Below are 57,671 nucleotides of genomic sequence, written 5' to 3'. Positions count from 1 at the left end.
GTCACGTCGTTTCCGTCCAGAGCCTTCTTAAACCCTTTGATGCTGCTGCCCAGAGCCTGACCGAACTGGGGAAGCTTGCTGGGACCGGCGACAATGAGAACGATAGCGAGAATGATGCAGACCTCGGGAAGACCAAAACCGAACATGAATGACTCCTTTGTACTTTCTCTTTGGCCCTCCCAACGAAAGGCCATTCAACAGCCCCCCCCTTGATAAAGGGGGAACAGGGGATATTTGCCAAGCTTCTCTCGCCTTCTCCGCCAGCGCCCCCCTTCCCCCTTCCTCCTGTAGGGAGGGAGAGAAGGAGAGGGGTTAGCAGGCCTTCGGCTTTAGCTCGATCCCCACCGAGGCGAGCTCGTCCACCACCAGCGAGGCGACCTTGACGAGCCCAGCCTGCAGCGGCGCAGAGAGGACGGTGCCGGGGTCGAGCGTCTCCGGGATGATCCCGAAGAAGGTGAGATCCGCCTTGGGCGCATCCCTCATCTCGCTCAAAAGGAGCATCTCCTGAAGACCTATCTGGTGCGGGGACATCTTGACCGGGATCTTCTTCAGCATGATGTCTTCCCGCTCGTAGCGGAAGATGTCGCCCGGTTGGCCGGCGGTATCGACGACGTCCACGAGGATGACCTTGTCGGCCTCCTCGAACTTGAAGTGCACCATGATACCGAGGGTACCGCCGTCATAGATCTCCACGTTTTCGGGGATCTCGTAGCTGGCTTCGAGATGCCGGATGAAATGAACGCCGAAACCTTCATCGGAGAGGATGAGGTTGCCGGCGCCGTAGATGAGAACCTGCATGAAAACTCCTGCTTCCCGAAGGAAGAGTTGAAAGAGCTTCCCCTCCCCTGGCGGGAAGGGGCCAGGAGGTGGGGGAAGCCGACTTAAGGACCAGTCTGGAAGAAAAATCCCCCCTGTCCCCCCTTCGCAAAGGGGGGGAACGTTGGGCGGGACGTATGTGCAGAAAGCTACATCACCTTGACCTTGGTGATCTCCTTGCCGGCCGGGTCGATGGTGTGGACGGCGCAGGCGATGCAGGGGTCGAAGGAGTGGATGGTACGCAGGACCTCGAGCGGCTTGTCCGGCTGGGCCACCGGGTTCCCCATCAGGGATGCCTCGTAGGGGCCGAGCTCGCCCTTTTCGTTCCTCGGAGCGGCGTTCCAGGTGGAGGGAACGACGGCCTGGTAGTTCTCGATCTTCTTACCCTTGATGACGATCCAGTGCGACAGGGTGCCGCGCGGCGCCTCGTGGAAGCCGACCCCGCGGTATTCGCCGGTGGGGATCTCGGTGTGGTTCGCGTAGGTCTTGTCGCCCGAGGCGAGATTGTTGATCAGTTTGTCGAGGTTGTCCAGCGCAATGTCGGCCATCACGTTCGCGCGCACCCCGCGGCAGAAGATCCTCCCCATGGTGGAGTGGATGTCGTTGAGACCGATCCCGAGCTTGGAGACCGCACCGTCGACGAGGCTTCTCACCTTGGAGTTCCCCGCCACGTAGGCGGCCATGATCTGGGCCGGCGGACCGACCTGGACCGGCTTCCCTTCCAGGGTGGGGGCCTTGCACCAGGAGTATTTGCCGTTGTCCTTGAAGTCGGTGTAGTCCGGCTTGGTCTCCCCTTCCCACGGATGGAGCGTGCCGGAGCCTTCGTACCATGCGTGGGAGACGTTTTCCTTGATGTTCTTGATCAGGTAGTCGTCGTGGTGATCCTTGATCATCCTCATGCCCTTGATGTTACCGCCGGTGACGATGCCGCCCGGGAGGACGAACTGGGTGTTCTTGGTGTCCAGCGGGAATTCCGGGACGGCCAGGTAGTTGGTCACTCCTGCCCCGTACTTGAACCAATCCTTGTAGGCGCCGGCGATGGCGAGAAGGTCCGGGTAGTAGACCTTCTGCACGAACTCGCGGGTCTCTTCCATGAGGGTCTTCAGGTAGATGAGCCGCTCCATGTTGAGGGTGGCGAGGTTGTCGACGTTGATGGCGGTGGCGACGCCGCCCACCACCAGGTTCTGGATGTGCGGGTTCTTGCCGCCGAGGATGGCGGTAGCCTGGGAGGCCTTCCTCTGGTAGTCGAGGGCCTTGAGGTAGTGGGTGACCGCCAAAAGGTTGATCTCCGGCGGAAGCTTCATGGCCGGATGCCCCCAGTAGCCGGAGGCGAAGATGCCGAGCTTGCCGCCGGCGACGAAGGCCTTCAGCTTTTCCTGGGTGGCCTTGAACTCCTTTTCGGAGTTCCCCGGCCAGTCGGAGATGCTCTGGGCGATGGAGGCCGTCTTCTTCGGATCGGCCTGCAGTGCCGAGACGATGTCGACCCAGTCCAGCGCACAGAGGTGGTAGAAGTGCACGATGTGGTCCTGCACCGAGTGCTGGGCGATCATGATGTTCCTGATGTACTGGGCGTTGAGCGGCACCTCCACGTTGAGCGCGTTCTCGACGGCGCGGATGGAAGAGATGGCGTGTACCGTGGTGCAGACGCCGCAGAAGCGCTGCACGAAGCTCCAGGCATCCTGAGGATCGCGCCCCTTCAGGATCACCTCGATCCCCCTCCACATCTGGGCGGAGGACCAGGCGTTGGCGACTCGGCCGCCATTTACTTCAACGTCCACCCGCAGATGGCCTTCGATGCGGGTGATGGGATCCAGCGTTACTCTCGTAGACATGTATTCCTCCAGAGATAAATTCGGTTCGTAGATTCAGTTCCCTGTCAGATCCGCGTCGGCACGGGGTGCCCACCCCACGGTCTGCCCTTTTGAGGTCCCCCCCCTTGTTAAAGGGGGGACAGGGGGGATTTGCCTTGCCGTCGAGGCCTAAGCTAGGCGGCCTCGGGCAGCACGGTCTCGCGCTTCTTCTCTTCCGGCTCCTGCTTCTTGCGCTTCTTCCCGCCGTGGCCGGAGGTGTTGGGAAGCACCGGGAAGAGTGCGACGAAGACCTTGTAGCCGAGGATCTCCAGGGCGACGATGCCGACCGTGATCATGATCTCCGCAAAGGAGGGGAAGTATCTCCATCCCTTGCCGGGATTGAAACCGATCAGGTAGACGTTGAAGCGGTAGAGCGCGCCGCCAAGCACGATCATCGCGGCGGAGACGAAGAGCCAGCGCGGGGAGTGACGCATCTTCTTCACGAAGAGAAGCATGGAGCCGCCGGCCACCAACAGGAACTCGGTCAGGAAGAATCCGGAGTAGAAGTCCCCTTTCAGGGCGGCGCCAACCTGGCCGCGCCAGACGAGGTCCCCCACCACGACGCTCAACCAGATCACCGTCACGTACGGGATCAGGTTGGCGAGCCCCGACAGCTCCTCGGTCTCGTAGGGGCGCTTGAAGCTGTAGCAGGAGATGATCGACTCCAGGATGGCGATCGCATACCCGATGAAGATGCAGTTCAAAAGGAACAAAAGCGGCAGGAATCCGGTGTGCCAGAGCGGGTGCAGCTTGGTCGAGGCGATCAGCAGCAGCGATCCCAGCGAAGACTGGTGCATGGTCGGCAGGGTGATCCCCAGCACGATGAAGAAGATCAGTACCTTGTTGAGCCGCGGCTTGAGCCACGCGGCGCCCATGCGGACCGCCTCGAGCTTATCGACCATGACCGCCGGATCGGGAGCGATCTTCGGGTGCAGCCAGTCGCGGACGCGGTGCATGGACTCCCACTTGCTGTTCTCGATGCTGGTCAATATGGCCGGGATGAACTCGATGATGAGCACCGTCGAGTAGGCCATGACGCAGAGCGCCACCTCGAACATGGCGGAGTTGGCCTGCCACTTGGAGGGGATGAAGAAGTTGTAGGCGTTCCACGGGCGGCCTAAGTCGACCATGACCGAGAAGCCGGCCAGGCCGTAGCCGAACATGGAGGTGAGGATCGCCGAGCGGATGAGCGGGTGGTACTGCATCCTGTTGCGGATATAGACCAGGATGGCAACCGCGTAGCCGCCGCAGGCGATGGCGGTGCCGGTGGCGACGTCGTAGGTGATCCAGATCCCCCACGGGTAGCCGTCGCTCATGTTGGAGACGGCGCCGATCCCCTTCACGTAGCGCACGCCTACGAAGAAGAAGCCGACCAGGACAGTGAGGAGGAGGACCCAGAAAGCCTTGGTGAAGATCTTACCTTCCAGTCTCTGGTATTCATCTTGATGATGAGACATCAGCTTTCCTCCTTGTCATGAGAGTCATGGCCGTCTTTGCCGTGCCCCTTCATGTTCTTCACCGCGATGAAGCAGAGGGTCGAGTACAGGGCCACCGGGGCGATGAACCCCTTGTAGATGGTGTGCTGGATCTTCTCGGAGAACTCGGCGGGTGCCTCCGGCTTGATGTCCGGCAGCCCCAGCTTGTTGAACGGCATGGCAGCCAGGTACATGTGGTTGGTGCCGCCCCCTTCGTGCTCGCCGTAGACGTGGGCGATGTAGCGGTCGGGGTTTTCCAGGAGCCTCTGGTGGGCCTCTGCGAGGAGGTCCTTACGCTTTCCGAACTTGATGGCGCCGGCCGGGCAGGTTTCCGCGCAGGCCGAGATCCCCTTCTCGCGCAGGTTGGTGTTCTTGCAGAGGTCGCACTTGACGATCTGCGGGATCGCCTTCTCCCACTGGAACTTCGGGATGTTGTAGGGGCAGGCGACCTGGCAGTAACGGCAACCGATGCAGGTGTTCTTGTTGTAGTCGACGATGCCGGTCACCTTCTCCTTGGTCATGGCCGATACCGGGCAGACCGAGACGCAGGAAGGCTTCTGGCAGTGCATGCAGGAGTACTTCACGTAGCTCCAGCGCTGGTTGGACTCCTTGAAGAGCTTGATGAGGGTCCGGGTGGAACCGTCGAGGTCGCTCGGGGCATCCCACAGGCCGTCGGAGTCGAAGCTCGCCTTCTCGTAGGAGAGGCTGCCGTAGTCACGATTCACGCGCTTGCACGCGGACATGCAGGCCTTGCAGCCGACGCACTTGGTGGCGTCGTAGAGCATGCCGAGCTCTTCGTTGTTGACGACGAGTCCTTCATGGGCGCCCGCGGTGGCGGCGGTCCCGGCGATGACACCGGCGCCGGCCGCGACCACCTTTAAAAACTCGCGCCTACTTTGTTTCTTCATCGTGCCCCTCCTGCTCATCCCCGGAAGGCAGTTTCTTGGCCAGCATGGCGCCGGCTCCCAGCGCGGCACCGGCGGCCAGGCCGACGAAACCGGTGGTCAACGGATCGGGGCCTTTCCCCTTTTCCTTGAGGTCAACAGGGGCGTAGCTGTCAAACGGAGTCGGCTCGTGGATCTGCACCTTCTCGGCGATCGCCTTCTGGAAGAGGATGCTCGGCTCGGTGCAGCCGATGCAGGGATGCCCGACGGAGACCGGCCAAACGCCGACGTCGTTGAAGCGCTGGACCGAGCAGTTGGCGTAGGTAGCCGGACCTTTGCACCCCAGCTTGTAGAGGCAGTACCCCTCGGCGTGGGTGGGATGGCCGTAGGCCTGGGCGAAACGCCCGGCGTCGAAATGCGGACGGCGCTCGCAGTGCTCGTGGATCTTCCTGCCGTAGGCGAACTTCGGACGGCCAAGGTTGTCGAGCTCCGGGATTTTCTTGAAGGTCAGGTAGTAGAGAACGGTAGAGAGGAAGTTATACGGGCTCGGCGGGCAGCCCGGGAGGTTGATGATCGGCTTGTCCTTGATGATCTCCTTGACGCCGACCGCGCCGGTCGGGTTGGGAGCGGCGGCCTGAACCCCGCCGTAGCTTGCGCAGCTGCCGATGCAGACGATGGCGGCGGCGCCTTCGGCGGCGTGCTGCAGGGATTCCAGGGCCGTCTTGCCCGACACCTTGCAGAAGATGCCGTTCTGCTTGGTCGGGATGGCGCCTTCCACCACCAGCAAGTACTTGCCGTGGTTGGCGGCCATCGAGTCGTGCAGCGACTTCTCAGCCTGGTGCCCGGCGCCCGCCATCAAGGTCTCGTGGTAATCCAGCGAGATCATGTCGAGGATGAGGGAAGAGATCGTCGGATGGCTCGAACGGAGCAGGGACTCCGAGCATCCGGTGCACTCCTGGAAGTGGAGCCAGATGACGGCCGGATTGCCGTTCTTCTCCACCGCCTCAGCCACCTGGGTGTGCATGGCAAAGGGAAGGCCCATCATGGCCGTGGCGGCCATGCAAACCTTCATGAAGCTCCTTCGCGTAACTCCTTCACAAATCATTTCATCGTCTTTCATACCACCTCCGGGAGAGTCGAGTCGCTACTATTGAGCAACAGCCATGCCAACGCCCCGGAGGGCCAAAAAACCAACGATTCCGTAAACGCCATAAAAAAACGGTGGCCCCGCCGAATGGGCACACCGCGCAATTTGTATCCTTCTGTCTTGCCGTTTTGTATCATTTTGTCCAACAGGTGTGCCAAAGTGACGCAGACATAAACCCGCCCTCACCCGCGCCGAAGGCGTCTCACTGTTACCCTCGCCCTTTTCGTTGAGGGGTGGCCGCAAGCCCTCACTTTTACCCTCGCCCCGTTGGGGGAGAGGGTGGCCGGAGGCCCTCACTTTTACCCTCGCCCCTTTAGGGGAGAGGGTGGCCGGAGGCCGGGTGAGGGTAGATTTTACCCCCTCCCTCCCCCTTGCCCCACTCCCCTAAAGGGGCGAGGGGGATATGGAGTTGGGAAGAAGGGTAGCGGGCCCCTAAATCGGGAGAATCACGCAGAAGGAGGTCCCTACCCCGGGGCGGCTGGTGACCTCGATGGTCCCGCCGTGTTCCTTGACGATGCCGTAGGAGACCGAGAGCCCAAGACCGGTGCCGGTCGTCTTGGTCGTGAAAAACGGGTTGAATATCTGGTTTACGTTCTCGGCGGGGATCCCGACCCCGGTGTCGGAGATGCATACCTGGAAGGTCTCCTCATCCAGGCCTCGCAACGTTTCGACCGTCAGGGTACCACCGGCCGGCATGGCCTGCACCCCGTTGAGAATGAGGTTGGTGAACACCTGGTGCAGCTGGCCGCTGTCACCGGAAACCAGGGCGACTTTGGGGGAGAACCTCTCCTCTATCTCGATCCCGTCCAGCGACTCCTGGTGACCGATCTGCGCCAGGATATCCTGCAGGAGCCCGTTCAGCTGGACGGTCCCCTGCTCGCGCCGCTCACGGCGGGCGAACTTGAGGAGGTTGGAGACGATCCTCTCCACCCGCTTCACCTGGGCGAAGATGGTCTCCACCTCCTCCCGGTTGGGGTCGTCCTCGTCGATGGAAAGCTGCAAGAGTTCGGTATTGCCGCGGATGATCGCCATGGGGTTGTTGATCTCGTGGGCGACCCCGGCGGCCAGCTCACCGATGGCGGCCAGCTTTTCAACCCGCAGCAACTCCTCCTTGGTCTGCAGCAGAAGCCGGTTGTTCTCCTCCAGTTCTGCGGTCCGCTGCTCGACCTTCTTCTCCAGGTCGCGGTTGAGCTCGATGATCCGCTCCTCCCTCTCGGCCAGAGCCCGGCTCATCTCGTTGAAACTCCCGGCCAGGTCACCAATCTCGTCGCGGGAGTCGATGTTGCTCTGGACGTGCCTCTCCCCGGCGGCCAGCTTCTTGGCCAGCGTGGAGAGCTCCTTCACCGGCCGGGCCAGCCGGCTTCCCAGCACGCCGGATACCGAGACCCCGATCAGAAGGCTTAGAAAGACAACCGCGCACAACAATAGGTTCAGGTCCGAGCGCCCCGCCGAATACTTGCTCTCCTGCATGCCGAGATAAAGCGCTCCGATGGGGACCCCTTGGATGGAGCGGATCGGGTCGTAGGCGGTCAGATACCAGTCGTTGGAGACGAAGGTACGCTGCACGGTCCGGTTGTCCCCCAGCAGCACGCTGCGGTAGATCTCGTCGGGGAGCTTCTCGCCGGCGGTATATGCACTGGCCGCCCCTGCCCCCGCTACGCGGACCTTGCCGAAAAAGAGGTTGGCAGCCCCCACCTCTTTGGGCTGGCCGGCCCCCTCGTACACCGCGGTCTTGATCTTTTCCAGCAACGCATTGTTGTTGTTGAGGAGAACGCCGCCGCACATAGCACCGATCACCGTACCGGACGGAGCACGGACCGGTACCGCAACCTTCAAAAACAGGCCGGCGGCCACCGTATCGGCCCCCGCCATGACCTTCGCCCGCTGGGTCAACGCCCCCCCTTCCAGGGCAAGTCTTGAGACCGGTATCACGGTGGCTCCCGCGGCGACCTCCCCCTTGAGGGCGCGCGCTACGTACTGGTCGCCATTTTGAAGATCACCGTAGATTACGGGATTGGCGGCGCGGAACACCACCTTGCCGTAGGCATCGACCGCCGAGAGGAGGTCCAGATGCTCGGCCTGTCGCACCGGCCCCAGCAGCATCGCGAGGGTCGTGCGATCACCGGCATCTATGGCCGGGGCCGTGGCACCCAGGGCTGCGGTGAAGCGCACCACGTCGTTGACCCGGGAGAGCTCCTGGCGCAGCGCCTCGCGGGCCACGTTGAGGTCGGTCTTGGCCTTCTCCTCTGCCTGTCCGCTCATCTTCGTGTTGACGATGAAAATGCCGGCCAGGAAACAGAATACGATGCCTATCGCCAACGGGATCAGGGTGGCGACCGTCAGCTTGGTCTTGATCGGGAATCGGCTCAGGGAAAATTTCATTCGGGGATGGCTATCGCGTACTCTGCTATCTTGCGATCAAGGGTCCGGCGCGAAATACCGAGTATTTCGGCGGACTTGCTCTTGTGGAAGCCGGTGCTCTCCAGGGTATGGGCGATGTGGTCACGCTCCATGTTTTCCAGCGACACCAGCGGCACGTCCTTTTTGGGCGGAGCTTCCGGCTCCTTTTTCCACATCGGGAGTTCTTTAGGGGTGATGCACTCGGTACGCGCGAGGATTACCGCCCGCTCCATGACGTTTTCCAACTCCCTGATATTGCCGGGCCAGTCGTAGTACGTGAGGAGCCTCAGCGCGTCGTCGGTGATGAGGGTGACCCGCTTCTTGATCTTCTGGGCGTATTTCTGAAGGAAGTGCTCGGCGAGCGGCCGCACGTCCTCCCTGCGCTCCCGCAAGGGCGGCAGCGGAATGCTGATGACGTTGAGCCGGTAGAAAAGATCCTCGCGGAAGGTCCCTTTGCGGACCTCGTTTTCCAGGTTCTTGTTGGTGGCGGCCACGAAGCGGACATCGACCTTGATCGCCTTGGTCGATCCCACCGGGATGAATTCGCGCTGCTGAATGACCCGCAGTAACTTGGCCTGCATCGGGAGGCTCATGTCACCCACCTCGTCCAGGAAGAGCGTGCCGCCGTCGGCCTCCTGCAAAAGCCCTTTCTGTGCGGAGGTGGCGCCGGTGAAGGCGCCGCGGACATGGCCGAAAAGCTGGCTTTCGAGGAGGGACTCGGTGAGGGCGGCGCAGTTGATGGAGAGGAAGCGGCCGTGGCGGCGCAGGCTGTTGCAGTGAACGGCTCCCGCGATCAGCTCCTTTCCGGTGCCGGATTCGCCGAGCACGAGGATGTTGGCATCGCTGGCCGCCACCTGCCGGGTCATGTCGTAGATCTCACGGAAGGCATCGCTCTGGAAGATGATGGCCTGCTGGAGGGGCTTCTCCAGCTCCGACTTGAGGGAGAGGTTTTTCTGGATCAACTGCTCCTTCTCCAGAGCGTTGTTGATCATTCCGAGGATCTTTTCCTTGGGAAATGGCTTGGTTACGTAATCGTAGGCGCCGAGCTTGATGGCTTCCACCGCGGCGTCGATGGTGCCAAAGGCAGTCATGACGATGACCGGGAGCCCCGGGCGGATTTTCTTTGCCTCGGAAAGAACGGTAATGCCGTTGATGTCCGGCATCCTGACATCCTGCAGCAAAAGGTCGGCATCATCGGGGTCGCCGGCCTGAAGGCGCGCCAGGAGTTCCTTTCCCGCCGTAAAGGTCTCTACCAGGTGCCCCTCGGAATTGAAGAGCTTCTTCAGGTATTTAAGGATCCCTTCTTCGTCATCGCAGATCAGAATTCTTCCCTGTGCCATTGCTACTCCTGCCTTGCTCAATACTGCCATCCGGATCCCCCATGCAGTCAATCGCTGCCGTTTGAGAGTCCTCCGGTGGCAGCCGATAGTAACACCGCCCGCGCTTCACCTTCAAACCAAATTCCAGACTCTTTCATAGGCTGTCCGGGAGCGCGCGATGCCGTATACATGCAAAATCGGGTCCAAATTGTACCCCATCCCCACCCTGTCCCTCCCCTTGAGCTCTAGATCCCCTCGCCCCTTCAGGGGAGAGGGGCAGGGGCGAGGGATGTTTTGCGAAGCGACAGACGAAGGGGCGGATCTTTTACCGCCGTGCCCGTCCCCCGAACAGTTCGTCGGCGTCTGACTCCCGTCCGCATTCCTTCAGCGCCAGCAGGCAGTTCTTCCGCTCTTCCGGCAGGTGGTAGAGCAGAAGCGACTTCTGAAGGCCCTTCTCCCGGTCGCTCGTGGCGACGTAGACCTTGGCGCCGGTCAGGGGATCGATTCCCGTGTGGTACATGCAGGTGGAAAGCGTGCCGGGCGTGGGAGTGAAATCCTGCACCTGCTCGACCTTCATCCCCCAGCGCTTCAGCATCAGGGCCAGATCGACCATGTCTGAAAGAGTGCAGCCCGGATGGCCGGAGATGAAGTAAGGGACGATGTGCTGCTTCTTGCCGATGCGTCCGCTCTCTCTCAGGAAAATTTCGCGGAAGCGCTCGAAGGTCGCACGCCCCGGCTTGCGCATGGCGGCGGTGACGCGGTCGGAGAGGTGCTCGGGAGCGACCTTGAGAAGGCCGCTCACGTGGTGCCCGATCAGTTCGCGGAGGTAGCGCGGCTGCCGCTCGAGGAGATCGTAACGGACGCCGGAAGAGACGGCGATGTGCTTGACACCTGCGACACCCCGGGCGCGGGAGAGCAGACGTGAGCTCCTGGCATCGTCGGTGACGAGATTGCCGCACGGTTTGGGAAAGAGGCAGCTCTCACGCCGGCATACCTTTTCGGCCTCCTTATTTCCACACGAAAGGCCAAACATGTTGGCGGTGGGCCCGCCGATGTCGCTCACGCTCCCACGGAACCATGGCTCGGCGGCCAGGCGCTTGAGTTCATCGAGCACGCTGGCGTCGCTGCGGGATTGGATGGTCTTTCCCTGGTGATGGGTGATGGCGCAAAAGGCACAGCCGCCGAAACAACCGCGGTGGGTGGTGATCGAGGTGCGGATTTGCTCGTACGCCGGGATCACCTCGGCGTAGCTCGGGTGCGGCGCCTTCTGGAAGGGGAGCGCATAAAGGGCATCAAGGCCTTGAGGTGTGAGAGGCATCGCCGGAGGGTTGCAGACGAGATAGCGCTCGGCATGGCGCTGGACTACTACCTTGGCGCAACCGGGGTTCTGTTCGGCGGAGAGGAGCCGGAAGGAGTTGGCGAAGGCGGCTTTGTCGGATGCGACCACCTCGTAGGAGGGGAGCTCGGCGACTTCAAACGAGGAGGAGTTACCGGCGGCAAAATCCCCCCTGTCCCCCCTTCGCAAAGAGGGGGACGCGTAGCCACCGTTTTCCGCGCTACCGTCCACGCCGTCCACGCCGTCCACGCCGTCCACGCCGTCCACGCCGTCCACGCCGTCCACGCCGTCCACGCCGTCCACAACGTCCACATGGTCCACGTCCACATGGTCCTCAGTGGCCACGGTGCCACCGGGAGGGGTTGAAGAGACGTAGGCGGTACCGCGGATGTCGCGGATGGTGGTGAATTCTTCGCCGGCCTGCAGCCTCTCCACCAGTTCCCGCAAGGGGGCCTCCCCCATGCCGTACACCAGCAGGTCGGCCTTGGCGTCGAAGATGATGGAGCGGCGCACCTTGTCTTCCCAGAAGTCGTAGTGCGCAAAGCGTCTCAAACTCGCCTCGATGCCGCCGATAACCACCGGCACATCACGGTAGGCTTCCTTGAGACGGGAGGTATAGACGATGGTGGCGCGATTGGGGCGGGCACCATGGCGGTTGCCGGGAGTGTAGGCGTCGTCGCGGCGGAGCTTTCTGGCCGGGGTGTAGTGGGCCACCATCGAGTCCATGGCCCCGGCGGCCACACCGAAGAAGAGGCGCGGCTTGCCAAGGGCCATGAAGGGCTCTTTGCTCCGCCAGTCCGGCTGGGCGATGATACCGACTCTGAGGCCCAAGGATTCGAGGTACCGCGCCAAAAGAGGTACGCCGAAGGCAGGGTGATCGATGTAGGCATCGCCGGTGACGAAAATGACGTCGAGCTCGTGCCAGCCGCGCGCCCGTGCCTCGATCATGGTGGTCGGAAGAAAGGCGGAGGTATCCCCCATCCTCACCCTGTCCTTCCCCTTGAGGGGGAGGGAACCATGAGCAGGAGCACTCGCGTTAGGCGAATTCTTCGGGAGGGCCGGCTTCGCCGATGATGAAGCGCCCTTGGCTGTGGCAGGCTTGGGCGATGATTTCGACGCACCAGAGTGTGGCGATGACGTTTTCGGGGATTTCGGCTTCGGTGAAGAGGAGTGAAAATTCGGTCTGCCGGACTGCTGCTTCGAGGAGCGTGCCTTTTTCATAAAACCTTCGGCTCTGCGGAGCCTTCATGACTCACAAGGAGTCTAGTCAATATCCCCTCGCCCCTTTAGGGGAGAGGGGCAGGGGTGAGGGAGGTTCTAAAATCTACCCTCACCCGGCCTCCTATCCCCTCTCCCCTAAAGGGGCAAGGGTATAGGAATGAGAGGCTACGGGAAGACCGGGAGAAGTTCCAGGCCAAGGGTCTCGGGGAATCCGCACATGAGGTTCATATTCTGGATCGCCTGACCGGACGCGCCTTTCACGAGGTTATCGATGGCGGAGAGGATGATGATCCTGCCGGTCCGCTCGTCGACCACGATCCCGATATCGCAGAAGTTCGATCCCCGCACGTAGGCGGTGGAGGGGAGGCGTCCTTCCGGCAGCACCCTCACGAACGGCTCGCCATCGTAGAAGGTTTCATAGAGGGTGATGAGCTCGGCCGCCGTCACCTTCCCGTTCGGCGCGGCATAGATGGTCGAAAGTATTCCGCGGTCCATCGGTACCAGGTGCGGCGTGAACGAGATGGTGATGTCGCTGCCGGCCAGCAGCGAAAGCTCCTGCTCGATCTCAGGAATATGGCGGTGAACGCCACCCACGCCGTAGGCGCGGAAGGATTCATTGACCTCGCAGTAGAGATTATCCACCTTGGCACCGCGGCCAGCCCCGGAGGTGCCGGACTTGGCGTCTACGATGATGGAAGCGGGGTTGATCACCTTGCCCTTTAAAAGCGGGGCGAGTCCGAGGATGACGCTGGTCGGGTAGCACCCGGGGTTGGCAATCAGCGACGCCTCGGCGATCTCGGCCCGACGGAGCTCCGGGATGCCGTAGACAGCCTTCTCGAGATACTCGGGGTTTAAGTGTTTGTCGTACCACTTGTGGTAAATCTCGGCATCGTGCAGACGGTAGTCCGCGGAAAGGTCGACCACGTCCTTCCCCATCTTCAGGAAGGTCGGCACCACTGCCATGGCGGCCTTGTGCGGAAGGGCGGTGAAGACCACGTCCACCTTCTCGGCGATGGTCACCGGCTCGAGGTTTTCCAGGAGGATGTCACAGCGGCCGCGGAGGGTGGGGAAGACGTCACTGACCGGGCGGCCCGCACTCTGTTCCGAGGTTACGCAGGTCACAGCGACTTCGGGATGGGAATGAAGAATCCGGAGCAACTCAACACCGGTATAGCCACTGGCTCCGACTACGGCAACCTTTAACATGGAACGCCTCCGTACTCTTATAATTCGGAAATTGTAGATGGTAGTGAAAGGAAAAGGCAACCTATTTGTGCCTTGCCATTAAACCATCCGTAGGGTGGGTACCCTGTGCCCACGCGGGTCTGACAGCGAATGGTAGGCAGAGGACGGCCTCCTGATACACCACTCAATGTATTGCCACTTGTTTAGCAAAGGGCGGTGCGTCCCCTCCCCTTCAAGGGGAGGGACAGGGTGAGGATGGGGTGCGAACAAACAGCAAAAGGAGGAACCCTTGCGGATTCCCCCTTTGAAGTGCTGAATGAACGGCTTTCCGGCAGCGGATTAACGCTTGGAGAACTGGAAGCTTGCGCGGGCAGCTTTCTTGCCGTATTTCTTTCTTTCTTTGATGCGCGAATCGCGGGTGATGAAACCAGCCTTTTTGAGGGTACCACGCAGTTCGGCTTCGGCCTCGATGAGGGCCTTGGTGATCCCGTGCTTGATGGCACCGGCCTGGCCGGAGTCGCCGCCGCCTTTGACGGTGACGAAGATGTCGTACTTGCCGACGTTGTCGGTCAGCTCAAGCGGCTGCTTGACGATCATCTTGGAGGTTTCCCTGCCGAAGTACTGGTCGAGGGATTTGGTGTTCACCGTGATCTCACCGGAGCCCGGCTTGATCCAAACCCTGGCGATCGAGGATTTCCTTTTTCCCGTAGCGTAAAAGCTCACTGCCATTTTATATCTCCTGATGTACGAATTAGATGTTCAGAGTTTTCGGCTGCTGGGCGGCATGCGGATGAGCAGAGCCGGAGTAGATCTTGAGCTTCTTCAGCATGTGACGGGCAAGCTTGTTCTTCGGAAGCATACCCTTGACCGCTTTCTTGAGGAGCTCTTCCGGCTTCTTGTCAAGAAGCTTGCCGGCAGTGATCTCTTTGAGGCCACCGGGGAAAGCGGAGTGGCTGTAGTAGGTCTTGTCGGAGAATTTCTTCCCGGTCAGGGCGATCTTCTCGGCGTTGACGACGATCACGAAGTCGCCGGTATCGACACTCGGAGTAAAGGTCGGCTTGTTTTTGCCACGCAGGACGTTGGCGATTTCGGTGGCAACACGGCCGAGGACCTTATTATCCACATCAACCAGGTACCAATCCCTGGTCACTTCTTCTTTTTTGGCAACTTGCGTCGTCTTCATTGAAACCTCACAGCTATCTGGAATTAGCAAACGCTACTATGGGAAATTCGGAAATTGAAAATTTAATCGATTTGCCCGGACATGTCAACATAAAAACTCGGATAAAGTTTACGGCATCCTGAAAGCCTCTTCCGGGTAGAAGACTTCCATCAGACAAAGCCCTTGCGGCGGGGCGGTAATGCCGGCATCGGGGCGATCTCCTTCCAGTAGCAGCCGGCGGATATCCTCGGGCGTTCTCCGCCCCAGCCCCACCTCCACCAGGGTACCGGTCATGATGCGGACCATGTTTTTCAAAAAGCCCGTGCCGTTGATGTCGAGGTGAAGAAGCCCCCCCTCCCGGACCAAGTCGAACGAGTTGATCCTCCGGATGGTGGTCTTGGCTGCGCACCTCGCCCCCTGGAAGGCGAGGAAATCGTGCTCGCCGACAAACTCGTCGGCAGCCTTCTCCATAGCGAAAACATCCACCGGTCCCGGCACCCGCCACGAGCTGTGCCTGACCAAGGGCGAACGGAGGCGGTCAAGAAGGAGCGTGTACCGGTAATGCTTGGCTACCGCATCGGCGCGCGGGTTGAACTCCAGCGGGACCTCGCAGGCATCGCGCACGGCGATATCCTCCGGGAGCAGGGTATTCAGCCCCTCGCGAAAAGCGCGCAACGGCATCCCCTTCTCCGTTCTGAAGCAGGCCACCATGCCGCGGGCATGGACACCGGCATCGGTCCGCCCGGAGGAGCGTAACCGCGGCGGCTCCCCCAGCATGCGGCCGAGCGCCTCCTCCATGACCTCCTGGACGGAAAGCCCGTTCGGCTGGATCTGCCACCCGGCATAGGCGGTGCCGTCGTATTCGACGATGAGCTTGATGTTACGCATACGGCCCCGGAGTGCTTACAGGTATTTCTCGATGAGGATCTCGGCGATCTGTACCGCATTGGTGGCGGCACCCTTGCGGAGGTTATCGGCCACGATCCAGAGGTTGAGGCCGTTTTCGACCGACTCGTCTTCACGGATGCGGCCGACCAAGGTAGCGTCGTCACCGGCCGCATTGATCGCCATCGGGTACTCGCTCTCCTCGGGATCGTCGACGAGCTCGACACCCGGGGCGCTCTTGAGAAGCTTCCTCGCCTCGGCCACGGTCAGCTTCTTCTCGGTCTCGATGTTGACCGACTCGGAATGACCGAAGAAGACCGGCACCCTGACGCAGGTGGCGGTGGTCTTGATGTCCGCCCCCATGATCTTCCTGGTCTCGTTCACCATCTTCATCTCTTCCTTGGTGTAGCCGTTGTCACAGAAGGAATCGATCTGCGGCAGGCAGTTGAAGGCGATCTGGTGCGGATAGACCTTGTTCTCCGCGGGGCGCCCGTTCAAAAGCTCTCCGGCCTGGATCCTCAGCTCGTCGATCGCCTTGTTGCCGGTGCCGGAAACGGCCTGGTAGGTGGAGACCACGATCCTCTTGATGGTCGCGGCGTCGTGCAGCGGCTTGAGGGCGACCACCATCTGGATGGTCGAGCAGTTGGGGTTGGCGATGATCCCCTTCTTCCTGAACTCGGCGATGGCCTCCGGATTCACCTCCGGGACCACGAGCGGGACATCCTTGTCCATGCGCCAGGCGGAGGAGTTGTCGATGCAGACCGCGCCGGCCTTCACGGCGGCGGGGCAGAATTCCTCGGAACGCGCACCGCCCGCGGAGAAGAGGGCGATATCGATCCCGTTGAAGGAATCATGGGTCAGTTCTTCCACCTCGATGGAGTCGCCGCGGAACTCGAGAAACTCTCCGGCGCTCCGTTTGCTGGCCAGGAACTTGATCTTCCCGACAGGGAAGTCCCGCTCATCGAGGCACTCGATCATCTGCGCACCCACGGCGCCGGTGGCGCCCACGATGGCTATGTTAAAAAGCCTGCTCATATCATCTCCTTGTTGTCGGTACTCATAGGGTGGGCAGACCTCCCACCAATTCCTACTCGAGACCGGATAGCAATTCCGGCCGGGGCCCCTGCCGAGACCGCGTGGGCACGGGGTGCCCACCCTACGTCGGCGTGGGCTCAAGAGGGAGAAAAAACCGCCCTCACCCGCCCTTCGGGCACCCTCTCCCCCGAAGGGGCGAGGGTATATCATTCGGGGAGAGGGGCAGGGGGGAGGGAGTATTTTCCTCCGGCCGCACCTAAAAAGAGAAGCGCGCCCCGCAAGGGGACGCGCTCCTTCCTGCTCGTATGTGAGGGAGAGACTACCTCTCCTTCAGGATCTGCAGCATGCGGCGCAGCGGTTCGGCGGCACCCCAAAGGAGCTGGTCGCCGCAGGTGAAGGCGGTGACGTACTCCGGTCCCATCTTCATCTTGTGCAGACGGCCGACCGGCACGGTGAGGGAGCCGGAAACGGCGGTCGGGGTGAGCTGGGCCAGGGTGTCGGGCTTGTTGTTGGGAACATACTTCACCCACTGGTTGTCGTTCTTGATCATCTCCTCGAGGTCGGCGATCGGAACGTCCTTCTTGAGCTTGATGGTCAGGGCCTGGCTGTGGCAGCGCATGGCGCCCACGCGGACGCAGAGGCCGTCGACCGGGATCGGGGTGGTGGTGCCGAGGATCTTGTTGGTCTCGGCGTACCCTTTCCACTCCTCGCGGCTCTGGCCGTCTTCCACTTCACGGTCGATCCAGGGGAGGACGCTACCGGCGAGCGGGAAGCCGAACTCCTTCACCGGCATATCGCCGCCCCTCAAGGTGGCGGTGACCTTCTTGTCGATCTCGAGGATGGCGGAGGAGGGATTCTTCAGCTCCTCGGCAACCGCCGCGTTCAAGACGCCCATCTGGGAGAGGAGCTCACGCATGTTGGGAGCGCCCGCGCCTGAGGCGGCCTGGTAGGTCATGGAGGAAATCCACTCCACCACGCCGGCGCGGAAGAGTCCGCCGAGGCCCATGAGCATGAGGCTCACGGTGCAGTTGCCGCCGATGTAATCCTTGATCCCCTTGGCGAGCGCGGCGTCGATGACGTTGCGGTTGACCGGGTCGAGGATGATGACGGCATCCGACTCCATGCGCAGGGTGGAAGCAGCATCGATCCAGTAGCCGTTCCAGCCGGCCTTGGCGAGCTCCGGGCGGACCGCCTTGGTGTAGTCGCCCCCCTGGCAGGTGATGATCACGTCGAGCTTTTTGAGCTCGTTGATATCAGAGGCGTCTTTCAGGGTCCCAGCGTTCATCGGGGCAGGCTGCCCCACCTGGGAGGTGGTGAAGAATACCGGCTCGATACCGGCGAAATCGTTCTCCTCCTGCATGCGCTGCATAAGGACGGAGCCAACCATGCCACGCCAACCGACAAGTCCGACTTTCATAGTTCGTTCCTCTTCTGTTAGTTTATGAGAGAGTGGTTGAATGATTACGGTAACTACGGTCTTTCTTTCCAGTATTCAGGATCTCGATGTAAATGCATTACTGAGAAAACTACGATCTTATTTTCTACGACCCTGAAAATTATCCCATAGGGGAATATTCTGAGAACGCAGCGACGCACGTCGCCGTGAAGCACCTGATACTGGAAAGGATTGATCCTTATCCTGGTGAAGGCATCCTGGACAGAGGCAAGAAACCTACTGCCCAGCATTTTTTGTTTCCTCTCATAGAAAGCGGCGGCGTCAACCATCTCTGCATCAGCCGCGGCCACCAATTCAAGCGGCATTCGTCCCGCCCGGCGGCGCCTCATTCCGGAACAATGCGTTCTATTGCCGCATAGGCGCGGGCTATGGCTTCATCGGCATCGACCAATTCCGCCCGTCCCTCGTCGTATTCAGCACATCGCCTCAGTATTTCCTCGCGCCATGCAGGGGAAAGTTCTGAACTGTCATCCACATCCAAGCTTTCAATCAGTTGCTCCGCGAGCATCGCACGCATGGAGGGGGGGAGTTGAAGAGCTTCCGTCACAATTTTTTTCATCGATGCCTTCATGCTCCCCCCATTGAAGGGTTACAGGTTCGCGATGATCGCGTCGCCGATCTCCTTGGTGTTGACGAGCTTCTCGCCATCCTTCTGCTGGTAGATGTCGCGGGTACGGTAACCCTGGTCGAGCACCTTGGCCACCGCGCTGTCGATGGCGTCGGCCGCCTCCACCATCCCGAAGGAGTAGCGGAGCATCATGCCGGCGGAGAGGATCTGGGCGATCGGGTTGGCGACACCCTGGCCGGCGATGTCCGGGGCACTGCCGCCGGAGGGCTCGTACATACCGAAGGAGCCTTCAGCCAGGGAGGCGGAGGGGAGCATGCCGAGGGAGCCGGTGAGCATCGCGGCCTCGTCGGAGAGAATGTCGCCGAACATGTTTTCGCAGAGGATGACGTCGAATTGCTTCGGCCACTTTACCAGCTGCATGGCGGCGTTGTCCACGTACATGTGAGTGAGCTCGACGTCCGGGTACTCCTTGGCGATGCCGATCACCACTTCACGCCACAGCACCGAGGTGGAGAGGACGTTGGCCTTGTCGATGGAGCAGACCTTCTTGCCGCGCTTTCTGGCCGCCTGGAAGGCGACGTGGGTGATGCGCTCGATCTCGGGAACACTGTAGCGCATGGTGTCGACACCGACGCGCTCGCGCCCTTCCCCTTCGATCCCTTTGGGCTGGGAGAAGTAGATGCCGCCGGTCAGCTCGCGAATGACCAGGACGTCGAAGCCCCCCGCGATGACCTCTTCCTTGAGCGAAGAGGCGCCGGTCAGGGACGGGAAGATGATGGCCGGACGCAGGTTCGCGTAGAGGCCGAAGATCTTGCGAAGCGGCAAAAGGGCGCCGCGCTCCGGCTGCTCGTCGGGAGGCAGGCTTTCCCATTTCGGACCGCCCACCGAGCCGAAGAGGATGGCGTCGGCGTTCTTGCAGATGTTAACGGTGGTTTCGGGAAGCGCGCGCCCCTCGAGGTCGATGCCGGCACCGCCGACGTTTGCGTGAGTGCGCTCGAACTTCACCTCGTAGCGTTTCTCGATCGCGTCCAGCACCTTCAGCGCCTCGGCCATAACCTCGGGGCCAATGCCGTCACCAGGAAGAACCGCCACTTTGAAAAGCTTTCCCATTTATAAAACCTCCACGTTGTTATTAAATTCGCGATTCTATTAGTGCAGACACTGGATTGTCAACACAAAAAAGGCCGTCAAACAAAGGTTTAACGGCCCCAATTACAGCTATGCGAACAGCCAGTTACGGCGCCTTGATCTCCTCGCTCTTCGTCCTGAGCTTCTTGACCAGTGCGGGGTACCCCTGGTTGTTGATGATACGGTTGAACTGTCCCCGGTAGTTGGAGACGAGGCTCACCCCTTCAATCACCACGTCGTACACCATCCATCTCCCGTTTTTTAGCAGGAGCCGGTAATCCAGTGCATACTCATCCCCCTTGGGAGCTATGACTTTCGACCTCACCTCCGCATGCGGTCCATCCACAGATTCGTTCAGGTAGACAATCTTCTCGTTATGATAGGACTCGATCTTTCCCGCGTAGGAGTTCTGCAAAAGCGTCTCGAACAGGGAGACGAACTCCGCGCGCTCCTGGGGGCTCCGCTCCTTCCAGTGGGTTGCCAGCGAGCGCTGGGCCATCTCCCCGTAGTCGAAGATCCGGTCGATCGACTGCTTGAGTGCCTGCCGGCGCTGCTTTTCCTTCTGCGGCTTTTTCAGCTCAGGATTCGAGACGATCCTGACCACCTCGTCGACCACCTGCTTGACCTCGGTGGTAGGCGAGGCATAGCCATTGGCGGGGGTGACAACGCCAAGAAAAAAGACCATGACCAGTGACATCAATGATGACTTCATACTCATTCCTCCCAACCAGGTACAGCCACATCTCCGCACAACTTGCGGTTTATATTCATGAGTGTTATGGTACCATCTTTGTATTCCTGCGGGGTAGAGCATATCATCCGGCACTGATTCAGCAACCGGATTAGCCATCGCAATCCCGACCTGTTGGAGCGACCTGAGCCATGAATGGTCTCCCTTGCCATGCCACGTTCATTTCAATTCTCGCCCCTTTCACCACGGGCGTCTTCCGGAGGAATCATGCCGTTACTCCCTCGACCGCTACTTCTTGCCGCCTGCCTCGGGCTCTTCGCCCTCACCGCCTGCTCGACTGCGCCAAAGCACCGTCTCATGGGTAATCCCGAGAATCCCTATCCGCTGGAGACGCCCCCCAAGGTGGGGGAGATCGTCCACCTCGCCACCGGCGTCAAGGTGAGCACCGAGGAGATGCTCGATATCGCCGGCGACTCTCGGGTGGTCTACGTCGGCGAGACGCATGACAATCCGGCCTCCCACCGCCTGCAGCTTCTGACCCTGAAGGGAATGGAGCTGCGCCATCCTGGCCAGACCGCCCTCGGGATGGAGATGTTCACCCGGTCGCAGCAGCCGATCCTGGACCGCTGGGTGGCGGGGGAGCTGGACGAAAAGACCTTCGTCAAAACGTCCAAGTGGTACGACAACTGGCGGATGGACTTCGACTACTACCGCGACCTGCTCCTCTTCTGCCGCGACAAGCACATCCCGGTGGTGGGGTTGAACGCGGACAAGAGCCTCGTGCAGGCGGTGAGGAGCAAGCCGCTTGCGGAACTCACCCCGGAAGAGAAGGCGCAGCTGCCCGAATTCGACATGAACGACCCCTACCAGCGCGGGATGACCGAAAGCATGTTCCAGGGCCACGCCCACGGGAAGATGGCGGTGGAGGCCTTCCTGCGGGCTCAGACCTTGTGGGACGAGACCATGGCCGAGTCTGCGGTCCGCTTCCTGAAAAGCCCGCTCGGCAAGGGGCGCCACCTCGTGGTGATCGCAGGGGGCAACCATATCAACTACGGATTCGGCATCCCCCGCCGGGTCTTCCGGCGGCTACCCACCTCGTACACCCTGATCGGCGGGAGCGAGATCAGCATCTCCGAAGGGAAAGTCCCCGAGTACATGGACGTCACCATCCCGGACTTCCCGATGCGCCCCTACGATTTCCTCGCCTTCGTCTCGTATGAGCAGCTGCAGAAACAGATCCTGCTCGGCGTGGCATACGAGCCGGAACCGAACGGCAAAGGGCTCAAGGTACAGACCGTGGTCCCCGATTCCAACGCCGCCCGCGCCGACATCAAGGCCGGCGACATCCTTACCGCCATGGACGGCGAGCCGCTCACCGACGGCTACGACCTCTCGTTCGGCATCAAGAAGAAAAACCCCGGCGACCACGGGACCATCGAGCTGCTGCGCGACGGCAAACCGATGAAGGTCGACGTGGAGTTCCGCGGCACCGGCGGGGCCGCCGCCCCGGCAGCAGGTGCGCCCCCTGCCGCCACCGAAACCCATCCCAAAGAGAAACCGTGACCGGCCGGTCCCAAGGAGAATGCCCGTGATTCGCCCCCGCTCTCTCCGGGTACTTGCCCTCTCGGTACTGGTCGCGCTCTGGGTGAGCCTGCCGCTCAACGCCCTGGCCGGCTCGCGCGACATCCTCTGGGATATCATCGGCAACTGCCTCGACCCCTCTGCCGCCGACTACTGCGCCAAGTGCCGGGCGCCCCGCGCGGAAACCGCCTGCGCAGCCGAGAATTTCTGCAAGGAGACCACCGAGGTCTGGGCGGAGACCGCCGACTTCGTAGCGGTCCGCGACCGCAAGATGTGCGGCTGCCCTTCCGGCTTCGTCCATGGGCTGGCCATCCCCCGCGCCAAGGTGACCGGCGTGGAGGATCCCCGGCGTCCGGCCGCCATCTGGGAGTTCGCCTGGGCCACCGGTCGCTCGAAGATTCCCGAGGAGGACTGGCTCACCGTCGTCGTCAATCCCCGCGGCGGCCGCAGTCAGGACCAGATGCACCTGCACATGGTGAGGCTCAAGAAGGACGCCCGCAGCCGCTTCCCCTCCTACCCCACCGCCCGGGCAAGCGACCTCTCCAAGGTATGGGACACCGCGAGCCGCCTCGCCTGCGACGCGAACCTCTCCGAGTACGGCGTCCTCGTGGCCCGGGCTCCCGAGGGGGGATTCGTCGTGCTGGTCGATCCCGGCAGCCCCGAAAAGGACTTCGTCCAGGAGCGTTGCCTCCCGAACCAACCACACCAACCGTGAGGAGCCGATAGCATGACCGCACCTTCGACAGGGCCGCACCAGTTCGCCATGCCGGGCTGGATCAGCACCGCCCCCTTCGAACAACTGCTGAACATGACGATCCATTGCGCCGAAGACGGCAAAGCGACCCTTTCCATGCCCTTTTACCAGGAGTATTGCAACGGGGCGGGGCTCATGCACGGCGGAGCGCTGGTGAGCCTGGCGGACACCGCCGTCGTCATGGCCATCAAAAGCCTCGTCGAACCCGGCTCCCACTTCGCCACCATCAAGATGGAGGTGAGCTTTCTCCACCCGGTAAAAAAAGGGGTGGTGACCGCCCGTGCCGAGGTGGTTTCCCGGGAGGAGAGGGTCATCCGGGGGATCACCACCGTCTACGACGACGAGGAGCGGGGAGTGATGGAATTCCGCTCCACCTTCAAGATAGCTCGCGACGTCAAGGTCCGCGGCATTACCTTCGGAGACCAGACCACCTGACCGTCATCGCCCGCCACGCTCGAGGGTAATCTCGTGTCCCGGGGAGATCCGCCTCCGCAGCCGCGTCCCCTCTACACAAGGTGTTGACGCCCGGGGTCCGACGTGACATAGTTGTCGCCGAAATTATCCATTTTTTCATACAGTTAGCACGTGGAGCACGCGATGAGGGCCAGGCTTCGGCGGGGAGCCGCCAGGGAAACCCGGAAAATTGTCGTCATCTATGCCCTGTTCGGGAGCGCCTGGATCTTCTTTTCCGATACCCTGGTCTCCGAAATGATCGAGAGCAGGGAAGTCATCGCCCGCCTGTCCGTCTTCAAAGGGCTCCTCTTCATCCTCTTCACCTCGTTGATGCTTCACCAGTTGATCGGGCGCTTCGGCAGGCGTAACGCCGAGACCATCGAACAACTGGCCGAAAGCGAAGAACGCTTCCAGACCATCTACCACAACGTCAACGACGCCATCTTCATCCACGACTCCAAAGACGGCACCATCCTCGACGTGAACCAGACCATGTGCGCCATGTACGGTTACACGCGTGAGGAGGCCCTGAAACTCTCCGTACACGACATAAGCCTCGGCCGAGCCCCTTACTCGCAGGCGGAGGCCATGGTCCACCTCGAGAGGGCGGCCGGAGGAGAGGTCTCGGTATTCGAGTGGCTTTGTCGAAGGAAGGACGGCACGCTCTTCTGGACCGAGGTCAACATGCGGGGGGCCGCCATCCGAGGGGAACCAAGGGTCATCGTGGTGGTTCGTGACATCACCGCCCGGAAGGAGAGCGAGGAGGCGCTCAAGAAGAACGAGGAGGCGCTCAAGGGGATGATGGAGCAGATGCCGACCGGGGTAGCCTGGACGGACGAAACCGGCACCTTTGCCTACCTCAACCGCTGTCTCATCGACTGGCTCGGCTACACCATCGAGGACGTTCCCGCCATCGAACAGCTGTTGGTTCGCGCCTTTCCCGAGGCCACCTACCGGGGTACCGTACGGGAGGCCTGGAACCGCGCCCTTCTGGCTGCCCGGAAGGGCTACGGCGCCATCCCCCCGGTGGAGGGGACGGCCACCTGCAAGGACGGCTCGCGCCGTCACCTGATCATCAACATCCGGCTGGTACACAACCGTTTCCTCTACATCTTCACCGACCTCACCCGCTGGGAGGCGATGCAGTCCGAGATCCTGAAGACCCAGAAACTGGAGTCCCTCAGCATCCTGGCCGGCGGGATCGCCCACGATTTCAACAACATCCTCACCGGCATCCTGGGGAATCTCTCCTTCATGGGGCTTCTCCTCGACCCCTCCCACCCGGCCCGCCAGTCGCTCGGGTACGCCGAAAAGGCCTCGCTGCGAGCCGCCGAGCTGGCCCACCAACTCCTCACCTTCGCCAAGGGGGGAAACCCGGTGAAGAAAGCGGTCTCGGTGAAGGAGTTGGTCAAGGAGTCCCTCTCCTTGGCACTGCGGGGATCCAACTCGAAGGCGGTGGTCGAACTCCCGGAGGGCATCGACTGCATCGAGGCCGACGAGGGGCAGATGAACCAGGTCTTCAACAACGTCATCATCAATGCGCTGCAGGCGATGCCGGGGGGCGGAACCCTTACGGTGAGCGGAGAGAACGTAGAACTGGGGGAGGACAGCGGGGTGCTGCTGCCCCCGGGAAAGTACGTGAAGATCAGCTTCAGCGACCAGGGATGCGGGATTGCGAAGGAAGAGGTACAGAGGATCTTCGATCCCTTCTACACGACCAAGGCCGGGGGGACCGGACTGGGGCTCGCCTCGGTCCATTCCATCATCGGCAAGCATAACGGCAAGGTCGAGGTCTCTTCGGTGATCGGCGAGGGAACCACCTTCACCTTCTATCTCCCGGCCTGTCACCGCTCGCCAGGCGACGCGGCCGCGCCCGACGGCGACGCGGAACAGGTGGAGGCTCCCCGGGGAAGGATCCTGGTGATGGACGACGAGGAAGCGATCCGGCTCCTTACCGGCGATATCCTCAACCACTTCGGGTATGAGGTGGTGGCCTGCGCTACCGGCGAGGAGGCCGTTCATATCCATCAGGAAGCGGTGGAAGAGGGGAAGGGATTCGCCGCCGCGATCATGGATCTCACCGTTCCGGCGGGGATGGGTGGAAAGGAAGCTGCCAAACTTATTCTCGCCCTCGATCCCGAGGCATCGCTTATCGTGTCGAGCGGGTACAGTAACGATCCGGTGATGGCCAGCCACCGGGATTACGGATTTCAGGCCGCCATCACGAAACCCTACGGCTGGACCGAAATCAGGGAGGCCCTCCGCCAGTTGCCGCAAAAAAACTGACGCACCTCCTACTCCGCCTTCTCAAGCGCCAGCACTTCGTTGTCCACCCCCACCTACTCCACTTTTCCCACCGCCCGCGCCAGGTTGGCCATGGCCATGTTGTAGTTGTACACCGCCTGGAAATAGGCGGCCCGCATCTTCGCGTATTGCTGGAGGGCGTCGAAGATATCCTTGGCGGGTCCCACCCCGAAGTCGAAGTTGGCCAGCGCCGTCACCGCCCACTTCTTCGAGTTCTCATACCCCTTCCTGGTCGCCTCGATGGCGGCGGCCGCCTCCACCCCCTCGTCATAGAACTTGGTCACCTCCAGGGGGATATTCTCCTCGGCAAACTGCTTCGTAGAGATCAGCCGGTCGTACTGCGCCTGCTCCTGGGAGATCTTGGCGGAAGTGATGCCGAAATCGAGCTTCCATTTGAGCCCGAGCGCCGCGCCGGCCCAGAAGTGGTTGAACTCGTCGGGCACCCAGGGGTTGTTTATCCGGTCGCGTCCCGGAGAGTCGGCGGCCGAAAGGGTGGCGCCGAGAAAGAAGTCGGGGTAGCGCGCCGCCTTGGCACCGGCGACCAACTCCTCACGGGCCTTCAGCCCCTCCCGCACCTGCACGAACTCCGGACGGCCGTCCTTGGCCTTGGCCACATACTCGTCCAGCGGGGCCAGCTGGTCGGCCACCCGGGTGAGCCGCTCGTCGGCGATCTCCAGCGGCTGATCCGGGGAGAGACCGATCCGCGCCTTGAGGGCCGACAGCGCGAGCGTCTCCCCTTTGTTCGCCTCGGCGAGATACTTCTCGACCTCGCCTCCGAAGGCGTCCAGTTTGTAGACATCGGACTCCTCGACGTTCGACGAGTTCTGGTCGAGGAGTTTCTGCGCCTTCTTCTTGGCGTCGTCGAGGTCATCCCGCACCTCGGCCAGCAGGGATTTCAGCTCGCGGGCCAGCAGCACTCCGTAGTAGTACTCCTTCACCTTGACCGCGATCTCGTTGCGCTTTTGCTCCCTGCGCGCCTTCTCCACCTCGATGCCATGGGTGGCCGCTGACATGGCGTGGGAGAGTTTCCCGAAGCTGTAGATCGGCTGGACCAGGAGGACGTCCGCGCGGGAGAACCAGGTGAGGTCGGTGGAGTCGATGCTGTCGGGAGAACTGACCTGGTTCCCCCTGGCGCGCGGCACCGGCCCGATCAAGCCGAGGACGTCCACCTGCGGCCATCGCCACCCCTTGGCCTCGGAGAGTTTTCCGCTCATGAGCTCCACATCGGCCTGGGCCTCACCCAACTCAGGTGCGTGGATCATCGCCCTTTCCAGGCACTCCTTCAACCCCAAGCCCCCCTGCGGCGCCGCGAGAGCCGGGGTGACGGACAGGCCGATGAGGGCCGCAAAGGAAGCAGCAAGAGAGAGGAAAGGCAGTTTCATCCTCTGGATATTGCCAAGCTGCAATCTCATCACTCTCATATTCACGTCCTCCATTCCCCCTCCCCCGGAGGGAAGGGGCCAGGGGGTGGGGAAAACCCGCCTCAAGGCCAAGCCGTGCATGTAAGGAGCGTGCCGCTTAAAGTACCTTCTCCCTCAAGAAGGAGAGGGGGCTCTCCCTCCGGGAAAATCACCCTTGTCCCCCTTTCGCAAAGAGGGAGACGCTTGGTGAGGGCCAGCCCTTAATCAACCTGACCGTGGATGTACTTGCTGAGGAGTTCCTCCAGATCGACCGACGACTCCGTCTCGCGGATGAGGCCCCCCTCGCCGATGATGGTCTCCGATCCCCCGGGCTTAAGGAGGATGAACTTGTCGCCGATGATCCCGCGCGTGCGCACCGAGGCGATCACGTCGTCCTGGAGTTTCACCGATCGCTGAAGCTTGAGGACGACCCGCGCCCTCCCCGCCTGCTTGGGATCGAGGCCGATGCTGTCCACCTGTCCCACCTCCACACCGGCGATCTCCACCGAGGCCCCCTTCTTGAGCCCCGATACCGAGTCGAAGAGGGCGTAGACCCGGTAGTTGTCCCCCCCGACGATCTCCAGCTTGCCGAGCCGGATCGAGAGGTAGCCGAGACAGAGAATCCCTACCAGCACGAAGATCCCGACCAGCATGTCCAAGCTAACCTTTTTGGTGTCCATGACGTTTGCCTCAAGCCTCGCTATCTGATCAGCCGGATCGGCCCGTCCAGGCTGCCGCTTATGAACTGGCGCACCACCGGATTGGTGGAACCCTGCACCTGCGCGGGAGTGCCGCTTTCGATGATCTTCCCGCGGTAGAGAACGGCTACCCGGTCGGAAATGTCGAAGATCTCGGGAATCTCGTGGGAGACCACCACCGCCGTGTAGCCGAAGCGGCCGTGGGTTTCCTTGATCATCTGGTGGATGGCGCGGCAGATCACCGGATCGAGCCCGGTGGTCGGCTCGTCGAAGAGGATGATGGCCGGGTCCATGAGGAGCGCGCGGGCGAGCCCCACCCTCTTCTTCATCCCCCCCGACAGCTCGTCCGGGTACTTCCGCTCCACGTCAGGGAGCCCGACGTGGGAGAGGGCCTCCCGGACCCTTTGGGCGATCTCCGCGTCCGAGAGCCTGGTCTTCTCCTGCAGCGGGAACGCCACGTTCTCGAAGACGGTGAGCGAGTCGAACAGGGCGGCGTTTTGGAAGAGCATGCCGAACTTCTCGCGCACCCGGTTGAGGGCGACCCTCCCCATGCCGGAGATCTCCTCGCCGTCCACCGTCACCGTTCCGGCCTCCGGCTTCAAAAGGCCGATCATGTGCTTCAGGAGCACGCTCTTCCCCTCGCCCGAGGGGCCGATGATGGCAGTGATGAGGCCGGTCTCGATCTCGAGGTCCAATTGGTCGAGGACCACCTGGCTGCCGAACGATTTTGTCACCCGCTCCAGTTTGATCATGGCGTCACAAAAGTACCGAGGTTATGAAGTAGTCCCAGATCAGGATCATGACGCTCGACATCACTACCGCGGTGGTGGTCGCCCTCGACACCCCCTCGGCTCCGTGTCCGGTGTAGTACCCCTTGTAGCAACAGATCCAGGAAACGATCCCCCCGAAGCAGATGGACTTGATCACCCCCGAGTAGACGTCCTTCCACTCCACGCTCTTTTGCATCTCCCCGAAGTACGCGCCGGGATTGACCCCGAGGAGTTTCACGCCGACCAGGTACCCGCCCCAGATACCGACCACATCGAAGATGGCGCAAAGAAGCGGCAAGGCGAGCAGCGAGGCCACCAGCTTGGGCGCCACCAGGTACTTGAACGGCTCGAGCGCCATGGTCTCCAGGGCGTCGATCTGCTCGGAGATCCGCATGATGCCGATTTCCGCGCTGATGGCGCTGCCGGCCCGCCCGGTCACCATGAGAGCGGAGAGGACCGGGCCAAGCTCCCGGATAAGGGAGAGGGCCACCGCCACCCCGAGCATCCCTTCGGAGCCGAACTTGGTCAGCGTGTAGTATCCCTGGAGCCCCAGCACCATCCCGGTGAAGGCGGCAGTCAGCACGATGACAAAGGAGGAGCGGACGCCGATGAAAATCATCTGCTTCAGCACGTGCCGTGGGTGCCCGGGAGACTTGATGGCGATGTAGAAGGCATAGAGGATGAAGTTGAACATCCTCCCCATTTCAGCGAGGCCGGCAAGAGTGAGTGCACCGATTTTCCGAGTCAGAGTGATCATCGCTTTACCAATCAAAAGAGCCACACTGAAAGTGTAAGAGATGGGTCGGAATTGGCAAGGCAGGCGAAAGAGTAGGAAGGAATGAGATCCCGCGACGAGAGGATGCTAGGGCCGGGAAGGTGAGCCCTCTCCCGGGGGGGAGAGGGGCGCCGGATCAATGCTTCTCCCCCCAAAGCTCCTTGAGCCGGTAGATCCGTCCGCAGTTGTCGTGGTACTGCTTGTAGCGGTACGGCTCCTTCTTGTAGTACTGCTGATGGTATTCCTCGGCCTCGAAGAACTCCCCCGCCGGAACGATCTCGGTGGCGATCGGACGTTCGAAGGTATAGGCCTCCAGCACTTCGCGCAGGGTATCCTCAGCGATCCGCTTCTGATTCTCGTCGAGGTAGAAGATCGCGGTCCGGTACTGGGTTCCGTAGTCGCAGAACTGGCGGTTACGGGTGGTGGGATCGATATTGCGCCAGAAGACCCGCACCAGCTCGCGGTAGCTGACCTTGGCGGGATCGAAGTGGATCCTCACCGCCTCGGCGTGGCCGGTTTCCCCTTGGCAGACCTCCTGGTAGCTCGGATTGGGAACGTCCCCGCCGATGTACCCCGGCATCACCGAAACCACCCCGTCGATCTTGTCGAACACCGGCTCCATGCACCAGAAACATCCCCCGGCAAAGATGGCGGTCTCCAATCCTTTGGCCGCTGCATTCATGTACGCCTCCTGACACCGTGGGCTCCCTCTCTCAAAGGGAGCCAAACGAAGATGCCATAAATAGTAGATGGCGAACTCCCCCCTGTAAAGAAGCGCCCCCGTCTTCCCTCGCCTGAGACGCGACGGGGGCCGGGCGCTTCCTCTCATACCTCGCCTAAGAGGCGACAGTGGCCGAGCCCTTCCTCTTATACCCTCGCCCCTTCAGGGGCGAGGAACAGGGATATCGTGGGAGGGAGAGAACGCCTGCTGAAGCTATTAGTGACGTGCGGATACGGGGAGGGACTCGATACAGATGAGCAACAAAGCAAAGACCCCGGCAGGGAATCCACCGGGGTCTCAGTGAGCAGGCGAAGGGAGTTGGAAATCAGCCGGTAACCGCGATGACCTCTTCGTAGGTGGTGATCCCTTCCAGCATCTTCCGGATGGCGAGCTCGCGCAGCGGGACCATCCCGTCGCGGCGGGCGGCGTCCTGGAGCGGGGCCAGGTCCATATGGTCGGTGATGACACCCTTGGTGATCTCGTTCACGTCCATGACCTCGAAGATGCCGGTCCTCCCCTTGTAGCCGGTCCCCCGGCATTCGGGGCACCCCTCGCCGTAGGAGATCTTGTGGCTCCCCTTGAGTCCCAGGTACTCCCGCTCCTCCTGAGAGATGGGGCGATCCTTCTTGCAGGCCGGACAGATTTTCCTCAGGAGCCTCTGCGCGATGACCCCGATGACGGTGGAGGAGATCAGGAAGGCCGGGATTCCCAGGTCCAAAAGTCGCGTGATGGAGGAAGGGGAATCGTTGGTGTGCAGGGTGGAAAGCACCAGGTGGCCGGTCAGTGCCGCCTGCACCGCGTTCTCGGCCGTCTCGTGGTCGCGGATCTCGCCGATCATGATGATGTCGGGGTCCTGCCGGAGGATGTTTCTCAGCACCTTGTCGAAGGTCACGCCGATCGAGGCCTGGACCCCCACCTGGTTGAACTCCTCCATCACCATCTCGATCGGGTCCTCGACCGTCACGATGTTGACCTCGGGGCTGGAAAGGGTCCGCAGCGTCGAGTAGAGGGTGGTGGTCTTGCCGCTGCCGGTCGGGCCGGTGACCAGGATGATCCCGTTGGGGCGGCGGATGTAGGAGTTGTAGAGCTGGTACTCGCGCGGGTAGAAACCCACATGGTCGAGGTCCTGCATCAGGACGTCGGGGTCGAAGATCCTGATGACCACCTTCTCGCCGAAGGCCACCGGAAGGGTCGAGACACGGAGCTCGATCTCCTTGTCGCCGTGGGCGGTCTTGATGCGGCCGTCCTGGGGGCGCCGTTTCTCGGCCAGGTCCATGCGGGAGAGCATCTTGATGCGGGATACCATCGGGGGATGAAGCTGTTTCGGGATGGCGTGGATGTTATGGAGCACGCCGTCCACCCGAAGCCTCACGAGCGACTTCTCGCGCTTGGGCTCGATGTGGATATCGCTGGCCCGCTGGTCGAAGGCATACTGGAGGAGGAACTCGACCGCCGAGACGATGTTGCGGTCGGTGCTCTCGATCTCGTGCCCCATCTTCAGCCGCACGAACTGCTCGAGGTTGCCGAGGTCCACGGAGGGGCCGACCTCGACCTCGGCCGCCTTCACCGAGGCGCGGAAGCCGAAGAACTCCCGGAGGATCTTGAGGATGTCGTTGCGGGAGGCGAGCACCCGGCGGAAATCCATCCGGGTGAAGTTCTTGAGCTCCTCGATGACCTCGTCGTTGAAGGGATCGGCGACCGCGATGGTCAGTACGCCGTCGGCGAGAGCGACCGGCACGATCAGGTTCTTGAGGGCAAAGGGGCGGGAGATGTGGGCGGTGACCAGCTCCAGGTCGAGCTTCATCGGATTGATCTTCAGGTAGGGGAGCCCGACCGCCGAAGCCAGCATCTCGGTGATGGTGTCCTCGGTGAGGATCTTCCCCGCGGCCCCCGCCACCTCCAGGTTGAAGGAGGCGATCACCTCGGCAGGAGAGGGTTTCTCGGGGCCCTGCTGCAGCCGGCGGGAGTAGCCCGCCTGCTGGGCCCCCACCAGGCGCTGGGCCTGCGCCTCCCCTTTGGTCAGCACGAGGTCGAACTGCTCCTGGTCTATCAGTCCGCGCTGCAAAAGCATCTGACCGAGGTTCTTGAGAGTCACCGTCTTCTTTTTGTGCATGAAGGTGTCCTTTTTGGCCGGTACCGATACGGCAGTATCAGCCAGAACCCAAGTAAAGTCAAGGGGCTGGGCCGTTGACAACGCCGAGGCGGCCGATATCATTAAGGCGTATGTGCCGCTTCGGGTTACATGACCCCAAAGGAGGTAGACCATGTTCGAGCTTTTGGAGAAGGCCGCCCTCACCGCGCTGGGCGCCGCGGCGCTCACCCAGAAGAAAGGGGAGGAACTGGTGAAGGAGATGAAATCCCGCTACAAGGTAAGCGAGGAGGAGGGGAAGGCCTTCCTGGAAAGGCTCCAGGAACTGGCCAGGACGGGGCGCGAGAAGACCCAGGAGATGGCCGAGAGCGAGGTCAAAAAGGCCATGGATCGCATGGGGGTGGTCTCCCGCGAGGAGTTCGACCGGCTGGAGCGCCGGGTCCGCGCACTGGAGGCCTTGCAGGCCATGGAAGAGGAAGAGACCGGGGCCTAGATGCTGAGATTCATCCAAATCAACCGCAACGTCAGGAGTATCAAGCGCTACCGCCAGATCATCGCCGTGATGGGCGGCTACGGACTGGAGCAGCTCCTCGAGTACCTGAACCTCACCCAGGTCGTGGCGGCCTCGCGCCGCGTGCTGCGCCGCTCCGCCAGGATCTCCCAGCTCTCGGCCCCCCAGAGGCTCAGGCTCGCCATGGAGGAGCTCGGCCCCACCTTCATCAAGCTGGGGCAGCTCCTCTCCACCCGCGCCGACATCATCCCCCACGCCTTCGTCCAGGAGTTCGCCCGTCTGCAGGACGCCGTCCCGTCGATTCCCTTCGAGCAGATCAGGGAGAAGATCGAGCGGGAGCTGGGGGTCCCCATCAGCTCCCGCTTCGCCCACATCGATCCCGAGCCGATCGCCGCCGCCTCCATCGCCCAGGTGCACCGCGCCCGCCTGCGGAGCGGCGAGGACGTGGTGGTCAAGGTGCGGCGGCCGGGGATCACCCAGCTCGTGGAGACCGACATCGACATCCTGATGGGGGTGGCCATCCTGGTCGAGCGGCACCTGGCGAGAAGCGACATCTACGACCCGGTGGCGGTGGTCAGGGAGTTCGCCTCCACCATCCGCCGGGAGATGGACTTCGCCCGCGAGGGGCACGCCATCGAGAAGATCCGGGACAACTTCCGCGGCGACCCGACCCTCTACTTCCCGACCGTCTACTGGGAGGCGACCGCCAAGGGGGTCTTGACCATCGAGTACGTGGAAGGGATCAAGGTGAGCGACCACGCAGCCATCGACGCCACCGGCCTCAACCGGCGCGAGATCGCCCACCGCGGCGCGGTCGCCTTCCTGAAGATGGTGCTCGAGCACGGCTTTTTCCACGGCGACCCCCACCCCGGCAACGTCCTCATCCTCCCGGGCAACGTGATCTGCCTCCTCGACTTCGGCATGGTGGGGAGGCTCGATCCCGGCATCAAGCGCTACCTGACCGACGTCCTCTCCGCGGTGACCAGGCGCGACGTGGACGAGCTGGTGGAGACCATCACCTCCCAGGTCGAGGTGGGCGAGAACCTCAACGTCCCCGCCCTCAAGAAGGGGCTTTTGGAGTTCATCGACGGCTACTTCGAGATCCCGCTGAAGGACATCGAGGTCGGCCGCATGCTCCTCGAGTTCATCGACCTGGTCTCCACCCACCGGATCCAGATCCCCCCCGACCTCACCTTCCTGGTCAAGGTGCTGGTGGTGGTCGAGGGGATGGGGCGGGAGCTCGATCCGCAGTTCGACATGGTCGGCCACCTGCGCCCCTTCCTCGAGCAGGCCTTCAAGGAGCAGCACTCGCCGTGGAACCTCATGCACGAGATGGAACGGGGCATGCAGGCGTATCTCGCCCTCTTTCGCAACTTCCCGCGCGAGCTCAAGGAGATCCTCAACAAGATCAACCGGAACAAGTTCAGGATCGACCTGGAACACCGGGGGCTCGACCGCTTCAGCCGGGAACTCGACCGCTCCGCCAACCGGCTCTCCCTAAGCCTCATCATCGCGGCGCTCATCATCGGCTCCTCGATCGCCATGCAGACCAACCGGGGGCCGCTCTTGATGGGAATGCCCGCCTTCGCCTTCTTGGGCTTTCTCTGCGCGGGGATCGTCGGCTTCTGGTGGATGATCGCCATCCTCCGCTCGGGGCGCCTCTAGCTGTTGCACAAATGCAACACTCGACCGTTGCTTTTGCACCACACGACACACCTCCCGGCCCCCTCGGGAGCCCCCCCCCTCCGGACCCGCGGTCGGCAAATCGTTTAATAATAACGACTTTCTTCCCGGACCAGACGGCGTCTGCAGTTGGCCCGCTCCTTGCTAAATAATCCGCATACTGATTATTTATCTCGGCCGGGAGCACGCCATGACATTCCAGAATACGTTGGGCAACAAAGTAACCTTCAGCGGCATCGGCCTTCATACCGGAAAGACCATCACCCTGACCCTGCGTCCGGCCGAGGCCGGGACCGGGATCGTCTTCCACAGGGTGGACATCACTCCGGCGGTCTCCATCGAGGCCAAGGCGGCCAACGTGGTTGCCACCCGGCTCTCCACCACCATCGGGCACGACGGCGCCACCGTATCCACCATCGAGCACCTGATGGCGGCCCTCTACGGCTGCGGGATTGACAACGCCCACATCGACATCGACGGGCCGGAAGTCCCCATCATGGACGGGAGCGCGGCACCCTTCGTGGAGAACATCGTCAAGGCCGGCTCCAAGGCATGCGGCAAGGCGGCGAGGAGATACCTGGTGGTCAAGAAGCCGGTGACCGTCATCGAGGGGGACAAGCGGATCTCCATCATCCCCTCGCGCCACTACAAGATCTCCTTCGACATGGAATTCGCCCACCCGGCGGTGCGCAGCCAGTTCCGCTCCATGGTCTTCAGCAACGACTGCTTCTCCCGGGAGTTCGCCGGCGCCAGGACCTTCGGGTTCCTCGCCGAGGTCGAGATGATGAAGTCCCACGGCCTGGCCCTGGGGGGGTCGCTCGAGAACGCCGTGGTCATCGGCGACCAGGGGGTCCTGAACGAGGAAGGTCTCCGCTACCCCGACGAGTTCGTCCGCCACAAGATCCTCGACTCGGTGGGCGACCTGGCGCTGGCCGGCTACCGGCTGTTCGGGCACGTGAAGTCGGTGAAGTCCGGCCACGACTTGAACCACAAGCTGGTGACCGAGCTCCTCAAGCGCACCGACGCCTACGCGATCGTGGAGCTCGCCCCCGAGGGGGTCCTCCCGATCAACATCGCCGTCCCGGAGTTCACCTACCAGGCCGCCTGATCCGGGTCCAGCAGCAGAAGGCACACCAAGGCAGTCCCGCAAAGGGGCTGCCTTTTTTTGGCGTTTTTCACCCGCGGGTGCCCGTCCCCTATTGAGTAGCGGACGGTTTTCGTATAGAGTGGCACGATGCCGAAATCCCCAGGAAATCCCAGCAAAAACGACCCGTCCGGGCCGGTCCTCCCCCCGGGGGAGATCAGGAAGCGGAAACGGGAGGCGGTCTTCATCTGCCTCTCCCTCTTGAGCATCCTCCTTTTGACCGTGTTCGAGATCCACCTGTCGCGCCTTTCTTCCGAGGTGCCGATGGGAAGCAACATCGTCATCTTCGGGATCATCAACGTCATCATCCTCTTGATCATCCTGCTCATCTACCTCGTCTTCCGCAACATCACCAAGCTCTTCCTGGAAAGGCGCAAGAACGCCCCGGGGGCGAAGCTCCGCACCAAGCTCGTGCTCGCCTTCGTGACCCTTTCGCTGGTCCCCACCATGCTTTTGTTCTTCGTCTCCGCCGGCTTCATCACCAACACCATCCAGAACTGGTTCAACAAGCAGGTGGAGAGCTCCCTCAACGAGTCGATGGAGGTCGCCCAGACCTACTACAAGAGCTCGGCCGCCAACGCGCTCTACTACGGCCAGCAGATCGCCGAGATCGTCAAGGAGCGGGAGCTCCTGAACGAGGAAAACCTCCCCAAGCTGAAGAACCTGGTCCGCCAGAAGCAGCAGGAGTACAACCTCGGGGTGGTGGAGGTCTTCTCCTCCCAGCGCGAGGAGCTGATCCGGGCCGCCAACCCGAAGGTGCCGCTCGGGGAATTCACCAACCCCTCCTCCGACGACATCAAGGTGGGGCTCGCCGGCGACGAGCTGACCAGGATCAGTGCGGCCGGCAAGGCGGACCTGATCCGCGGCATCGTCCCGGTCCGCTCCAACTGGAACAACAAGGACGTGGTCGGGGTCATCGTGGTCAACTACTACGTCCCCTACTCGCTGGTGGCCAAGATGCGGGAGATCTCCGCCTCCTACCACGAGTTCCGCCAGCTGAAGATCATGAAGAACCCGATCGCCACCGGGTACATCCTGACCCTCTTCCTGATCACCATGGTGATCGTCTTCCTGGCGGTCTGGTTCGGGGTCTACCTCGCCCGAAGCCTCACCGACCCGATCCGGCAGCTCGCCGAGGCGACCCGGCAGGTGGCCGAAGGGAACCTCGACGTGCACCTCGGGGAGACCGGCCACGACGAGATCGGGATGCTGATCTCCTCCTTCAACCGGATGACCCAGGACCTCCGCGAGAACCAGGCGGCCCTGCAGCGGACCAACGAGGAGCTCCAGAAGTCCAACCTCGAGCTGGAGCAGCGCCGCCGCTACATGGAGACGGTGCTCGCCAACGTCAACGCGGGGATCATCTCGGTGGACAAGGACGGCCTCCTCACCACGGTCAACAAGTCGGCCGAGAAGCTTTTGGCCATCAACCTCGACAAGGTGGGCGGGAAGAACTTCCGCGAGGTGCTCTGCGTCGAGCACCTGGACATCGTGAAGGGGCTTTTGCGCGACATGGTCCTCGCCAAGCAGGACGCCATCACGCGCCAGCTCACCATCACCGTCCGCGGCCAGGAGGTGACCCTTCTCTCCAACCTGACGGTTCTGAAGGACGAGAACGACGTCTTCATGGGTATGGTGGTGGTGCTCGACGACCTCACCGGCCTGATCAAGGCCCAGCGCATGGCGGCCTGGCGCGAGGTGGCGAGGAGGATCGCCCACGAGATCAAGAACCCGCTCACCCCGATCCAGCTCTCGGCCCAGCGGCTGAGAAAACGCTACCTGGCCCGCTTCGAGGGAGAGGAGCGGGTCTTCGACGAGTGCACCGCCATGATCATCAAGTCGGTGGACGAGCTCAAGGGGCTCGTCGACGAGTTCTCCAAATTCGCCCGCATGCCCGCCGCGGTCCCGAGGCCCAACGACTTAAACGAGCTGTTACGGGAGGCGCTCACCCTCTACGTCGAGGCGCACCGTCACATCCGCTTCACCTTGAAGGCCGACCCCGGCCTTCCCAAGATCATGCTCGACCGCGACCAGATAAAGAGGGTGCTGATCAACCTCCTCGACAACGCGGTGGCCGCCATCGAGGGAGAGGGAGAGATCGAGATCTCGAGCGCCTTCGACCCGGTCCTGAAGATGGCGACCTTCACCGTGTCCGATACCGGGCACGGCATCTCCGCCGAGGACCGCCCCCGGCTCTTCGAGCCGTACTTCTCCCGCAAGAAGAGCGGCACCGGCTTGGGGCTTGCCATCGTCAACACCATCATCACCGACCACCACGGCTTCATCAGGGCCAAGGAAAACATCCCCCAGGGGAGCCGATTCATCATCGAATTGCCCGCGGACGCCGCTTAGAACCTGTTCTACGTTCTACGTTCTACGTTCTACGTTAAAGAGCATGGATATCTGCCCCCTACTTTAACCAGGCCCTGGGTTCCAGGTTCTGCTAAACGACAACGAATATGCCGACCCGACCGAAAAGACCGTGGCTTTTGCCGCTCATCCTGGGGATCATCTCCCTCGTGGTGGTGGGGGCCAGCCTCTCGCTTCGCTATCTCGACCTCGACACCTACAAGGCGCAGATCGTCTCCCAGGTGAGGAGCGCCCTCAAGCGCGACCTGAGCTACCACTCCGGCGACTTCTCCCTCCGTTACGGCCCCTCCTTCACCTTCTGGGGGGTGACCATCAAGGAGAAGGACGGGGTCACCGACTTCATCAAGACCGACCGGCTGATCCTGCGGATCGCCATCCTCCCGCTTCTGCACGGCAAGATCGCCCTCTCCCGGATGCGGCTCGACCAGCCGGACATCAGGCTGAGCCGCGACGCCAGCGGGACCCTCAACATAAGCGACCTCTTCAACCGCCCGGAGGGGGGGGCCGCCCCCGGCATCGGCGGCATCGAGGTGAAGAAGGGGCGGATCACCTTCACCGACCTTGCGGTCGGCTCCCAGCCGCTGGCGACCACCCTGACCGACACCGACCTCTACCTGAGCCGGCTCACCCGCGGAAAATCCTGCGACATCGAGCTCTCCGGCTCACTCGTCACCGGCTCCCGCCGGGTCCCCATCTTCGTCGGCGGTGACATCGTGCTCCCGCGCCAGAACGAATCCTGGAAAAACTGCGTGATCAACGGGCGGGTCAAGACCGGCGGCGTCGATATCGCCCACTTCTGGCCCTACTACGGCCGCTTCCTCCCCTTCAAGAGCCTCGGGGGGACCGTGGCACTCCAGGGTAACTTCAAGGGGCGCCCGGGCTCCTTCCACTCCAGGCCCGAGTTCACCATCGCGGGACTGCAGATGGATTACCCCCAGGTGTTCCATGCCCACCTCAATCCCCGCCTGGTCAAGGGCTCCTGCGACCTGGAGCTCAAGGACCAGCACCTCGCCATCGACGCCATCAAGCTCGACGTGGACGGCGGGCTCAAGGTACAGGGGAGCTGCCGCCTCTCCGACCTCGACTCCAAGGACATCCGGATCACCGCCAAGGCGACCACCAGCAGGTTCAACCTGGCCGACTACCGCCAGTTCATCCCCTACGGGATCATCGTCAAGGACACCGCCGACTTCATCGAGCGCAAGATCCTGGGGGGGCGCTACCGGCTCGAAGAGGGGAGACTGGACGGCAGGGTGAGCCAGATCCTCCACATGGAGAAAGGTCAGAATTACAACATCCTCTACGTGAGGGCCCACGTCGACGACGGGGTGGTGGCCTACGGCGGAGGCTTCCCGGTGGTGAGCGCCATCGGCGGGGAGCTTTTCATGGAAGGCAAGGACTTCATCCTGAAAGGGATGAAGGCCAACTTCGGCACCTCCCCCATGACGCTCGACGGCCGGATCACCGACTACCCGCTCGACACCCCCTGCCGCTATCCCTTCACGGCCGTCGTGCAGCCGCGGCTTCCCGAGGCGGCCTGGGTGCTCGGCCATCCCCAGGGACTTGCCCTCTCCGAGGGGGGAGTAGTGAAGATCACCGCGGACGGCGGGACCTCCGCCTACCGGATGACCTGCGAAGCCGACCTCGCAAAGGCTGCCTACGCCCTCCCCGACCTCGTCGTAAAACCGCAGGGGCGCCCCAATACGGTGGCGCTGCAGGTGACCTTCGAGAAGGAGCTCTTCAGGATCACGGGCCTCACCTACCACCTGGCGCCCCTCACCCTCAACGCCGCCACGGTCAGCCACTACGACGGCCCGATGAGCCTCGAGCTCAAGACCAACCAGTTCCAGGTGGGCGAGGTCGCCCCGCTGCTCCCGGCCCTGGCCAAGTACCACCCGGCCGGCAAGGTGCAGGCCAACCTGCACGGCACCGGGCCGTCGCTCGCCAAATTGAACTGGGGGGGGAGCGTCGATGTGGCCGGCGTATCGCTTCGCCCCGGCGAGAAGTTCAAGCCGGTGACCGGCGCCACCGGGACCCTTAAATTCAGCGGCGAGACGGTGGAAACCTCGCAGCTTACCGTGCGGCTGGGAAGCTCCATCATCAGCGGGCACGGAAGCCTCACCGGCTTCAAGAGCCCGGCCGTTTCCGCCGTCTTCACCTCCCCGTCCCTCGACCTCGCCGACGTCGGGATCCCTGCCGGCAAGCACCCGGTGCGGGCCGAACGGGTGCAAGGAACCATCACCTACAACCAGGACCGCGACCGTCTCCAGATCTCCTCGCTCTCGGGCTACCTCGGCAAAAGCCAGCTCCACATCAGGGGGGCCATCGAGGACCTCCAGCATCCCAAGGGGGAGCTTTCGGTTAACTCCTCCCACCTGGAGGTCGAGGACCTCACCCCGGTGTTCGGCTCGGGGGGCGGCGAGATGCGCCCCACCCTCAAGATCCACCTGGCCGCCGCGGAGGGGCGCTGGAAGGATATCCAGTTCCAGCGGCTGAAGGCGGTGGCGACCATCGAGGACAAGGTCCTCGAGCTGCAGCCGCTCGATTTCGGGACCATGGAGGGAGAGGTGAACGCCAAGGGACGCGTCGAGCTCGGCCCCGGGCCGACCCGCTACCAGCTGACCTGCTCGATGGAGAAGGTCTCCGCCGATCAGCTTTTACGCGTGATGGGGGTCAAGAAGCAGGAGCTGACGGGGACGGTCTCGGCCAAAGGGGAGCTGACCGCGAGGGGGGACAGCGCCCTGGAGCTGAGGAAGTCGGTCTCCGGCAACGTGAAGCTCCGGGCCGAGAAGGGGACCCTGAAGCGGTTCGCGACCCTCTCCAAGATCTTCTCCATCCTGAACGTCTCGCAGCTCTTCAGGGGGAAGCTCCCGGACATGGTTTCGGGGGGGATGCCCTACAACAAGATCACCGGCGACTTCAGCATCAAGGACGGCGTCGCCACCACCCAGAACCTCTTCATGGACAGCAACGCGATCAACCTTTCAGCGGTAGGGAAACTCGACCTGGGAAGGGATGAGATCGACATGAACATCGGCGTCCAGCCGCTGCAGACGGTGGACAAGGTGGTGAGCAGGATCCCCATCGTGGGGTGGATACTCACCGGCAAGGACCATTCTCTCATTACCACCTACTTCGAGGCGAAGGGGAAGATCGAGGATCCTCAGGTCAAGGCAGTCCCGGTGAAATCACTGGCAAAAGGGGTGATCAACATCTTCAAGAGGGTCTTCGAACTACCGGCCCGACTGATAACCGATACGGGAGAAGTCATCATCGGAAAGTAGCCGTGACAGAGGGAGAGCTGGCGGGAACGCCCATATCCCTGTAAAATTTTCTATTGTCAAGGGCTACAAACAGTGCTATTTTCAGCAACGCCCAAGCTTAATAACATCCAACCTGGAGGAAACCGTGAAGAACACTTTGGTAGTCATGTTGGCAATTGTTGCCATAGCCGCTGCAGGCTGCAAGAAAAGCGAAGAGGCCCCGAAAGCTGCGGCTCCTGAAGCAGCCGCTCCCGCAGGGCAGGCTGCAGCTCCGGGCGCTAACCCGCACGCCGGTCTGAAGCCGCAGGAAGTCAAGCCGGGAACCGGACACAAAGGGAAGGTCCTCGAGACCATGGACTCCGGCGGGTACACCTACGTGCTCGTGGACGAGGGTGGCCAGAAGGTCTGGGTTGCCGCCATGCAGACCCCGGTGAAAGTGGGCGACACCGTCGAATTCCCGGACTCCCCGCCGATGATCAACTTCCAGAGCAAGACTCTGAAGCGCACCTTCGACAAGATCATCTTCGCACCGGGCCTGGCCGTCAACAAGTAAGCCGACGCCAAAGCTGAATGCATAAAGGGGTGGAACCACAGGTTCCACCCCTTTTGTTTTTCCAGCCTTGGGCTGAAGGCCATTCCCCTTCACCGGTTCTCACCACCCAGGGGGCCAACGAGTCCATGTCCCCTCCCCCCTTTAGGGGAGAGGTGGTGGGGTAAGGGAGGTCGTAAAATCTTCCCTCACCCGGCCTCCGGCCACCCTCTCCCCTAAAGGGGCGAGGGGATAAATAATGAGGCTCCCCTGATGGGGCAAGGGTACTGCATCACCGGCACCCCTCCATCCCTTCCAGCGCCACCGGGTGCTGCGGATCGAGCTGCAAGGCCTTGGCGAACCATCCCGCCGCCCCCCGCCGGTCCCCCGCCTCCAGGGCCAGCTCGCCCAGCGAGAGAAAGGCCGGGAGATGGCGCGGCACGAGCTTCACCACCTTGCGGTAGCACTCCGACGCCTTGGTGAGATCCCCCATGCGCGCCAGGAGCCCGCCGAGGAGGAGGTACCCCCAGGGGTTCTCCGGCTCCTTGCGGGTGATGCCGCGATAGACGCCCTTCGCCTCGTCCCAGGCCCCCTCCCCTTCCAGCGACTCCCCGCAGAGCATCTCGGTCACCAGCGACCAGCCGATAAGCTCCCGCTGCCGTTCGAAGTCCTCCGGGGTGTAGGCGCCGCGGGCACCCACCCGTTCCAGCGTCTTCAAAAGCCGCGTCCGGCTCTTCTCGACGAAGGGATCCCGGCGGACCGGGAACCCCTCTCCCCCCGGCCGCTCGAAGAGATCGGCCGGTACCGTCCCCTCCCTGACCGCGCCGTCGAAGAGCCGGGTCCCCGGGTAGTAGACCAGCGGCGAGACCTGCCCGTCGTGCGGCTTGATGGTCTCGATCAGGCGCAGGCTCTCCTTCAGGTGCCCCTCGTTCTCCCCGGGTATGCCGGTGATGAGGTAGACGGAGAGGTTGATCCCCACCCTGCGGACCGCCTCGGCGGCAGTTTCCACCTCGTGGGGACGGATCCGCTTCCCGAGCGCCTTCAGCATCTCGGGAGCGCCCGACTCGACGCCGAACTGGATGCATTCGCAGCCGGCAAGCTTCATGGCGCGCAGCATCTCCTCGTCCACCGCGTTGACCCGCGACTGGCAGTTCCACAAGACCGGCAGCCGTTCCTCGCGGATCAGCCGGCAGATCTCGAGCACCCTCTTCCTGTCGGAGGTGAAGGTATCGTCCCGGAAGGAGAAATAGAGCAGGCCGTAGCGCTCGATCAGCATCCTGAGCTCGGCCACCACCGAGGCGGGTGACCGGAAGCGGACCCCGCGCCCCCAGAAAAGGGGAGACGAGCAGAAGAGGCAGCTGGCCGGGCATCCGCGCGAGGTGATGACGAACTCCAGCTGGCGCCGGTAATCGACCCCGAAGCTCTCCCCGGTGCTCTCCCCGGCCAGGGGAAGGAGATCGAGGTCGGCCACCGGAGGGCGGTGGGTAGTGGCGGCCGGCTTCCCGTTCACCCGGCAGGCCACTCCCGCGACCTCGGGGAGGGTGCCGCCGGCGGCGAGACGGTCGAGGAGCTCCACCAGGGTCTCCTCTCCCTCGCCGATGGCGACCGCGTCTACCTCGGGATGACGGGCGAGGAGATCGGGCCAGGCATGGGTGGCGTGGGGGCCTCCCAGGACCACCACGGTGGCCGGGTTGAGCTCCTTGGCGATCCTCGCGATGGCCAGGGTCTCCTCGCGGTTGTGGGTGAACTGGGAGAGCCCCACCAGTTCGGGGCGCAGGCGCTTGAGGAGGCTTTTCACCTCGCGCCTGGGGAGGCCGGAGAGGTTGGCCAGGGTGGAGCGGTGCCCCGCCTTCCTGGCCGCCGCGTCCAGGGTCAGGAGCCCGGCCGGCAGCAGGGAGGTGAAGGGGTCGTCGGCCCCCTCGGGATGTGACTGGTATGCCAGGAGGATGTTCATCTGCACCCATAAAAAAATCCGGCCCAAGGGGCCGGATTCGTGAAAGTTCGCTGGAAAGGTATCCCGGCGCTACTTGCTCGCCAGGCCGAGGGTATCGTTTTGCTGGGTATCCTCGGCGCTTTCCTCCTCGACGCCCAGCATCAGGTCGTCGAGCTTGAAGATATCCGGGTTCACCTTGGTGATCCGTTTCGCGCCCAGGTAACGGGAGCGGTAGTAGGGGGTGTTGACCGGGGAGATGACCACGCGGCGGTCGCGGGAGGAGGCGTGGATCATCTTGTTGTTGCCGAGGTAAATGCCGACGTGGGAGGCATAGGAGGCGTAGGTGCTGAAGAAGACCAGGTCCCCTTTCTGCAGATCGCCCGGGGCCACCGCGCTCCCCACCTCGAACTGCTCGCGCGCCGTGCGCGGCAGGGAGACTTCCAGCTCACGGAAGACCTTCTGCACGAAGCCGGAGCAGTCGATCCCGCTGATCCGGGAGGTGCCGCCGAAACGGTAGCGGGTCCCCAGGAAGCCGTAGGCCGACTTCTTGAGCTCGCTCACCCCGTCGACCTTGAGCTCGGCGCTCTTTTTCAGGTCCACCTGGTTCTCGGTCCCCAGGTCTTCGGCCAACTCCTGGAGGCTCTGCTCGTAATCCTTCTCGCTGAAAAGGTCGCTGTGGCGAAGCAAAAGCTTCTTGGCAACCTTCGGACGGGACTCCTCGACCGGAGTCGCTTCCCTGAGCGCCAGCACCCTCCCCGCTTTTACCTTCTTGCCGGTGATACCGTTCAACCGCTTGAGCTCGGCCACCGAAACGCCGGTCTTCTTGGCGATGCGGGCCAGCGTCTCGGTCCGTTTTACCTTGTAGGTGGAGGTTCCCGTGGAGGAGGACGCCGAGGCGACGGTCCTGGGAGGGATGACCAAAACGGAACGGGGCTTGAGCTTGTTGCCGACCAGGTTGTTGGCGGCTTTGAGTTCTTCGACGGTGACGTGGTACTTCTTGGCGAGGGTATATACGGTTTCGTTCTTTTTAACGCGGTGTGTCTTGGCGGCGAGGGCCAGCGAAGGGAAGGAAAGGACAAGCAGGCATATGGCTAGCAACTTAAGTCGATATGTCATGAACCCTCCTCCGTTTTAGAAAAAAAGTGCTGCGCGTCGATAATTATAACAAAAAACCTCCGCTGTCAAGTTTAATGATACTGAGAGATATTTCGGGGCGCTGAAAAAGAGTGATCTGAGGGGGTTAGCGCCCCTTCAACTGGTCCTTCTTCGTTTTACGCTCGGCGGTTATCCGTACCGTCGACCGTTCCATGGAGGCGACCGCCACCCCGGAGGGAAGCTTGATGTCTTCCTTGCGGATGGGGACCGTATTCACCCCCTCCTTCACCTTGGAGAGGTCGAGATCGACCACCACGTCGAGGTCCCGGGGAGAGGCGATGAGGGTGGAGAAGGTCTTCAGCTGGATGGAGACGTCCTCGGGAAGCTCCCGGCTCTTCAGCGCGAGGCTGTCCGGGAGGTTGTGGAAGCGAAGGGGCGCCGAAACGGTGACGATCTCGCCGTGCCGGTAGGTGATCAGGAGCCAGCTGGCGAGCACGAGCACGAAGACGGCGGTCTTGGGCCAGAGGTTCGCGAAGAGCAGGCGGCGCAGCCCGCCCCCCTGGGCCTGGGCGGAGAGCGGCACCAAAAGCGAGGTGAGCTTGTCGTGGAGCTCGGCCTGGGAGCGGATGATCTCCAGGCTCCCTCCCTGGGCGAGCGATACCTCTCCGCGCTCCTCCGACACGATGACCACCGCAGCGTCGGAGCGCTCCGACAGCCCGAGCCCCGCGCGGTGCCGGGTCCCGAGCTGCTGGGGGACCTCGGCGCTGACCGAGAGCGGAAGGTGGCAGGAGGCGAGCGCGAGGCGGCCGGCCTTGATGAGCACCGCCCCGTCGTGCAGCGGCGAGGTGGTCACGAAGATGCTCCTAAGGAGCTCGCCGGAGACCAGCGAATCGAGCGGCACCCCGTGCAGGACGAAGTCGTCGAGGATCTCCTCCCGCTGGAAAACGACCAGGGCGCCGACCCTGCGGGAGGCTAAGTCGAAGATGGCAGAGGAGAAGTCGAGGAGGTCCACCCGCACCACCTGCTGCTGGCGGTCGAAGACCTTGCGCAGGAGGCTAAGCCGGTAGAGGGCCTGCCTGATCTCCGACTGGAAGACCACCACCAAAAGGACCAGCAGCACGGTACCGACCTCCTGGAGGATCCAGCTGGTCATGTAGAGACCGAGGCTCTTGGTCACCACGTAGATCCCCCCCAGGAAGAACAGCCCCAACAGGACCTGAAGCGCCCGGGTGTTTTTGAACCAGCTGTAGAGCTGGTACACCAGGAAGGTCATGATGAGGATGTCGGCAATGTCTTGGGGCCGGAAGTACGGGAACACGATACTCTCCTTACGGGATGGGGGAACTCACGGAGGGGACGAAGCGGGACACAGCACAGTGCCTCGCCCCTTTTTACTGGCAAGCCGTAGCGCTTTATGCTAATAAATATCCCTTCGACTGCTTGATAGCAGAGCGAAAAACCTAGAGTTTATAGCATTTCGAGGATTAAAAAGGTAGGAAAATATGTACGCATTGTCGGAAAAAGGTGAACGTATACGCGCCATGTTCGGGAGCATTGCTCCCCGCTACGATTTCCTGAACAGGCTCCTTTCGCTGGGGATCGACCGCCGCTGGCGCCGCTTCGCGGTCGGCAAGATCGGGGTCTCCGGCTCCGGCAAGGTACTCGACGTCGCCACCGGCACCGGGGACGTCGCCCTCGAGATAGCATCCCAGACCGCCCCTTCGGTGGAGATCGTCGGCATCGACTTCTGCAAGGAGATGGTCGACCTCGGGAAGGTGAAGGTGGAAGGTTCGCCCTTTGCCGGAAGGATCTCGCTCCAGGTCGCCCCCTGCGAGGACATCCCCTTCCCGGACCAGACCTTCGATGCCGCCACCATCTCGTTCGGCATCAGGAACGTGGTGGACCGGGTCGCCGGGCTCGCCGAGATGCACCGGGTGCTAAAGGGGGGGGGAAGGATGGTGATCCTTGAGTTCTCCACCCCGACCATGCCGCTCTTCAAGCAGCTCTACCACTTCTACTTCCTGAAGGTCCTTCCTAAGATCGGGGGGATGTTCTCGCGGATGAGCGCCTACCAGTACCTCCCCGACTCGGTCCTGGAGTTCCCCTCCCGGGACGAGTTCAAGGCCATGATGAGCCAGGTGGGATTCCAGAACGTCCAGCACTTCGATCTGACCGGCGGTATCGCCACCGTCTACCTCGGCGTCAAGAAGGCCTCCTGATCCTGCCCCAGCGTCCCCTCCCCTTCAAGGGGAGGGACAGGGTGAGGATGGGGTCGCCTCCCCCCCCCCATTTTCAGAGCCTCTTCCGGAAGATGATCCGTGCCACCGGCGTCTCCTGGCGAGGCTCTTCTTCTATCACCAGGATCTCCCCTCCATACGGCGTAAAGAGCGCCTCGAGCTCCCCGGGCAATAGCAGGAAGCTTTGGTTGTGCATCCCCTGGAGCGACGGGGTGTCCAGGATGGTCTCCATGACGATGACGCCCCCCGGGTTGAGCGCCGCCACCATGTCCGGGATCAGCGGGCGCAGCAGGAAGTTGAAATCGAGGATGAGGTCGAAGGGGCCCGGCAGCCGGTAGCGCTCCAGGTCGGCCCGCCGGAAATCGACGCTCACCCCGACCTCGACCGCCCTCGCCTCCCCCTTCTCGAGCCCCTTTTCCGCTATGTCAACGGCCAGCACCTCGAAGCCCCGCCGGGCGAGGTAGATGGCGTTTCTCCCCTCCCCGCAGGCGAGATCGAGCGCCCGCCTCCCGGGCAAAAGCGGGAGCACCCCGTCGAGGCTCTCCGCCAGGAAGGGGGAGGGGGTGAGCGAAAAGAAGTATCCCTCCTCCAGGTAGCGCCGGTTCCATTTCTCGCGGTCGTTCTCCAAACGTTTCCCCCCCTTTTCCGCCGCCGAAATACCGCGACGTTTTCTGTCGCACCCCCATGGTCTACTGTCACCATCAAGGAGGTGTGACATGATCTATCTTACCAACGACGCTCTCGACCAGGCGGTCTACTTCGAGCTGCGGGGGAAACAGCCCCACCGCAGGGGAAACATCGTGGAACAGGTGTACTTCGGCCTGCTCGGCAACGGCGTGCACGAGGTCCCGGTCACCATGACCAGGAGCCGGGGTAGTTTCGAAGTCGCCTTCGGGAAGAGCGAGCTCTTCTCCCTGGTGGAAGAGGATACCGTCCGCCGGATGTTAGGCGAGGTGATCACCAGAAAGCCCCTTCACTGACGCGCTCTTCACCCGTTTTTTCGGCGCTGATTGTTATAGCAGAAGGTGCCGAACCTTGGTATAAGTATCCATCATTAATTCATGAGGGAGAGGGCATTGCGCGGGCCGGCGAGGACCGGGACCGCGAGATGGACCGCCAGGGGGGAGATGGGTGCAGACGCTGGACCGTTTTTTGAAAACCCGTTGGGACGCCTTTCCGGAGAGGGTCGCCTTGCGCCAGAAGATCTCCGGTTCATGGCGGGAGGTAACTTACGCCGAGGTTTGGGAAGCCTCCGGAGCCATCGCATCCGGACTTTTGGAGCGGGGGTTGCGGCCGGGGGAGCATGCCGCCCTGCTCGGCCCCTCCTCCATCCGCTGGATCGAGTGCTATCTCGGCATCCTGCGGGCAGGCGGGGTGGTGGTCCCCATCGACAAGGAGCTCAAAAGCGCTGAGCTTCGCCACATCCTGGCCGACTGCGAGGCCCGTTTCGTCTTCACCGAGCAGGCCTTCCAGGAGCCGCTTATCGAGGCGCTCCCCTCCCTCCCCCACCTCGAGCAGATCGTGCTGATGCATCACGGCAGCGCCCATCCCGACGACCCGGCCACCACCCGCGCGCTGGAGGCGCTTTTGGCCGAATGGCAGCAGCTGGTGAAGAGCCAGGAGATCCCTCCCGAGGCGGTGACCCGCATGGAGATCCTCGCCCGGCAGCTGCACCGTCTTTTGACCACCGAGTACCTGCGGGGAAGGCCGGCCCCCGATCCCTCGTCCGCGGCCGTCAGCGCTTCGGGGAAGGGAGAGGCCGGTTCCCGGGAGAAGGTGACCACCCTGGGGTCGCTCATCCGCCACACCCTCCCCCCCGCCTCCCCGCGCGCGCCGGGCGACATCGCCATCATCCTCTACACCTCGGGGACCACCGGGCGCTCGAAGGGGGCCATGCTCTCCCACGCCAACATCGTCTCCAACCTGACCGGGGCCGTCACCCATTTCCAGCTCGACGAGACGATCCACACCCTCTCCTTTCTCCCCATCAACCATGTCTTCGAGCAGGTGGCCGGCGTGCTCCTCCCGCTCTCCCTGGGAGGGAAGGTATCGTTTGCCGAGTCGCTCAAGAAGCTCGGGGAGAACCTGGCCGAGGTGAGGCCCACCTTCCTTCTCGGGGTCCCCGCGGTCTACAAGATGCTCCTCGACCGGATCATGAAGAAGATCGCCGCCAGGAAGACCTCCCGTGCCCTGTACGCCCTGCCGCTGACCCGGCGGGTGATCGCCGCCAAGGTGAGAAAATCCTTCGGGGCCGGGACCATCTTCATAAGCGGCGGCGCCGCCCTCGATCCCGCCATCGCCAAGGGGCTCCTCTCCTTCGGGATTCCCGTCTTCCAGGGATACGGGATCACCGAGACCTCGCCGGTCATCTCGGCCGAGAGCCCGGGAGGGAGGAGGCTCGGGAGCGTCGGCACCCTCTTCCCCGGCGTCGAGGTCCGCATCGACCATCCCAACGAGGACGGCGTGGGGGAGATCGCCGTCAAAGGGCCCAACGTCATGCAGGGGTACTTCCGCAACCCCGAGGCGACCTCCGAGGTGCTCCAGGACGGCTGGTACCGCACCGGCGACCTCGGCCGGGTCGATCCCGACGGCTACCTCTACATCTGCGGACGCGCCAAGAACCTGATCGTCACCCCCAACGGCAAGAACGTCTACCCCGAAGAGGTGGAGAACGAGCTCCTCAAGAGCCGTTTCATCGCCGAGGCGATGGTCTACGGGCACCACGTCGACCCGACCCACGAAGAGGTGCACGCCATCATCCATCCCAACCAGGAGGAGCTCGACAACTACGCCCTCGAGAAGGGGATGGGACGGATGACGGTGGCCGACGTGGAGAGGCTCATCCGGGAGGAAGTGCTGAAGGCAGGAAAGAACCTGGCCGACTACAAAAGGGTCAAGCGCTTCACGCTGCGCGAGGACGAGTTCCCCAAGACCACCACCAGGAAGATCAAGCGCTTCGCCGTCGAGGCGAGCGTCTCCGCCCACGAGTAACGCCTCACCCCTACCCCATTCTCACCCGCTCCCTCCCCTTCCAGGGGAGGGAGCAGCTCCGTTGCTCCCCCCCAAAACCTCCTTCCCTCTCCCCACCGTTTCGCTCTCTGCTGCGCGCACCCACCCGGTGCCCCCTCCCACCATTTTCAACCTCCCTCCCTCCGGACGTTGGCCCGGAAGAGGACGAAGGTAAGATCGGGGATTGACTTAATTCCGACGGCAGGTATCATTCATTAGCATAAACTAAGCATCTGAAAGCCCGGCCTGCCGCTAAACCCTTTCAGGACGCGGGCTTTCCCGCCAAGCATCCCCCCACCCCATCACGGCAAAAGGAGGCCCCATGAGAACGCGCCCTTGTTGCGCCGTCCTGGTCGGCACGCTGTTGGGTTTGGCCGGCATCTGTCACGCCGCAGGCTTCAAGGTAAGCGAGCAGGGCGCCAAGGCGATGGGGATGGGCAACGCCTTCACCGGCCAGGCGGACGATCCCTCGGCCCTCTACTTCAACCCCGCCGGCATCGCCTTCCTCTCCGGGGCCCAGATCAACGTGGGGGTCACCGGCATCGTGGTTCCCCAGACGAAATTCACCGGCACCACCCCCCTGAGCGGCAATCCCCCCCCCGAGACCGGCACCTCCGGGGTGACCGAGCGCTCGAAGCGGGACCTGGTGGTCGCCCCCACCGTCTACGCCACCTACAGCCTGGAAAACATCCCCCTCTCCTTCGGCCTGGGGATCAACGCGATCTACCCCCTTTCCAAAAGCTGGGACGACAGCAGCGTGTTCAGAAACCAGGTCCAAAACGCCTCCATCAAGCCGATCAACTTCCAGCCGACGGTGGCCTGGCGCTTCGACGACCTGAACCTCTCGGTGGCCGCCGGTCTCGACGTCACCTATGCCATCGTGTCGCTGCAGAGGTCGGTCTACAGCCCCTTCATCGATCCGGCTCACCCGGCTCCTCCGGCCGGTGCCTACGAGCTCGGCTCGCTGGGGCTGGACGGCACCGACACGGCGGCCGGCTACAACTTCGGGATCCTCTGGAAGGCGTCCCCCCAGCTCTCGTTCGGGCTCGCCTACCGGAGCGAGATAACGCTCAATATCGGCGGGGAGGCCAACTTCCTGGCCACCACGCCGACCGGGCTGGGGGCCATCGGCCTCTCCTCCACCGCCGTCTTCCCCTACACCCGCGCCCGTGCAACCTCCACCGCCTCGACCACCATCACCCTCCCCGACACCCTCGACCTGGCGGTGGCCTGGAAGCCGACCGAAAAGCTCACCCTCGAATTCGACGCCACCAGGACCGGATGGAGCTCCTTCGACAAGCTCGAGATCTCCTTCGACAGCCCCCAGTTCGCCGCCTTCAACAACCAGCCGGATCCGCGCAACTGGGAGGACGTGTGGGGATACAAGTTCGGCGGGCAATACGTCCTCAACGACCGGGTGGAGCTGCGGGCCGGTTACTTCTACGATCCGACCCCGGTCCCCGACGCCACCGTGGATCCCCTCCTCCCCGACGCCGACCGCCACAGCTTCTCGCTGGGGATCGGGCTCCACAACGACATGGCAGCCCTCGACCTTGCGGCGATGTGGGTCCATTTCGTGGACCGCACGGTGAACAACCAGGAGATGACCACCCTGCGCGGCGCCAATGGCACCTACCAAAGCGACGCCTACCTCCTGGCAGCCAACGTGACGGTAAAGTTCTAGATCCGGCTGCGGACGAAATCCCATCGGCATGCGAGGTGATCCATGAACCGATTCCTGCTTCCTTTATGTTGCTACCTCTTGATCCTCGTCACCCTCGGCTGCGGCTCCTCCTCCGGCGTCTCGGAGAGCACCAGCTCCAACACCGCACTCTTCGATCCCACCACCAACACGGTCCCGCTTCCCAACGTGCTGGCGACGGCCACCGGCACCGACCCCGTCACCCAGTACCGCGATTCCGCGACCGGCAACGTCGGGGTGAGACCCGCCAACCTCGCCATGAACCCGCTGGAGGCGCTCGCCTACGTGAACCGGTACGAGGTCGGCGGGACCAACGCCGTCTCCGGCGTCAACTCCCCCATCTATATCCGTTTTGCCGCCCCGCTGGTGCCGGACACCGTCAACGGCAGCAACATCAAGGTCTTCCAGGTCGCCGCCGACAGCGCCAGCCCGGCCGCCACCGAAAACTCCCCGCTTCGCTTCACCGACGTGACCGGGATGTTTACCTTCAGCTACACGGCGGGAAGTAGCGACGTCTCGCTGTTCCCCAACTTCCCGCTCCTCCCGGCCACCCGCTACGTCTACCTCGTCACCAACCGGGTCCTCGACGCGGCTACCGGCGGGAGGATATCCGGATCGGTCTACTTCCAGGCGCTGAAGTCCACGGTACCGTTGCAGGGACCTTTCGCCCCCCTGGAGCCGATCCGCGCCAACAGCACCGACAGCTCGGGGAACGTCCTCTTCTCCGGCTATGCCAAGACCATGAACGACCTGATCGCCGCTTCCTCGGTCACCACCGTCTCCAGCCGGGGCGACCTCGCCCTCTTGGGGCGCTTCGTCACCACTGCGGCCGGTTTCGTGTCCGGCGATCCGGTCGGGAACCCGGTCGGCTCCCTCCTGCCGGTGGAAACAGCCCTCAGGGCCTTCGCCGCCGGGAGCGATCTCCCCGGCGGGCTCGCCGGGAAAAGCTGGATCGGAGCCGGCCTCAATACCGTGAGCGCGGTCACCACCACCGCGCCCCAGGCCTACTGGACGGCGGTTTCCAACGGCACGCTCACCGCCCCCTCCACCGTGGGAACGGTCGTCACCGGGACCATCGCCAGCGCCGACATCTCCATGAACCCGGTGGAGGTCCACAATCACCCCGCCGGCATGAACCTCGGGGTCCCCTTCGGCACCTACAGCGCCTCCACCTCGGTCGTGCAGCCCTTCCACGACTCGGCGACCGGGAGGCTCACCGGGTACTATTACACGCCGCGCCAGGTCCCCTTCGTCTACCTGGCCCCCGCCGGTACCGCACCTTCCGGAGGATGGCCGCTGGTCATCTTCCAGCACGGGATCAATGGCCAGAAGGAGCAGGTAGTGGCGGTGGCCGGGGCCCTCACCGGCGCCGGGTTCGCGGTGGTCGCCATCGACCTCCCGCTTCACGGGGCGCTCGCCTTCCCCGGCCACACCTTAAGCCAGCAGTGGGGGGAGGACTTCATCGCGCTGGGAGCCCCGCTCGCCACCCGCTCCAACATCCAGCAGGCCGCCTTCAACCTGGACCGGCTCGAGCTGACGCTGGCCACCCCGGCCTTCAATTCCGCGCTTGCCGGTGAGGGGTTCGCCCCGCTGGGCGCCAACGCACCCAACCCCGCCATCAAGCCGAAGTACGTTGGCTTGAGCCTCGGGTCCATCGTGGGGGCCTACTACCTGGCGGGCAACACCACCCTGACCACCGCGGCCGGACAGCCTCCCTACACGCAGGCGTCGCTTAACGCCGACATGAAGGGGCTTCTCAACGTTCCCGGCGGCAGGCTCGCCTACCTCATCCAGGAGAGCCCCGACTTCTCCCCGAGTGTCAATGCCGCCCTCGCCTCCCACGGCATCCTGCCGGGCACACCGGAGTACCGCCAGTTCTTCCTCCTCTCCCAGGCGGTGATCGACCCGGCCGATCCGGCCACCATGACCACGCCGCTTCCCAACTTCCAGAGCGCCCAACTCCTCCCCTCCCGGCTTTCCGGGCGGATCGCGGTCCAGGAGGCGACCAGCACGAGCTTTTCCCCCTCCGGCGTACCCCTGAACGGCGACCTGGTGATCCCCAACTCCAGCACCCGCTACTTCGGCAATGCTCTGGGAGGGAGGGGAGTCCTCGGCCACGACATCGCCCCCGGCTTTTCCCAGCTGGGCTACGCCGACGGAAGGATACCGGCGCTCTTCATGTTCACCCTGTCGGGAGGTAGCCCGGTCCCCAAAACCACCCCGGCCGCCACCGATCTGTCTGCCACGACTCCCCGGGAGGGATACTTCCAGTTCGACCAGCCGGACGTAACCCACGCCTTCCTGATCGACGCCGCCGATTCGCCGTTCTCCATTCAGCTCGCCCAGCGGCAGATGGGCTTCTTCCTCACCCCCGGCATCGTGGTGGATCCGACCCTTCCCCTGGCCGCTCCACACGCGATCCGGGTGACCGGTTTGCCGCGGGCGCCGGTGACGTTCCCCGGGCGCGGATGGGCGCGGCAGCGCTCGCCGAGGCAGGCGGCGTAGCTAGGGAGGCAGTTACCGAGGCACGGTTGTGGGCAGATGAGGCGGCATTACCCCATTAGCGGGAAAGGAGAGTTTGGAGGCTTTGGCGGGCGGGAAGGTAACCGGGGTCGATTCTGAGCGCCCTGGTGTAGCTTTCGACAGCGGCCGCCCGGTTGCCGCTGGCGAGTTGAAGGTCGCCCAGGTTGCCGTAGCATTCGACGTACCCCGGGTCGAGGGCGATGGCCTTGCCATAGTGGGAGATCGCCTGACCGGCGTCCCCTTTCATCTCGAAGGCGACCGCCATATTATGGTGAGCCACAGCGGAACGGGGATCGCGCTCCAAAGCGGTGGACAGGTGGGCTATCGCCTCATCGACGCGACCGCTGTCGGCCAAGTCGCTGGCCAGGCTCAGGCGGGCCTTGGTGTACTCCGGGTGGGCAGCCAAGAGGGACCGCAGTTCAGCCATCGCCTCCCCCTTCCTCCCCAACTGCTCCAGGGCGGTCGCCCCCCCAAAACGCGCTTCCAGGTAATCGGGATTGACGCGGACCGCCTCGCGGAATGCGCCCAGCGCGGCTTGGGAGTCCCCCGCCTCCTGTAAAGAGACCCCGAGCATGGTGTAGGCTAAATAGTTTCGGGCATCCACCCTGACCGCGTCGGAGAAGAGCGTGCCGGCGTCTCGAAACTGCGCGGCCCGCATGAAGGACAGGCCAGCCAGAACGGCGACAACACATCCGCAGATAAGCGCGCCATGGGCCCGCGACAGGCGCAGCTTTCCCCGAAGGTCCCCCGCCAGCCAGACCACCATCACGAAAAGGCCGATGTGCGGCGTGTAGCTGTAGCGATCCGCCATCGCCTGCCCCCCAACCTGCACAAGTCCGATGACGGGAACGAGGGAGCCGACGAACCAGAACCAGCCGAAGGGAAGATAGGGATACCTGCGGGCGAGCACCACCGCCGCCACGGTAACGAGGGCCAGCACCATGCCCGCCGCCGCGTATCGCCACGGCTCCATCCCTGACAGCGAAAGGGGGTAGAAGATGGTGAGCTTAACCGGCCAGAAGGTCTTTTCGAGGTAGCGCAGGTAGGAAACGACCGCATTGCCGAGCCGCACGGAGACCGGAAGCTTCTCCAGCGATACCATGGCGCTCTCCCTTTGGGCCGCCAGGGTCAGCACCGACGAAACTGCCGAGAGGATGAGAAAGGGAACCTTCTCCCAAAGCGCCCGAGCAAGAGCTACCTGCGGCACCCGCTCCCGATCCGGGGAGCTCCCGGCAAAGATGGTGATTCTCTCCAGTGGCCAGCAGTCGAACAGCATCATCAGGAACGGGAGAGTGACCAGCATCGGTTTGGCCATGAGCCCCAGGGCAAAACAGGCAAGGGTCGCCAGGTACCGTGGCAGCCCGGGCCTGGCCGCGTACCCCCGGTAGGCGAGCAGGGTGAGCACCAGGAAAAAGGCACTCAGGACATCCTTTCTCTCGGCCACCCAGGCCACCGATTCCACGTGCATCGGATGGACGGCGAAGAGGGCGGCAACGGCGGCGCTGCGCCAGAGTGCACCGGTGGAACGCTTGAGGAGGCGGAACAGGAGAAGGGTGGAGGCGGTGTGCAGCAGGAGGTTGTGAAGATGAGGCCAGCCGGCGGAGGGACCGGCCAGCTGACCGTCCACCATGTGGGAGATCCAGGTCAGCGGATGCCAGTTGGAGGCATAGAAGGAGGTAAAAGACCAGCTGATGTTGCTGAGGGTCAATCCGGACAGTACGTGCGGATTGTTGCGAACGTAATCGTTGTCATCGAGAATGATGAAGCCGTGGGAAGCCGTCTGGACGAAAATGAGGAGGTTCAGCAGTATCAGTGACGCCACGATGAAGAGAGAGGTGCCCTTGGAAATGCCCTCGCCGCTGCCGTCCCTATCGATCATCCCCATCCCCCCAAAGAAAGTACCTATCTATACCAATTTTGTCCACAGGGCAACCGTATCGACCCCTTCCAGGGGGATCCCGGGCCTAAAAAAACCCCGCCTCTTGCGAGGCGGGGCAGGTACTGCATAACACTAGACCGATGCTGAGTTACTACGGACGCTCAATAGCGGACCAGGAACCGGCCGGGTACTGCGGAGCCTGTGCGGTGCCGTTACCGACAACGGCGGAGCGGTTCCAGGCTTTGAGGTAGAGCATACCCTCGGTGGTGCCGGTGTCGAAGGTCCCGAGGGTGCCGTCGGTGTAAGCGTTGGTACCGGCGGTGAAGTTGGTCGGATCCACGGCGTGAGCGGTGGTTGCGACCGACAGGTCGATGGTACCGTTGTCCAGGAAGTCGATGGAGTCGTACACGAGACGACGGACGTAGCTCCTGGCGTGAACGAAGGCGGCCGGCTCCCTGGAGAGGAGGTTGATGTTGAGGCAGGCGCCTTCGAGTTTGAGGGCCGAGGCGTTGCTCAGGGTGCCGCCGCGGGTCCAGTCGGTAACTGCCTGCTTGTTCCCCTTGGAGTCAAGCGGGAGGCTCTCGTCGTAGAAGTACGGGTAGGAAGCAGGGTTGTAGCTGATGTTGTAGTTGTCTTTCAGCAGCTTGATGGCCAGGTTGAGGCTGACCTGGAAGGCCTCTTTGTTCGGCTCGACAAACTTCTGGAGGAAGTTGGTGGAGTCGAGGGCGACCGAGCCGGTAGCCGAACCTTCGGAGGTGTGGCAGTTGATGCAGACCTGGTTGTAAGCGTCGGCATTGATCTCGAGCTTGTGGCCGGCGTCCGGACGGTTAGCCTGGGAGCCGTTCAGCTTGGCCCTCATGTGGCAGGTGACGCAGGGGCCGTTCTCGTCGAGGGTGCCGGCAGCGATGCCGTGGTCGCCGACGATGGCCGGGGTGCCGAGGTTACGGTGGGTGGAGGAGACGCCGCCGTTCATGTCGAGCGACGAGGTCAGGGTCTTACCGTAGGTGGAGCTGCCGATGGTGGCGGAAGCCGAGGTGAAGGCGGTGAAGCCTACCTTGGCGTACATGAGGCCGGAAGCAGCCAGGTAGTGGCTGTTCTGGAAGCCGGAGTTGGACAGCGACAGACCGTTGTTGACGGCCTGGACCAGGGTGGCGCCGCCGAGGCGGCCGCTGTGGCAGCTGTTGCACATGTTGGACTCGCCGACGTCAGGGAACTTGACGGCGGTGCGGGCCTTGACGGTCAGACCGGTCACCTTGTCTACGGAGGAGATGTTGTAGAAGGTGGCCACGCCCACGCCGACGGCGGAATCCGGAGCCGGGTAGGAGCCGTAGGTCTTGCCGTTGCCGTAGGCGGCGGCGGCCAGGGAGACCACGGAGCGACGGTCGAAGCTGTTGTTGGTGTGGCAGGTGTTGCAGTTCAGCGGGGAGTTGACGACGGCGTTGGCGGCGGTGTCAACCGGGTTGATGTTGGTGAACTTGCTGTCGGCGAACTGAGCGAAGCCGTCAGCAGTGTGGCAACGCTGGCAGTCGTTCTTCGGAATCACCTGGCTGAAGTCGGTGGTAGCACCGGCGTTTCTCCAGAGGTGGCTGGAACCCGGCATCCAGGCGGCGCCGGTGGTCTCGCCGTGAGCGGACTCGGCCCAAGCCTCGCGGGCGGCTGCCTGGAGGGTGGACTCGCTCGGGTTGTGGCA

Annotated in this window: 46 protein-coding genes and 1 pseudogene (2 of these 47 only partly in view); 15 read left to right on the top strand and 32 right to left on the bottom strand. The window is 62.8% G+C overall.

Annotated features, from left to right (window positions below; all coding sequences use genetic code 11):
• The 20 genes and pseudogenes from ACYVL5_RS06585 to ACYVL5_RS06490 form a co-directional block, all read right to left on the bottom strand.
• Positions 1 to 146: the 5' portion of a twin-arginine translocase TatA/TatE family subunit gene (locus ACYVL5_RS06585; protein ID WP_460594760.1), read on the bottom strand. It extends 25 nt beyond the left edge of the window; only the first 146 of its 171 coding nucleotides appear in the window; it begins with the start codon at positions 144 to 146; its stop codon lies off the left edge, out of view.
• A gap of 166 nt (positions 147 to 312) precedes the next feature.
• Entirely contained in the window at positions 313 to 798 is a 486-nt protein-coding gene (locus ACYVL5_RS06580; protein ID WP_460594759.1) for a HyaD/HybD family hydrogenase maturation endopeptidase, read from the bottom strand.
• A 167-nt stretch (positions 799 to 965) separates the two neighbouring features.
• A complete protein-coding gene (locus ACYVL5_RS06575; protein ID WP_460594758.1) occupies positions 966 to 2,648 on the bottom strand; it encodes a nickel-dependent hydrogenase large subunit in 1,683 nt (560 codons plus the stop codon).
• Positions 2,649 to 2,800: 152 nt separating this feature from the next.
• The gene (hybB, locus tag ACYVL5_RS06570) at positions 2,801 to 4,123 is read right to left on the bottom strand and encodes a Ni/Fe-hydrogenase cytochrome b subunit (protein ID WP_460594757.1); all 1,323 of its coding nucleotides are present in this window, start codon (positions 4,121 to 4,123) and stop codon (positions 2,801 to 2,803) included.
• Complete coding sequence (gene hybA / locus ACYVL5_RS06565; protein ID WP_460594756.1) at positions 4,123 to 5,049, bottom strand: hydrogenase 2 operon protein HybA; 927 nt, start codon at positions 5,047 to 5,049, stop codon at positions 4,123 to 4,125. Before hybA ends, hybB begins: the two co-directional genes overlap by 1 nt.
• On the bottom strand, positions 5,033 to 6,145 hold the full coding sequence (locus ACYVL5_RS06560) for a hydrogenase small subunit (protein ID WP_460594755.1): 1,113 nt from the start codon (positions 6,143 to 6,145) through the stop codon (positions 5,033 to 5,035). Before ACYVL5_RS06560 ends, hybA begins: the two co-directional genes overlap by 17 nt.
• Before the next feature lie 459 nt (positions 6,146 to 6,604).
• Positions 6,605 to 8,554: an ATP-binding protein gene (locus ACYVL5_RS06555; protein ID WP_460594754.1), complete on the bottom strand. Its 1,950-nt coding sequence runs from the start codon at positions 8,552 to 8,554 to the stop codon at positions 6,605 to 6,607.
• On the bottom strand, positions 8,551 to 9,912 hold the full coding sequence (locus ACYVL5_RS06550; protein WP_460594753.1) for a sigma-54-dependent transcriptional regulator: 1,362 nt from the start codon (positions 9,910 to 9,912) through the stop codon (positions 8,551 to 8,553). The genes ACYVL5_RS06555 and ACYVL5_RS06550 overlap by 4 nt, the downstream gene beginning before the upstream one ends.
• 349 nt (positions 9,913 to 10,261) lie before the next feature.
• A pseudogene (locus ACYVL5_RS06545) lies at positions 10,262 to 12,208 on the bottom strand (YgiQ family radical SAM protein); the annotation flags it as partial.
• Positions 12,209 to 12,263: 55 nt separating this feature from the next.
• Positions 12,264 to 12,476 (bottom strand): hypothetical protein, encoded by a 213-nt coding sequence (locus tag ACYVL5_RS06540; RefSeq protein WP_460594752.1) that lies wholly within the window; start codon positions 12,474 to 12,476, stop codon positions 12,264 to 12,266.
• A gap of 137 nt (positions 12,477 to 12,613) precedes the next feature.
• Positions 12,614 to 13,654: an N-acetyl-gamma-glutamyl-phosphate reductase gene (gene argC / locus ACYVL5_RS06535; protein ID WP_460594751.1), complete on the bottom strand. Its 1,041-nt coding sequence runs from the start codon at positions 13,652 to 13,654 to the stop codon at positions 12,614 to 12,616.
• Between the two features lie 318 nt (positions 13,655 to 13,972).
• The gene (gene rpsI, locus ACYVL5_RS06530) at positions 13,973 to 14,362 is read right to left on the bottom strand and encodes a 30S ribosomal protein S9 (RefSeq protein WP_460594750.1); all 390 of its coding nucleotides are present in this window, start codon (positions 14,360 to 14,362) and stop codon (positions 13,973 to 13,975) included.
• A 22-nt stretch (positions 14,363 to 14,384) separates the two neighbouring features.
• Positions 14,385 to 14,816 (bottom strand): large ribosomal subunit protein uL13, encoded by a 432-nt coding sequence (gene rplM, locus ACYVL5_RS06525; RefSeq protein WP_460594749.1) that lies wholly within the window; start codon positions 14,814 to 14,816, stop codon positions 14,385 to 14,387.
• Between the two features lie 108 nt (positions 14,817 to 14,924).
• Positions 14,925 to 15,683, bottom strand: coding sequence for a tRNA pseudouridine synthase A (truA, locus tag ACYVL5_RS06520; RefSeq protein ID WP_460594748.1), 759 nt, complete (start codon positions 15,681 to 15,683; stop codon positions 14,925 to 14,927).
• Between the two features lie 15 nt (positions 15,684 to 15,698).
• Complete coding sequence (locus ACYVL5_RS06515) at positions 15,699 to 16,715, bottom strand: aspartate-semialdehyde dehydrogenase (RefSeq protein WP_460594747.1); 1,017 nt, start codon at positions 16,713 to 16,715, stop codon at positions 15,699 to 15,701.
• 319 nt (positions 16,716 to 17,034) lie between these two features.
• Positions 17,035 to 18,132: an aspartate-semialdehyde dehydrogenase gene (asd, locus tag ACYVL5_RS06510; RefSeq protein WP_460594746.1), complete on the bottom strand. Its 1,098-nt coding sequence runs from the start codon at positions 18,130 to 18,132 to the stop codon at positions 17,035 to 17,037.
• Between the two features lie 53 nt (positions 18,133 to 18,185).
• Complete coding sequence (locus tag ACYVL5_RS06505) at positions 18,186 to 18,476, bottom strand: type II toxin-antitoxin system RelE/ParE family toxin (protein ID WP_460594745.1); 291 nt, start codon at positions 18,474 to 18,476, stop codon at positions 18,186 to 18,188.
• A 20-nt stretch (positions 18,477 to 18,496) separates the two neighbouring features.
• On the bottom strand, positions 18,497 to 18,742 hold the full coding sequence (locus tag ACYVL5_RS06500) for an addiction module protein (protein ID WP_460594744.1): 246 nt from the start codon (positions 18,740 to 18,742) through the stop codon (positions 18,497 to 18,499).
• An 18-nt stretch (positions 18,743 to 18,760) separates the two neighbouring features.
• Positions 18,761 to 19,849: a 3-isopropylmalate dehydrogenase gene (leuB, locus tag ACYVL5_RS06495; protein ID WP_460594743.1), complete on the bottom strand. Its 1,089-nt coding sequence runs from the start codon at positions 19,847 to 19,849 to the stop codon at positions 18,761 to 18,763.
• A gap of 124 nt (positions 19,850 to 19,973) precedes the next feature.
• Positions 19,974 to 20,579: an MlaC/ttg2D family ABC transporter substrate-binding protein gene (locus tag ACYVL5_RS06490; RefSeq protein WP_460594742.1), complete on the bottom strand. Its 606-nt coding sequence runs from the start codon at positions 20,577 to 20,579 to the stop codon at positions 19,974 to 19,976.
• A 246-nt stretch (positions 20,580 to 20,825) separates the two neighbouring features.
• Between ACYVL5_RS06490 and ACYVL5_RS06485 the strand changes: the two genes are divergently transcribed.
• The 4 genes from ACYVL5_RS06485 to ACYVL5_RS06470 all read left to right on the top strand — a co-directional run bounded on the left by ACYVL5_RS06485 (position 20,826) and on the right by ACYVL5_RS06470 (position 25,632).
• Complete coding sequence (locus tag ACYVL5_RS06485) at positions 20,826 to 22,121, top strand: ChaN family lipoprotein (RefSeq protein ID WP_460594741.1); 1,296 nt, start codon at positions 20,826 to 20,828, stop codon at positions 22,119 to 22,121.
• 25 nt (positions 22,122 to 22,146) lie between these two features.
• Positions 22,147 to 22,854 (top strand): CDP-diacylglycerol diphosphatase, encoded by a 708-nt coding sequence (locus tag ACYVL5_RS06480; RefSeq protein WP_460594740.1) that lies wholly within the window; start codon positions 22,147 to 22,149, stop codon positions 22,852 to 22,854.
• Positions 22,855 to 22,866: 12 nt separating this feature from the next.
• On the top strand, positions 22,867 to 23,328 hold the full coding sequence (locus ACYVL5_RS06475) for a PaaI family thioesterase (protein WP_460594739.1): 462 nt from the start codon (positions 22,867 to 22,869) through the stop codon (positions 23,326 to 23,328).
• Positions 23,329 to 23,490: 162 nt separating this feature from the next.
• Positions 23,491 to 25,632: a PAS domain-containing hybrid sensor histidine kinase/response regulator gene (locus tag ACYVL5_RS06470; RefSeq protein WP_460594738.1), complete on the top strand. Its 2,142-nt coding sequence runs from the start codon at positions 23,491 to 23,493 to the stop codon at positions 25,630 to 25,632.
• A 53-nt stretch (positions 25,633 to 25,685) separates the two neighbouring features.
• Here the strand turns inward: ACYVL5_RS06470 and ACYVL5_RS06465 are convergent, their stop codons facing one another.
• From ACYVL5_RS06465 to ACYVL5_RS06440, 6 genes are all read right to left on the bottom strand, one after another.
• Complete coding sequence (locus ACYVL5_RS06465) at positions 25,686 to 27,071, bottom strand: TolC family protein (protein WP_460594737.1); 1,386 nt, start codon at positions 27,069 to 27,071, stop codon at positions 25,686 to 25,688.
• Between the two features lie 200 nt (positions 27,072 to 27,271).
• The gene (gene mlaD / locus ACYVL5_RS06460; protein WP_460594736.1) at positions 27,272 to 27,730 is read right to left on the bottom strand and encodes an outer membrane lipid asymmetry maintenance protein MlaD; all 459 of its coding nucleotides are present in this window, start codon (positions 27,728 to 27,730) and stop codon (positions 27,272 to 27,274) included.
• Between the two features lie 20 nt (positions 27,731 to 27,750).
• The gene (locus ACYVL5_RS06455) at positions 27,751 to 28,500 is read right to left on the bottom strand and encodes an ABC transporter ATP-binding protein (protein WP_460594735.1); all 750 of its coding nucleotides are present in this window, start codon (positions 28,498 to 28,500) and stop codon (positions 27,751 to 27,753) included.
• Between the two features lie 4 nt (positions 28,501 to 28,504).
• A complete protein-coding gene (locus tag ACYVL5_RS06450) occupies positions 28,505 to 29,275 on the bottom strand; it encodes an MlaE family ABC transporter permease (protein WP_460594734.1) in 771 nt (256 codons plus the stop codon).
• Between the two features lie 154 nt (positions 29,276 to 29,429).
• Positions 29,430 to 29,975, bottom strand: coding sequence for a peptide-methionine (S)-S-oxide reductase (gene msrA, locus ACYVL5_RS06445; RefSeq protein WP_460594733.1), 546 nt, complete (start codon positions 29,973 to 29,975; stop codon positions 29,430 to 29,432).
• A gap of 364 nt (positions 29,976 to 30,339) precedes the next feature.
• Positions 30,340 to 32,127, bottom strand: coding sequence for a GspE/PulE family protein (locus ACYVL5_RS06440; RefSeq protein WP_460594732.1), 1,788 nt, complete (start codon positions 32,125 to 32,127; stop codon positions 30,340 to 30,342).
• A 151-nt stretch (positions 32,128 to 32,278) separates the two neighbouring features.
• On the opposite strand from ACYVL5_RS06440, the gene ACYVL5_RS06435 reads away from it, so the two are divergent.
• The 6 genes from ACYVL5_RS06435 to ACYVL5_RS06410 all read left to right on the top strand — a co-directional run bounded on the left by ACYVL5_RS06435 (position 32,279) and on the right by ACYVL5_RS06410 (position 41,627).
• On the top strand, positions 32,279 to 32,596 hold the full coding sequence (locus tag ACYVL5_RS06435) for a phasin family protein (protein WP_460594731.1): 318 nt from the start codon (positions 32,279 to 32,281) through the stop codon (positions 32,594 to 32,596).
• Entirely contained in the window at positions 32,597 to 34,279 is a 1,683-nt protein-coding gene (locus ACYVL5_RS06430) for an ABC1 kinase family protein (RefSeq protein ID WP_460594730.1), read from the top strand.
• A 208-nt stretch (positions 34,280 to 34,487) separates the two neighbouring features.
• On the top strand, positions 34,488 to 35,405 hold the full coding sequence (gene lpxC, locus ACYVL5_RS06425) for a UDP-3-O-acyl-N-acetylglucosamine deacetylase (RefSeq protein ID WP_460594729.1): 918 nt from the start codon (positions 34,488 to 34,490) through the stop codon (positions 35,403 to 35,405).
• 126 nt (positions 35,406 to 35,531) lie between these two features.
• Positions 35,532 to 37,793 (top strand): sensor histidine kinase, encoded by a 2,262-nt coding sequence (locus ACYVL5_RS06420; protein ID WP_460594728.1) that lies wholly within the window; start codon positions 35,532 to 35,534, stop codon positions 37,791 to 37,793.
• A gap of 107 nt (positions 37,794 to 37,900) precedes the next feature.
• A complete protein-coding gene (locus tag ACYVL5_RS06415) occupies positions 37,901 to 41,095 on the top strand; it encodes a YhdP family protein (protein ID WP_460594727.1) in 3,195 nt (1,064 codons plus the stop codon).
• 124 nt (positions 41,096 to 41,219) lie between these two features.
• A complete protein-coding gene (locus ACYVL5_RS06410) occupies positions 41,220 to 41,627 on the top strand; it encodes a hypothetical protein (protein WP_250679314.1) in 408 nt (135 codons plus the stop codon).
• A 268-nt stretch (positions 41,628 to 41,895) separates the two neighbouring features.
• On the opposite strand, the gene ACYVL5_RS06405 is transcribed toward ACYVL5_RS06410, so the two are convergent.
• The 3 genes from ACYVL5_RS06405 to cdaA form a co-directional block, all read right to left on the bottom strand.
• On the bottom strand, positions 41,896 to 43,557 hold the full coding sequence (locus ACYVL5_RS06405) for a B12-binding domain-containing radical SAM protein (protein ID WP_460594726.1): 1,662 nt from the start codon (positions 43,555 to 43,557) through the stop codon (positions 41,896 to 41,898).
• 69 nt (positions 43,558 to 43,626) lie between these two features.
• Positions 43,627 to 44,652, bottom strand: coding sequence for a C40 family peptidase (locus ACYVL5_RS06400; RefSeq protein WP_460594725.1), 1,026 nt, complete (start codon positions 44,650 to 44,652; stop codon positions 43,627 to 43,629).
• Between the two features lie 124 nt (positions 44,653 to 44,776).
• Positions 44,777 to 45,949 (bottom strand): diadenylate cyclase CdaA, encoded by a 1,173-nt coding sequence (gene cdaA, locus ACYVL5_RS06395; RefSeq protein ID WP_460594724.1) that lies wholly within the window; start codon positions 45,947 to 45,949, stop codon positions 44,777 to 44,779.
• A gap of 184 nt (positions 45,950 to 46,133) precedes the next feature.
• On the opposite strand from cdaA, the gene ubiE reads away from it, so the two are divergent.
• A complete protein-coding gene (ubiE, locus tag ACYVL5_RS06390) occupies positions 46,134 to 46,850 on the top strand; it encodes a class I SAM-dependent methyltransferase (RefSeq protein WP_460594723.1) in 717 nt (238 codons plus the stop codon).
• A gap of 73 nt (positions 46,851 to 46,923) precedes the next feature.
• Here ubiE and ACYVL5_RS06385 read toward each other — a convergent pair whose 3' ends face one another.
• On the bottom strand, positions 46,924 to 47,496 hold the full coding sequence (locus ACYVL5_RS06385; protein WP_460594722.1) for a class I SAM-dependent methyltransferase: 573 nt from the start codon (positions 47,494 to 47,496) through the stop codon (positions 46,924 to 46,926).
• An 88-nt stretch (positions 47,497 to 47,584) separates the two neighbouring features.
• Between ACYVL5_RS06385 and ACYVL5_RS06380 the strand changes: the two genes are divergently transcribed.
• The 4 genes from ACYVL5_RS06380 (at position 47,585) to ACYVL5_RS06365 (ending at position 54,084) form a co-directional block, all read left to right on the top strand.
• A complete protein-coding gene (locus ACYVL5_RS06380; RefSeq protein WP_460594721.1) occupies positions 47,585 to 47,848 on the top strand; it encodes a hypothetical protein in 264 nt (87 codons plus the stop codon).
• Positions 47,849 to 47,999: 151 nt separating this feature from the next.
• Positions 48,000 to 49,859 carry an AMP-dependent synthetase/ligase gene (locus tag ACYVL5_RS06375; RefSeq protein WP_460594720.1) on the top strand — a complete coding sequence of 620 codons (1,860 nt, stop codon included), beginning with the start codon at positions 48,000 to 48,002 and terminating at the stop codon, positions 49,857 to 49,859.
• Between the two features lie 340 nt (positions 49,860 to 50,199).
• Positions 50,200 to 51,561, top strand: coding sequence for an OmpP1/FadL family transporter (locus ACYVL5_RS06370; protein ID WP_460594719.1), 1,362 nt, complete (start codon positions 50,200 to 50,202; stop codon positions 51,559 to 51,561).
• Between the two features lie 42 nt (positions 51,562 to 51,603).
• Positions 51,604 to 54,084: a hypothetical protein gene (locus tag ACYVL5_RS06365; RefSeq protein ID WP_460594718.1), complete on the top strand. Its 2,481-nt coding sequence runs from the start codon at positions 51,604 to 51,606 to the stop codon at positions 54,082 to 54,084.
• 55 nt (positions 54,085 to 54,139) lie between these two features.
• Here ACYVL5_RS06365 and ACYVL5_RS06360 read toward each other — a convergent pair whose 3' ends face one another.
• Together ACYVL5_RS06360 and ACYVL5_RS06355 are read right to left on the bottom strand one after the other, a co-directional pair.
• Positions 54,140 to 55,981 (bottom strand): tetratricopeptide repeat protein, encoded by a 1,842-nt coding sequence (locus tag ACYVL5_RS06360; RefSeq protein WP_460594717.1) that lies wholly within the window; start codon positions 55,979 to 55,981, stop codon positions 54,140 to 54,142.
• Positions 55,982 to 56,132: 151 nt separating this feature from the next.
• Positions 56,133 to 57,671 carry the 3' portion of a multiheme c-type cytochrome gene (locus ACYVL5_RS06355; RefSeq protein ID WP_460594716.1) on the bottom strand. The gene runs 3,192 nt beyond the window's last position, so 1,539 of the gene's 4,731 nt are visible here — the last part of the coding sequence; its start codon lies beyond the right edge, outside the window; its stop codon occupies positions 56,133 to 56,135.

This window comes from Geomonas sp. Red276 (assembly GCF_054784495.1).
The sequence above is the reverse complement of the archived record's forward strand: the minus strand, read 5'-3'. Positions and strand labels throughout refer to the sequence as shown.

What these genes read in the sequence shown, in the direction of transcription:
- ACYVL5_RS06580 (WP_460594759.1), bottom strand. Translation starts at nt 798, where the DNA reads ATGCAGGTTCTCATCTACGGCGCCGGCAACCTCATCCTCTCCGATGAA.
- ACYVL5_RS06575 (WP_460594758.1), bottom strand. Translation starts at nt 2,648, where the DNA reads ATGTCTACGAGAGTAACGCTGGATCCCATCACCCGCATCGAAGGCCAT.
- hybB (WP_460594757.1), bottom strand. Translation starts at nt 4,123, where the DNA reads ATGTCTCATCATCAAGATGAATACCAGAGACTGGAAGGTAAGATCTTC.
- hybA (WP_460594756.1), bottom strand. Translation starts at nt 5,049, where the DNA reads ATGAAGAAACAAAGTAGGCGCGAGTTTTTAAAGGTGGTCGCGGCCGGC.
- ACYVL5_RS06560 (WP_460594755.1), bottom strand. Translation starts at nt 6,145, where the DNA reads ATGAAAGACGATGAAATGATTTGTGAAGGAGTTACGCGAAGGAGCTTC.
- ACYVL5_RS06555 (WP_460594754.1), bottom strand. Translation starts at nt 8,554, where the DNA reads ATGAAATTTTCCCTGAGCCGATTCCCGATCAAGACCAAGCTGACGGTC.
- ACYVL5_RS06550 (WP_460594753.1), bottom strand. Translation starts at nt 9,912, where the DNA reads ATGGCACAGGGAAGAATTCTGATCTGCGATGACGAAGAAGGGATCCTT.
- ACYVL5_RS06540 (WP_460594752.1), bottom strand. Translation starts at nt 12,476, where the DNA reads ATGAAGGCTCCGCAGAGCCGAAGGTTTTATGAAAAAGGCACGCTCCTC.
- argC (WP_460594751.1), bottom strand. Translation starts at nt 13,654, where the DNA reads ATGTTAAAGGTTGCCGTAGTCGGAGCCAGTGGCTATACCGGTGTTGAG.
- rpsI (WP_460594750.1), bottom strand. Translation starts at nt 14,362, where the DNA reads ATGGCAGTGAGCTTTTACGCTACGGGAAAAAGGAAATCCTCGATCGCC.
- rplM (WP_460594749.1), bottom strand. Translation starts at nt 14,816, where the DNA reads ATGAAGACGACGCAAGTTGCCAAAAAAGAAGAAGTGACCAGGGATTGG.
- truA (WP_460594748.1), bottom strand. Translation starts at nt 15,683, where the DNA reads ATGCGTAACATCAAGCTCATCGTCGAATACGACGGCACCGCCTATGCC.
- ACYVL5_RS06515 (WP_460594747.1), bottom strand. Translation starts at nt 16,715, where the DNA reads ATGAGCAGGCTTTTTAACATAGCCATCGTGGGCGCCACCGGCGCCGTG.
- asd (WP_460594746.1), bottom strand. Translation starts at nt 18,132, where the DNA reads ATGAAAGTCGGACTTGTCGGTTGGCGTGGCATGGTTGGCTCCGTCCTT.
- ACYVL5_RS06505 (WP_460594745.1), bottom strand. Translation starts at nt 18,476, where the DNA reads ATGCCGCTTGAATTGGTGGCCGCGGCTGATGCAGAGATGGTTGACGCC.
- ACYVL5_RS06500 (WP_460594744.1), bottom strand. Translation starts at nt 18,742, where the DNA reads ATGAAGGCATCGATGAAAAAAATTGTGACGGAAGCTCTTCAACTCCCC.
- leuB (WP_460594743.1), bottom strand. Translation starts at nt 19,849, where the DNA reads ATGGGAAAGCTTTTCAAAGTGGCGGTTCTTCCTGGTGACGGCATTGGC.
- ACYVL5_RS06490 (WP_460594742.1), bottom strand. Translation starts at nt 20,579, where the DNA reads ATGAAGTCATCATTGATGTCACTGGTCATGGTCTTTTTTCTTGGCGTT.
- ACYVL5_RS06485 (WP_460594741.1), top strand. Translation starts at nt 20,826, where the DNA reads ATGCCGTTACTCCCTCGACCGCTACTTCTTGCCGCCTGCCTCGGGCTC.
- ACYVL5_RS06475 (WP_460594739.1), top strand. Translation starts at nt 22,867, where the DNA reads ATGACCGCACCTTCGACAGGGCCGCACCAGTTCGCCATGCCGGGCTGG.
- ACYVL5_RS06470 (WP_460594738.1), top strand. Translation starts at nt 23,491, where the DNA reads ATGAGGGCCAGGCTTCGGCGGGGAGCCGCCAGGGAAACCCGGAAAATT.
- ACYVL5_RS06465 (WP_460594737.1), bottom strand. Translation starts at nt 27,071, where the DNA reads ATGAGAGTGATGAGATTGCAGCTTGGCAATATCCAGAGGATGAAACTG.
- mlaD (WP_460594736.1), bottom strand. Translation starts at nt 27,730, where the DNA reads ATGGACACCAAAAAGGTTAGCTTGGACATGCTGGTCGGGATCTTCGTG.
- ACYVL5_RS06455 (WP_460594735.1), bottom strand. Translation starts at nt 28,500, where the DNA reads ATGATCAAACTGGAGCGGGTGACAAAATCGTTCGGCAGCCAGGTGGTC.
- ACYVL5_RS06450 (WP_460594734.1), bottom strand. Translation starts at nt 29,275, where the DNA reads ATGATCACTCTGACTCGGAAAATCGGTGCACTCACTCTTGCCGGCCTC.
- msrA (WP_460594733.1), bottom strand. Translation starts at nt 29,975, where the DNA reads ATGAATGCAGCGGCCAAAGGATTGGAGACCGCCATCTTTGCCGGGGGA.
- ACYVL5_RS06440 (WP_460594732.1), bottom strand. Translation starts at nt 32,127, where the DNA reads ATGCACAAAAAGAAGACGGTGACTCTCAAGAACCTCGGTCAGATGCTT.
- ACYVL5_RS06435 (WP_460594731.1), top strand. Translation starts at nt 32,279, where the DNA reads ATGTTCGAGCTTTTGGAGAAGGCCGCCCTCACCGCGCTGGGCGCCGCG.
- ACYVL5_RS06430 (WP_460594730.1), top strand. Translation starts at nt 32,597, where the DNA reads ATGCTGAGATTCATCCAAATCAACCGCAACGTCAGGAGTATCAAGCGC.
- lpxC (WP_460594729.1), top strand. Translation starts at nt 34,488, where the DNA reads ATGACATTCCAGAATACGTTGGGCAACAAAGTAACCTTCAGCGGCATC.
- ACYVL5_RS06420 (WP_460594728.1), top strand. Translation starts at nt 35,532, where the DNA reads ATGCCGAAATCCCCAGGAAATCCCAGCAAAAACGACCCGTCCGGGCCG.
- ACYVL5_RS06415 (WP_460594727.1), top strand. Translation starts at nt 37,901, where the DNA reads ATGCCGACCCGACCGAAAAGACCGTGGCTTTTGCCGCTCATCCTGGGG.
- ACYVL5_RS06405 (WP_460594726.1), bottom strand. Translation starts at nt 43,557, where the DNA reads ATGAACATCCTCCTGGCATACCAGTCACATCCCGAGGGGGCCGACGAC.
- ACYVL5_RS06400 (WP_460594725.1), bottom strand. Translation starts at nt 44,652, where the DNA reads ATGACATATCGACTTAAGTTGCTAGCCATATGCCTGCTTGTCCTTTCC.
- ubiE (WP_460594723.1), top strand. Translation starts at nt 46,134, where the DNA reads ATGTACGCATTGTCGGAAAAAGGTGAACGTATACGCGCCATGTTCGGG.
- ACYVL5_RS06380 (WP_460594721.1), top strand. Translation starts at nt 47,585, where the DNA reads ATGATCTATCTTACCAACGACGCTCTCGACCAGGCGGTCTACTTCGAG.
- ACYVL5_RS06370 (WP_460594719.1), top strand. Translation starts at nt 50,200, where the DNA reads ATGAGAACGCGCCCTTGTTGCGCCGTCCTGGTCGGCACGCTGTTGGGT.
- ACYVL5_RS06365 (WP_460594718.1), top strand. Translation starts at nt 51,604, where the DNA reads ATGAACCGATTCCTGCTTCCTTTATGTTGCTACCTCTTGATCCTCGTC.
- ACYVL5_RS06360 (WP_460594717.1), bottom strand. Translation starts at nt 55,981, where the DNA reads ATGATCGATAGGGACGGCAGCGGCGAGGGCATTTCCAAGGGCACCTCT.